55 protein-coding genes and 2 tRNA genes (1 of these 57 running past the window's edge) are annotated in these 55,593 nt (G+C 71.2%); 20 read left to right on the top strand and 37 right to left on the bottom strand.

The features are described from left to right. The 8 genes from ACZ6C1_RS14450 to ACZ6C1_RS14415 form a co-directional block, all read right to left on the bottom strand. On the bottom strand, positions 1-438 hold the 5' portion of the coding sequence (locus tag ACZ6C1_RS14450; protein ID WP_469240831.1) for a bestrophin-like domain. 327 nt of this gene lie to the left of the window's left edge; only the first 438 of its 765 coding nucleotides appear in the window; it begins with the start codon at positions 436-438; its stop codon lies beyond the left edge, outside the window. A 61-nt stretch (positions 439-499) separates the two neighbouring features. Beyond that, a complete protein-coding gene (locus ACZ6C1_RS14445) occupies positions 500-2,149 on the bottom strand; it encodes a hypothetical protein (protein WP_469240829.1) in 1,650 nt (549 codons plus the stop codon). A 153-nt stretch (positions 2,150-2,302) separates the two neighbouring features. Further along, entirely contained in the window at positions 2,303-3,079 is a 777-nt protein-coding gene (locus tag ACZ6C1_RS14440; RefSeq protein ID WP_469240827.1) for a helix-turn-helix transcriptional regulator, read from the bottom strand. Between the two features lie 432 nt (positions 3,080-3,511). Next, positions 3,512-3,724, bottom strand: coding sequence for an acyl-CoA carboxylase subunit epsilon (locus ACZ6C1_RS14435; RefSeq protein WP_469240825.1), 213 nt, complete (start codon positions 3,722-3,724; stop codon positions 3,512-3,514). An 11-nt stretch (positions 3,725-3,735) separates the two neighbouring features. Then, positions 3,736-5,283 carry an acyl-CoA carboxylase subunit beta gene (locus ACZ6C1_RS14430; RefSeq protein ID WP_469240823.1) on the bottom strand — a complete coding sequence of 516 codons (1,548 nt, stop codon included), beginning with the start codon at positions 5,281-5,283 and terminating at the stop codon, positions 3,736-3,738. A gap of 18 nt (positions 5,284-5,301) precedes the next feature. Then, the gene (locus tag ACZ6C1_RS14425; RefSeq protein WP_469240821.1) at positions 5,302-6,231 is read right to left on the bottom strand and encodes an ACP S-malonyltransferase; all 930 of its coding nucleotides are present in this window, start codon (positions 6,229-6,231) and stop codon (positions 5,302-5,304) included. 260 nt (positions 6,232-6,491) lie between these two features. Then, on the bottom strand, positions 6,492-7,268 hold the full coding sequence (locus ACZ6C1_RS14420) for a LuxR family transcriptional regulator (protein ID WP_469240819.1): 777 nt from the start codon (positions 7,266-7,268) through the stop codon (positions 6,492-6,494). Beyond that, positions 7,265-8,113 carry a helix-turn-helix domain-containing protein gene (locus ACZ6C1_RS14415; RefSeq protein WP_469240818.1) on the bottom strand — a complete coding sequence of 283 codons (849 nt, stop codon included), beginning with the start codon at positions 8,111-8,113 and terminating at the stop codon, positions 7,265-7,267. Before ACZ6C1_RS14415 ends, ACZ6C1_RS14420 begins: the two co-directional genes overlap by 4 nt. A 1,003-nt stretch (positions 8,114-9,116) precedes the next feature. Between ACZ6C1_RS14415 and ACZ6C1_RS14410 the strand changes: the two genes are divergently transcribed. Genes ACZ6C1_RS14410 through ACZ6C1_RS14400 form a run of 3 tightly spaced genes read left to right on the top strand, consistent with a single transcriptional unit; the run spans position 9,117 to position 13,215 of the window. Then, a complete protein-coding gene (locus ACZ6C1_RS14410) occupies positions 9,117-11,879 on the top strand; it encodes an alpha/beta fold hydrolase (RefSeq protein ID WP_469240816.1) in 2,763 nt (920 codons plus the stop codon). Then, positions 11,876-12,808 (top strand): NAD-dependent epimerase/dehydratase family protein, encoded by a 933-nt coding sequence (locus ACZ6C1_RS14405; RefSeq protein WP_469240814.1) that lies wholly within the window; start codon positions 11,876-11,878, stop codon positions 12,806-12,808. The genes ACZ6C1_RS14410 and ACZ6C1_RS14405 overlap by 4 nt, the downstream gene beginning before the upstream one ends. A 5-nt stretch (positions 12,809-12,813) precedes the next feature. Continuing rightward, positions 12,814-13,215 (top strand): nuclear transport factor 2 family protein, encoded by a 402-nt coding sequence (locus tag ACZ6C1_RS14400; RefSeq protein ID WP_469240812.1) that lies wholly within the window; start codon positions 12,814-12,816, stop codon positions 13,213-13,215. A gap of 51 nt (positions 13,216-13,266) precedes the next feature. Here ACZ6C1_RS14400 and ACZ6C1_RS14395 read toward each other — a convergent pair whose 3' ends face one another. The 16 genes from ACZ6C1_RS14395 to ACZ6C1_RS14320 all read right to left on the bottom strand — a co-directional run bounded on the left by ACZ6C1_RS14395 (position 13,267) and on the right by ACZ6C1_RS14320 (position 27,752). Further along, positions 13,267-14,007, bottom strand: a complete 741-nt coding sequence (locus ACZ6C1_RS14395) for a 4'-phosphopantetheinyl transferase family protein (RefSeq protein WP_469240811.1) — start codon at positions 14,005-14,007, stop codon at positions 13,267-13,269. Positions 14,008-14,114: 107 nt separating this feature from the next. Then, positions 14,115-14,792 (bottom strand): DsbA family protein, encoded by a 678-nt coding sequence (locus ACZ6C1_RS14390; protein WP_469240809.1) that lies wholly within the window; start codon positions 14,790-14,792, stop codon positions 14,115-14,117. Positions 14,793-14,834: 42 nt separating this feature from the next. Further along, positions 14,835-15,938: a beta-ketoacyl synthase N-terminal-like domain-containing protein gene (locus ACZ6C1_RS14385; RefSeq protein ID WP_469240808.1), complete on the bottom strand. Its 1,104-nt coding sequence runs from the start codon at positions 15,936-15,938 to the stop codon at positions 14,835-14,837. A 5-nt stretch (positions 15,939-15,943) separates the two neighbouring features. Further along, positions 15,944-16,819, bottom strand: a complete 876-nt coding sequence (locus ACZ6C1_RS14380) for an alpha/beta fold hydrolase (protein WP_469240806.1) — start codon at positions 16,817-16,819, stop codon at positions 15,944-15,946. A 1-nt stretch (position 16,820) separates the two neighbouring features. Then, entirely contained in the window at positions 16,821-17,780 is a 960-nt protein-coding gene (locus tag ACZ6C1_RS14375; RefSeq protein WP_469240805.1) for a beta-ketoacyl synthase N-terminal-like domain-containing protein, read from the bottom strand. After that, entirely contained in the window at positions 17,777-18,913 is a 1,137-nt protein-coding gene (locus ACZ6C1_RS14370; protein WP_469241223.1) for a beta-ketoacyl-[acyl-carrier-protein] synthase family protein, read from the bottom strand. The genes ACZ6C1_RS14375 and ACZ6C1_RS14370 overlap by 4 nt, the downstream gene beginning before the upstream one ends. Beyond that, positions 18,910-20,202, bottom strand: coding sequence for a beta-ketoacyl-[acyl-carrier-protein] synthase family protein (locus ACZ6C1_RS14365; RefSeq protein WP_469240804.1), 1,293 nt, complete (start codon positions 20,200-20,202; stop codon positions 18,910-18,912). Before ACZ6C1_RS14365 ends, ACZ6C1_RS14370 begins: the two co-directional genes overlap by 4 nt. A gap of 63 nt (positions 20,203-20,265) precedes the next feature. Then, on the bottom strand, positions 20,266-20,520 hold the full coding sequence (locus tag ACZ6C1_RS14360; RefSeq protein WP_469240802.1) for an acyl carrier protein: 255 nt from the start codon (positions 20,518-20,520) through the stop codon (positions 20,266-20,268). 241 nt (positions 20,521-20,761) lie between these two features. Then, on the bottom strand, positions 20,762-21,715 hold the full coding sequence (locus ACZ6C1_RS14355; protein ID WP_469240801.1) for an ApeI family dehydratase: 954 nt from the start codon (positions 21,713-21,715) through the stop codon (positions 20,762-20,764). Next, a complete protein-coding gene (locus tag ACZ6C1_RS14350) occupies positions 21,712-21,960 on the bottom strand; it encodes an acyl carrier protein (RefSeq protein WP_469240794.1) in 249 nt (82 codons plus the stop codon). The genes ACZ6C1_RS14355 and ACZ6C1_RS14350 overlap by 4 nt, the downstream gene beginning before the upstream one ends. Before the next feature lie 38 nt (positions 21,961-21,998). Then, positions 21,999-23,024: an SDR family oxidoreductase gene (locus ACZ6C1_RS14345; protein ID WP_469240800.1), complete on the bottom strand. Its 1,026-nt coding sequence runs from the start codon at positions 23,022-23,024 to the stop codon at positions 21,999-22,001. 46 nt (positions 23,025-23,070) lie between these two features. Then, positions 23,071-23,523, bottom strand: coding sequence for a type II toxin-antitoxin system RatA family toxin (locus tag ACZ6C1_RS14340; RefSeq protein WP_469240798.1), 453 nt, complete (start codon positions 23,521-23,523; stop codon positions 23,071-23,073). 112 nt (positions 23,524-23,635) lie between these two features. Continuing rightward, on the bottom strand, positions 23,636-25,261 hold the full coding sequence (locus ACZ6C1_RS14335) for an MFS transporter (RefSeq protein ID WP_469240796.1): 1,626 nt from the start codon (positions 25,259-25,261) through the stop codon (positions 23,636-23,638). A 73-nt stretch (positions 25,262-25,334) separates the two neighbouring features. Beyond that, on the bottom strand, positions 25,335-25,583 hold the full coding sequence (locus ACZ6C1_RS14330) for an acyl carrier protein (protein ID WP_469240794.1): 249 nt from the start codon (positions 25,581-25,583) through the stop codon (positions 25,335-25,337). A 43-nt stretch (positions 25,584-25,626) separates the two neighbouring features. Further along, positions 25,627-26,589, bottom strand: coding sequence for a beta-ketoacyl synthase N-terminal-like domain-containing protein (locus ACZ6C1_RS14325; protein ID WP_469240792.1), 963 nt, complete (start codon positions 26,587-26,589; stop codon positions 25,627-25,629). Further along, positions 26,586-27,752, bottom strand: coding sequence for a beta-ketoacyl-[acyl-carrier-protein] synthase family protein (locus ACZ6C1_RS14320; RefSeq protein WP_469240790.1), 1,167 nt, complete (start codon positions 27,750-27,752; stop codon positions 26,586-26,588). The genes ACZ6C1_RS14325 and ACZ6C1_RS14320 overlap by 4 nt, the downstream gene beginning before the upstream one ends. Positions 27,753-27,996: 244 nt before the next feature. Here ACZ6C1_RS14320 and ACZ6C1_RS14315 point away from each other — a divergent pair, with 244 nt between their 5' ends. From ACZ6C1_RS14315 to ACZ6C1_RS14265, 11 genes are all read left to right on the top strand, one after another. Further along, complete coding sequence (locus ACZ6C1_RS14315) at positions 27,997-28,986, top strand: thioesterase family protein (RefSeq protein WP_469240788.1); 990 nt, start codon at positions 27,997-27,999, stop codon at positions 28,984-28,986. Between the two features lie 5 nt (positions 28,987-28,991). Continuing rightward, positions 28,992-29,318 (top strand): DsrE family protein, encoded by a 327-nt coding sequence (locus ACZ6C1_RS14310; protein ID WP_469240786.1) that lies wholly within the window; start codon positions 28,992-28,994, stop codon positions 29,316-29,318. Next, positions 29,318-29,722, top strand: a complete 405-nt coding sequence (locus tag ACZ6C1_RS14305) for a hypothetical protein (protein ID WP_469240784.1) — start codon at positions 29,318-29,320, stop codon at positions 29,720-29,722. The genes ACZ6C1_RS14310 and ACZ6C1_RS14305 overlap by 1 nt, the downstream gene beginning before the upstream one ends. Further along, positions 29,722-30,099, top strand: coding sequence for a hypothetical protein (locus ACZ6C1_RS14300; protein WP_469240782.1), 378 nt, complete (start codon positions 29,722-29,724; stop codon positions 30,097-30,099). Before ACZ6C1_RS14305 ends, ACZ6C1_RS14300 begins: the two co-directional genes overlap by 1 nt. Positions 30,100-30,177: 78 nt before the next feature. Then, positions 30,178-31,362 carry a beta-ketoacyl-[acyl-carrier-protein] synthase family protein gene (locus ACZ6C1_RS14295; protein WP_469240781.1) on the top strand — a complete coding sequence of 395 codons (1,185 nt, stop codon included), beginning with the start codon at positions 30,178-30,180 and terminating at the stop codon, positions 31,360-31,362. Next, positions 31,359-32,339 (top strand): beta-ketoacyl synthase N-terminal-like domain-containing protein, encoded by a 981-nt coding sequence (locus tag ACZ6C1_RS14290; RefSeq protein ID WP_469240779.1) that lies wholly within the window; start codon positions 31,359-31,361, stop codon positions 32,337-32,339. The genes ACZ6C1_RS14295 and ACZ6C1_RS14290 overlap by 4 nt, the downstream gene beginning before the upstream one ends. Before the next feature lie 33 nt (positions 32,340-32,372). Then, positions 32,373-32,819, top strand: a complete 447-nt coding sequence (locus ACZ6C1_RS14285) for a 3-hydroxyacyl-ACP dehydratase FabZ family protein (RefSeq protein ID WP_469240777.1) — start codon at positions 32,373-32,375, stop codon at positions 32,817-32,819. Next, positions 32,816-33,331: a 3-hydroxyacyl-ACP dehydratase FabZ family protein gene (locus tag ACZ6C1_RS14280; RefSeq protein ID WP_469240775.1), complete on the top strand. Its 516-nt coding sequence runs from the start codon at positions 32,816-32,818 to the stop codon at positions 33,329-33,331. The genes ACZ6C1_RS14285 and ACZ6C1_RS14280 overlap by 4 nt, the downstream gene beginning before the upstream one ends. Further along, positions 33,324-34,085, top strand: coding sequence for a 3-oxoacyl-[acyl-carrier-protein] reductase (gene fabG / locus ACZ6C1_RS14275; protein WP_469240773.1), 762 nt, complete (start codon positions 33,324-33,326; stop codon positions 34,083-34,085). Before ACZ6C1_RS14280 ends, fabG begins: the two co-directional genes overlap by 8 nt. An 87-nt stretch (positions 34,086-34,172) precedes the next feature. Continuing rightward, on the top strand, positions 34,173-34,598 hold the full coding sequence (locus ACZ6C1_RS14270) for a DUF3995 domain-containing protein (RefSeq protein ID WP_469240771.1): 426 nt from the start codon (positions 34,173-34,175) through the stop codon (positions 34,596-34,598). 101 nt (positions 34,599-34,699) lie between these two features. After that, entirely contained in the window at positions 34,700-35,203 is a 504-nt protein-coding gene (locus tag ACZ6C1_RS14265) for a hypothetical protein (protein ID WP_469240769.1), read from the top strand. Positions 35,204-35,295: 92 nt separating this feature from the next. Here ACZ6C1_RS14265 and ACZ6C1_RS14260 read toward each other — a convergent pair. Then, positions 35,296-35,368, bottom strand: a tRNA-Ala gene (locus tag ACZ6C1_RS14260). 151 nt (positions 35,369-35,519) lie between these two features. Here ACZ6C1_RS14260 and ACZ6C1_RS14255 point away from each other — a divergent pair. Both ACZ6C1_RS14255 and ACZ6C1_RS14250 read left to right on the top strand, forming a co-directional pair. Beyond that, entirely contained in the window at positions 35,520-36,068 is a 549-nt protein-coding gene (locus ACZ6C1_RS14255) for a helix-turn-helix domain-containing protein (RefSeq protein ID WP_064069723.1), read from the top strand. 45 nt (positions 36,069-36,113) lie between these two features. Continuing rightward, positions 36,114-37,526 carry a serine/threonine-protein kinase gene (locus ACZ6C1_RS14250; RefSeq protein ID WP_469240767.1) on the top strand — a complete coding sequence of 471 codons (1,413 nt, stop codon included), beginning with the start codon at positions 36,114-36,116 and terminating at the stop codon, positions 37,524-37,526. Positions 37,527-37,544: 18 nt separating this feature from the next. On the opposite strand, the gene ACZ6C1_RS14245 is transcribed toward ACZ6C1_RS14250, so the two are convergent. The 4 genes from ACZ6C1_RS14245 to ACZ6C1_RS14230 form a co-directional block, all read right to left on the bottom strand. Then, positions 37,545-38,924: a hypothetical protein gene (locus ACZ6C1_RS14245; protein ID WP_469241221.1), complete on the bottom strand. Its 1,380-nt coding sequence runs from the start codon at positions 38,922-38,924 to the stop codon at positions 37,545-37,547. Positions 38,925-39,243: 319 nt separating this feature from the next. Continuing rightward, positions 39,244-39,378: a DLW-39 family protein gene (locus tag ACZ6C1_RS14240; RefSeq protein WP_003958712.1), complete on the bottom strand. Its 135-nt coding sequence runs from the start codon at positions 39,376-39,378 to the stop codon at positions 39,244-39,246. 1,148 nt (positions 39,379-40,526) lie between these two features. Continuing rightward, entirely contained in the window at positions 40,527-41,228 is a 702-nt protein-coding gene (locus ACZ6C1_RS14235) for an HAD family hydrolase (RefSeq protein WP_469240765.1), read from the bottom strand. Then, positions 41,218-42,084 (bottom strand): GntR family transcriptional regulator, encoded by an 867-nt coding sequence (locus ACZ6C1_RS14230; RefSeq protein ID WP_469240763.1) that lies wholly within the window; start codon positions 42,082-42,084, stop codon positions 41,218-41,220. The genes ACZ6C1_RS14235 and ACZ6C1_RS14230 overlap by 11 nt, the downstream gene beginning before the upstream one ends. 196 nt (positions 42,085-42,280) lie before the next feature. Between ACZ6C1_RS14230 and ACZ6C1_RS14225 the strand changes: the two genes are divergently transcribed. From ACZ6C1_RS14225 to ACZ6C1_RS14210, 4 genes are all read left to right on the top strand, one after another. After that, a complete protein-coding gene (locus ACZ6C1_RS14225) occupies positions 42,281-42,562 on the top strand; it encodes a hypothetical protein (RefSeq protein ID WP_469240761.1) in 282 nt (93 codons plus the stop codon). Positions 42,563-42,725: 163 nt separating this feature from the next. Next, positions 42,726-44,153: a replication initiator protein RepSA gene (gene repSA, locus ACZ6C1_RS14220; protein WP_469240759.1), complete on the top strand. Its 1,428-nt coding sequence runs from the start codon at positions 42,726-42,728 to the stop codon at positions 44,151-44,153. Then, positions 44,146-44,325, top strand: coding sequence for a helix-turn-helix domain-containing protein (locus tag ACZ6C1_RS14215; RefSeq protein ID WP_469240757.1), 180 nt, complete (start codon positions 44,146-44,148; stop codon positions 44,323-44,325). Before repSA ends, ACZ6C1_RS14215 begins: the two co-directional genes overlap by 8 nt. Continuing rightward, a complete protein-coding gene (locus ACZ6C1_RS14210) occupies positions 44,325-45,482 on the top strand; it encodes a tyrosine-type recombinase/integrase (protein ID WP_469240756.1) in 1,158 nt (385 codons plus the stop codon). The genes ACZ6C1_RS14215 and ACZ6C1_RS14210 overlap by 1 nt, the downstream gene beginning before the upstream one ends. Positions 45,483-45,537: 55 nt before the next feature. Here ACZ6C1_RS14210 and ACZ6C1_RS14205 read toward each other — a convergent pair. The 8 genes from ACZ6C1_RS14205 to dnaN all read right to left on the bottom strand — a co-directional run bounded on the left by ACZ6C1_RS14205 (position 45,538) and on the right by dnaN (position 55,524). Next, a tRNA-Ile gene (locus tag ACZ6C1_RS14205) sits at positions 45,538-45,614 on the bottom strand. Between the two features lie 71 nt (positions 45,615-45,685). Further along, positions 45,686-46,312, bottom strand: coding sequence for a DUF3566 domain-containing protein (locus ACZ6C1_RS14200; protein ID WP_469240754.1), 627 nt, complete (start codon positions 46,310-46,312; stop codon positions 45,686-45,688). 3 nt (positions 46,313-46,315) lie between these two features. Further along, positions 46,316-48,955, bottom strand: coding sequence for a DNA gyrase subunit A (gene gyrA, locus ACZ6C1_RS14195; protein WP_469240752.1), 2,640 nt, complete (start codon positions 48,953-48,955; stop codon positions 46,316-46,318). 41 nt (positions 48,956-48,996) lie between these two features. Next, positions 48,997-51,069 (bottom strand): DNA topoisomerase (ATP-hydrolyzing) subunit B, encoded by a 2,073-nt coding sequence (gyrB, locus tag ACZ6C1_RS14190; RefSeq protein ID WP_469241219.1) that lies wholly within the window; start codon positions 51,067-51,069, stop codon positions 48,997-48,999. A gap of 533 nt (positions 51,070-51,602) precedes the next feature. Further along, positions 51,603-52,136, bottom strand: a complete 534-nt coding sequence (locus ACZ6C1_RS14185) for a DciA family protein (RefSeq protein ID WP_469240750.1) — start codon at positions 52,134-52,136, stop codon at positions 51,603-51,605. Between the two features lie 62 nt (positions 52,137-52,198). Beyond that, entirely contained in the window at positions 52,199-53,317 is a 1,119-nt protein-coding gene (gene recF, locus ACZ6C1_RS14180; protein ID WP_469240748.1) for a DNA replication/repair protein RecF, read from the bottom strand. Between the two features lie 58 nt (positions 53,318-53,375). Next, positions 53,376-54,254: a phosphogluconate dehydrogenase (NAD(+)-dependent, decarboxylating) gene (gene gnd / locus ACZ6C1_RS14175; protein WP_469240746.1), complete on the bottom strand. Its 879-nt coding sequence runs from the start codon at positions 54,252-54,254 to the stop codon at positions 53,376-53,378. Positions 54,255-54,393: 139 nt separating this feature from the next. Beyond that, positions 54,394-55,524, bottom strand: a complete 1,131-nt coding sequence (dnaN, locus tag ACZ6C1_RS14170; RefSeq protein WP_469240744.1) for a DNA polymerase III subunit beta — start codon at positions 55,522-55,524, stop codon at positions 54,394-54,396. Between the last annotated feature and the right edge of the window lie 69 nt (positions 55,525-55,593).

The following is a 55,593-nucleotide window of genomic DNA, read 5'->3' as shown; positions in this document are numbered from 1 at the left end:
CTCGGGCGGGGCGGCGGACACCGCGCGCAGTTCCCGCACCAGGCCCCAGCCGGAGTCGGACAGATTGCCCGCGTGCCTCATCTCCGGCCACTCGCCCTGGACGACATGGGCGGCGTAGCGCGCGGCCACCGCCTCGAGCCGTTTCTTCTGGTCGGGCGGCAGCCCTTCGGCGAGGACCGTCATCTGGTGCAGGGCGCCCGCCTCGGTGGAGGTGTGGCTCTCCGCGTCGCCCCGCAGTTCCCAGACGGAGACCAGGGCGAGGCCGAGCAGCAACGCGTACAGCAGGGCGATCATCATCGACAGGTACTCGGCGACCTCCCCGCCGCCCTCCTCCTCGTCGGCCTCGGCGGGGTGGAAGTGACGCCAGGCCACGACCGCCGCGGCGGCGACCAGAGCGGCGAGCAGCCCGAGGGCCAGCGTCCCGATCACATGCTCCATGGCTGCTCCTCTCTCGTCACGGGTTCCTTCGTCACGGGCCGGCTCGTCACGGACCCGCTCGTCACAGGCGGCGGCTCGCGAGGACGACCAGTGCCGCCGCGGGCAGGAAGAGCAGCAGGAGGAACACGGCCGGGCTGAGCGAGTCGTCCCGCCGGTACGCTCCCTCCGCCCGCGCGTTCAGGCCCCGTCCGCCGGGGTCGTCGCCGGTCCGGGAACGGTCACGCCGCCCGGCGGGCGGCCTGGCCCCGACGCCCGAGGACTCCCCCACGCCCGCGTCGGGCCGCCCCGGAGCGGTGCCGGGCGGCAGCCCGGGGGGCGCCGCACCGCCACCCGGAGGGAGGCCGCCGGGGCCGGAGGGCACGGCGAGGCCGCCGGGCGGAACGGCGAGACCGCCGGGCGTGAGGCCACCGGGGGGAACAGCGAGCCCGCCGGGCGGCACAGCGAGGCCACCAGGCGTGAGGCCACCGGGGGGAACAGCGAGCCCGCCGGGCGGCACAGCGAGGCCACCAGGCGTCACGCCACCGGGCGGAACGGCGAGGCCACCGGGCGGAACCGCCAGGGCACCAGGCGTCACGCCACCGGGCGGAACGGCGAGGCCGGTGCCCGCTGGGCCGGTGCCCGCACCCGCGCCCGCGCCGGGGGCGCCGCCCGGAGCCGCGCCCGCGCCGGCGAGGGCGGCGGCGCCGAGGGACCCGGGCGCGGGGACGAGACCGGCGGCACCCGCGGCGGCTCCGGGACCGGCAGCGGCTGCACCCGCACCCGCACCGGGGGCACCGGCACCCCCGGCGCCGCCTCCGCCCGCCCCGCCGGGCGGTACGCGGCCTCCTCCGCCACCCGGCGGAGGCACCGTCCTCGGGGGCGGCGGCGGAGGCGCCGGGCGCGGCCGCACCACGAACGGGGCGGCCGCCCGCGCCACCAGCACCGGCGGCGGGACGAGCCGCGTACACGTGGGGCCCAGGGTGAACAGCCGGTCGCTGCCCCGTACTTCCGGGGCACTGCGGTACGCGCCGGGCCGGAGGCCGTTCAGCCGCGCGACGCACACCGCCACGGCGCCGGGCCCCAGGGCGGGAGGCGGACCGGCGCGGCCACCGCAGTCGACGGGGGGCCGCCCCAGGCCGGGGTCGACGAGCCGGGCGCCGTGGACCGTGCGGTTGCCCGGGTTGCTGATGGTGTACCGGACGACCGCGCGGGGGGCCACCGCGTCCCCGACGGTGACGGCGAGCGCGAGGGCGCCCGTCACGCCCTGGTAGCCGGCCGGGACCGAAGCCGTGGGGCGCATGCCGAGCGAGGGGATCTCACCGCGGGCGCGCACGGTGGCGACGTGCCGTCCCGGTGCGGCGCTGAAGCGGGCCGTACAGGTGACCGTGCTCATGCCCCGCATCCAGAAGCCCTGCCCGCGCGGACAGCGCAGCGCGTTCCCCGGTACGGAGGGGTCGGTGAGCGTGACGCGGTGCAGGTCGGCACCGGAGCGGTTGGTCAGCCGGTACCGCTTGACGACCCGGTGACCGACCCGGATGCCGATGCGTTCCGCCTGCCGGGGCGTCTTCTTGTTGACGGTGACGGACAGGACGAGTGCCGAACGCCCCACGCCGTCGGCGGCGGCCTGCGGGGGCCGGGTGACCAGCGGCCAGCCGCCCGCGTGAGCCAGCAGGAGCAGGGCTCCGGCGGAAAGGAGGAGCGTTCTGGTACGGGTGGTGCGCCTGACCGCCATCCAGGGGATCCCTTCCGGTCCTCGGGTGTGCCCGGACTGCGGCCAGCGTCCGTCACGTGTGGAGGCCCGGAAAGCCGGGAGCCCGGCGATTGCGCTGTCCGTGCGCGAGTGCACCGCGATGGCGGACCCGCGCCCGGGCTCCCGGGAGGTGGACTACCCGGCGGCGAGCTGCGGTTCGAGGAGCCCGAGTTCGGCGGCGCGCGCCCCCGCCTGGAACCGGGACCCGGCTCCGAGCTCCTGCATGAGCACCGCGACGTAACGCCGGTAGGTGCGCACGGACAGGCCCAGGGCCTGCGCGGCGGCCTCGTCGGTGCTGCCGGAGACGAGGTAGTGCAGGACCTGGCGGGTCACCTCGGTACGGCTGCGGGTGAAGACCCGGCGGTAGTGGTCGGCCGGGGTGGCCTTGGACCAGGCGCACGTGTAGAGGGTCTCGAGGGACCGCAGCACGGCGGGGATGCGGACGGTCAGCGACTGACGGCCCACCCGGCCGAACTCGGCGTTGAGCAGGGCGATGCTCTCGTCCACGATCAGCACCCCCTGGTGGCGGTGGGCGGAGATCCGTACGTCCAGCGCGCTGTCCGGCCCGTCGAGGTGCCGTCGCACATGCGGGTCGTCCAGAATCCCCGGGCCGCCCAGGACGCGGACGGTGACCCCGGCCCCGGCTATCTGCGCGAGACGGTCCATCAGCCCGGCCAGGCTCTGCGAGCCCGTGGAACCGGGAGCGGCGGTGCGATGCGGGAGAGCGAGCGAGATGGACCTGCGCGCCGTGGAGACCAGCCGCTCGGCGCTCATCCGGATCCGCTCGTCACTCGGTTCGGGGAGTACGGAAACTCCCCCGTCGGCCGTTCCATTGGTGTGGCGGGCCTTGGTCGCCACTTCCTCCACCAGGACCCGCATCCGCAGCAGCGTCTGCTCCAGATCGTTTCCCATGGGTGCGACCGCGGCGCCGCGATCGGGCCTGAGCGTGGAAATCGTCATTGTTCTGCCCCCGTTGTCTGAATCTCTCTCGTCATGCGGGGACGGAGGTTCCCAGGGTGCACCCGGCCATGGACACGCGGAATGCGGAACCCATGCGTACCCCCGTACGTGGCATGAGACGCCGGCCTTGAAGCGGACAACATTGTCCGATCCGGCAGCTTGATCAAGCTACGGGTGCTCCGGCGACAGGCGCAACAGCCCTGGGCACAAGGTGCCGCAGGGGAGATTTCGGCAACCTGCTGTTCACCGGCGCTGGCAGGTTTGTGCCGCGTGGAACCATCCGGGCCCCACCGACGTGACGGGCCCCTGAGCGCGTATCGCGGTCAGGAGCCCGAAGGGGTGCGGCACCCGCCCGCGTACCGCGGCCGGGAGCCCTGAGCGGGTTCAGCGGCCGGCCGCCCACGAGACGGGCGAGCAGTCGGCGGGGCGGTCCCAGACGGCGGCGGCCGGCGGCGGCTCGGTGTCCGGCCGGGTGCCGGCCGACGCGAGGTTGGTGAGGAGGACCGTGAGCACGGCGAGCTCCTCGGCGGTGGGGGTGCCTCTGATGATCTTCAGCAGGGTGGGTGAGAGCGGACCCTCGAACGGCGGCTGCGGCATTCCGGGGCTCCTCAGGCCGGGGGGTTGCCGTGCTTGCGCGACGGCAGCGGCGCGTGCTTGGCGCGCAGCATCGACAGGGCTCCTATCAGCGCGGACCGCGTGTCGGCGGGGTCGATGACATCGTCGACGAGGCCGCGCTCGGCCGCGTAGTACGGGTGCATCAGCTCGGCCTTGTACTCCTTGACGAGCTGCCCGCGTACCGCTTCGGGATCGTCGGCGGCGGCGATCTCCCGCCGGAAGATGACATTGGCGGCGCCCTCGGCCCCCATCACGGCGATCTCGTTGGAGGGCCAGGCGAGCGACACGTCGCAGCCGATGGAACGGGAGTCCATCACGATGTAGGCGCCGCCGTAGGCCTTGCGCAGGATGACCTGGACCCGGGGGACGGTGGCGTTGCAGTAGGCGTACAGCAGCTTGGCGCCGTGGCGGATGATGCCGCCGTGCTCCTGGTCCACACCCGGCAGGAAGCCGGGCACGTCGACCAGGGTGACCAGCGGGATGTTGAAGGCGTCGCACATCTGCACGAAGCGTGCCGCCTTCTCGGAGGAGTGGATGTCCAGGACCCCCGCCAGGGCGAGGGGCTGGTTGGCGACGATCCCGACGACCTGACCGCCGAGCCGGGCGAGAGTGGTGATGACGCTGCCCGCCCAGCGCTCGTGCACCTCCATGTGCTCGCCGTCGTCGACGATCTCGGCGATGACGTCCCGCATGTCGTAGGGCCGGCTGCCGTCCACGGGAACGAGGTCGAGCAGGCTCTCGCAGCGGCGGTCGACGGGGTCGGAGGCGGCGGCCGCGGGCGGCTGCTCCCGGTTGTTGGCCGGGAGCATCGACAGGAGGTAGCGGACCTCCGCGATGCAGGTCTCCTCGTCGTCGTACGCGAAGTGCGCGACGCCCGAGGTCCCGGCGTGCACGTCGGCGCCGCCGAGGCCGTTCTGGCTGATCTCCTCACCGGTGACCGCCTTGACGACGTCCGGGCCGGTGATGAACATCTGCGAGGTCTCGCGGACCATGAAGACGAAGTCCGTCAGGGCGGGGCTGTAGGCGGCGCCACCGGCGCACGGGCCGAGCATCACGCTGATCTGCGGGATGACGCCCGAGGCGCGCGTGTTGCGCTGGAAGATGCCGCCGTAACCGGCGAGCGCGGAGACGCCCTCCTGGATGCGGGCGCCCGCGCCGTCGTTCAGCGAGACCAGCGGCGCCCCCGCGGCGAGGGCCAGGTCCATGATCTTGTGGATCTTGGCCGCGTGGGCTTCACCGAGCGCGCCGCCGAAGATCCGGAAGTCATGGGCGAACGCGAAGACGGTCCGGCCGTCCACCGTGCCCCAGCCGGTCACCACGCCGTCGGTGTACGGCCGCTTGGCCTCCAGGCCGAAGCCGGTCGCCCGGTGCCGCCGCAACTGCTCCACCTCGGTGAAGGAGCCCTTGTCGAAAAGCAGCTCGAGGCGTTCGCGCGCGGTCAGCTTCCCCTTGGCGTGCTGCGCCTCGGTGGCCCGGGGCACTCCTTCGAGCACCTCCGCACGGATGCGCGCGAGCTCGTCGGTACTGTCCGCCAGCTTCATGCTCAACTCCCCGGTTCGTCAGGTGGTGGTCGTTGCGTTCGGGCTGTCGACGGACGTCACCTCGGTGTCGGGGACGATCCGTCGGATCATCCCGGCGAGGGTGCGGCCGGGACCGAGTTCGACGAGGCGGCGGCAGCCGAGCCGGCCGGTGAGGGTCCGCACCGACTCCTCCCACCGCACCGGTGAGGTGAGCTGGCGCGTGCCGAGGTCGGTCCAGTCGCTGTCCCCGCCGTGCGGCTCGGCGTCGACGTTGGCCACCACCGGCAGGTGGGCGGGGGCGAACGCGGCGTCCTTGAGCGCGCGCCGCAGGGCGTCGGCCGCGGGTTTCATGTAGGGGCTGTGGAAGGCGCCGCCGACCTGGAGGCGGATGGCCTTGGCGCCGATGGAGGGCGCCTGTTCGGCGGCCAGGGCGATGCCTTCGACGGAACCGGACAGCACGGTCTGGCCCGGTGCGTTGAGGTTGGCCACCCACACCTCGGCGCCTTCGGTCCGGAGCCGCTCCACCAGCGCCTCGACGTCGCCGGCGGGGGCGGCGACCAGGACGCCCATGGTGCCCGCCCGTTCGCCGGCCGCGTCGCGCATGGCCCGGCCGCGGACGGCGACGAGCCGGGCCGCCTCCTCGACGGTGAGGGCCCCCGCCGCGGCCAGGGCCGTGTACTCGCCGAGGCTGTGCCCCGCGCAGGCGACGACCGCGCCGTCCAGCGCGCCGTGGCGCACCGCCTCGGCGTGGGCGAGGATCCCCACGGTGAACACGGCGAGCTGTGCAAGGTCGGTGCGGAGCAATTGCTCGGCGGGGGTGTGCAGAAGAAGCTCGGAAACGTCTTCTCCGGCGGCTTCGGAAATGCGGTCCACTATTTCCCAGGACGGCGTTCCGCGCCAGACCTCGCCCATTCCCGATTTCTGTGTTCCCTGTCCAGGAAACACCAGGCCGATAGCTATGTCATTCATGGTCCCGCCTTCCGGGGGCGTGTTCACCAGAACACACGGGGACCCGGACCTCGCACGATTGTCCGGACCCCCGCGCAGGAGCGGGCATACCGGGGGACGTATACACCGCTGCGAGGCGATTCCGGCAGGTCCGGAACGCTTTCCACGCCCCCATCAAACTGGCCGTCACCCCGTGCGGCAAGGCGCCTTTCAGCAAGTTGCCAGCGGAAGGTGAAAAAGGGAACGCCGGAGAAACCCGGGGGAGGACCGCCGGGCCGCCCCTAGGGGCGGCCCGTGCCGCCTGCCCGGGGGGCCGGGGGAGCCAGCAGGCCCAGTTCGGCGGCCTTGACCCCGGCCTGGAAACGGGAGTTGGCCCCGAGCATCGCCAGCAGATCCGCCACGTGCCGCCGGTAGGTGCGCACCGAGACCCCGAGCGCACGGGCGGCGACGTCGTCGGTGACGCCGGCCCGCAGCGCCGCCAGGATCTGCCGGGCCACGTCGGCCCGTTCGGGGCTCTCGAAGATCGTCCGGACGCCGACGGGTGACGCCTGGCCCCACACGGTCTCGAAGAGCGTGTGCAGGGTGTCCACGACCTCCGGTGCCCTGATGATCGAGGCGCGCCGGCCGGTCACGGACTCGGCCACCACCAGGGCGGAGGCGTGGTCGACGACGAGCGCCTGCAGAGGCGGGACCGGGGCGACCCGGATCGCCACCGGCCGCTCCCTGACGTACTGCTCGCGTACGAAGTCGTCGTCCAGCAGCACGGGAACGGTGAGCAGCCGCACCGAGACCAGCTCGGCCGCGTCGTAGATCAGTTCCTGTTCCGCGCCGGTGGGCCCCTCCGGGCCGGTCATCCGGGCGTGGACGATGTCGATGGAGTGGGTCGCACCGCCGATGAGCCGGCGGGCGGCGTCGAGCACCGCGTCGTAGCTGCCGTCGATCGTGCTGATGAGCTGTTCCTGGACGCTGCGGTCGCGGTGCAGGGCCACCGTGGACTCGATCAGGGTCCGCACCTTGAGCAGCGCCTGCTCGACGTCCTCATCGGGTCCGCCGTTCACGCGGCACCACACCGACCGTCCACCGGCGGGAGCAACCCCAGTTCCACGGCTCTCACACCCGCCTGGAAGCGGGACTCCACCTCGAACTCCCGGATGAAGTCGGCGACGTAGCGCCGGTAGGTGCGCAGGGATATGTCGAGTTCGCGGGCCGCCGCCTCGTCGGTCTTGCCCTCGCTCAGCAGCTTGAGGACGTTCCTGGCGAGCTCGGTGCGCAGGCGCTTGTGGGTGCGGAGGTGGTCCTCCAGCCTGCGGCCCCGTGACCAGGCACCGGCGAAGAGCAGTTCCAGTGCGCGTACCGCGGCGGTGTCGTTCACGACGGTCGTGTAGTCGCCGTCCTGCTCGTCGGGGCGCACGAGGACGGAGGAGCCGTCGAGGATCAGGCACTCGCGGAACTGTCGTTCGGCGACGCGCACTTCGAGGTGGACGCCGGGAGGTGGGACCGCCGGTTCGGTCAGGGCGCTCACGGTCTCGGCCGTACACAGCACGCGTACGGAGACGCTGGGCGGGATAGTGGGCAGCAGACGCAGCGCGGCCTGGGCGAACTCCCCGGTGTCGGTCAGGGTGACGCACACGGTGTGCCGGGCGCGGCTGATGAGCTGCGCCAGGGTCTCGCCGACGGGGACTCCCTGGGTGCGGGCCAGTGGGGAGGGGCCGGCGGGGCCGCGGCGGTGGAGAGCGACCGTGGACTCTATCAACGCGTGGGCGCGCAGCAGTTCCCGCTCGAGGCGTGCTGCGTGGTCGAGCTCCGGTGACTCCGGACGCTCGGTGTGATCATCGACTACCGTTCCCGTATCCCCCCTGTCGATCACATCCGCGGTCGGCGGATCTTCTGCAACACCTGCCACTGACGCCCCCTCGCCTGCCAGGTTTCCTTGCATTCACCTGCGCTGCCCCGGCACTACGGCTTCGGGCCTCCTGACGGCGACCCACGAAATGACTCACCGGCCTCGGTAATGCGGGGTTGACGCATACCGCGAGGTTAGTTCGACCCGTCAGTTTCAGTCAACAAATCCCTGCCCCTGCCGGATACCGGCGCGCCACAGGATTCCCCAATACACGACCTCGAACTGAACGCACGTCCTCCGGAAACGACATGCTTACGTGTCCGGAAACCTCCGGTACACCGATCGCGCGCCTGGCCCCACATGGTTTCGAGGCAGGCCGATCGGAGCCATGCCGGGCGCCGTTGACCTGGGGTGATAGGCCGTATGAGCGCCACGGACAGCGCCGGAAAATCTAGCACTTCGCGGGTACGGGAATCCTCTCGCCCGTACCCGCGCACGCGTCGCGCGCGAGGGCCGTGACGGGCCGCCCTGCCGCGGCACCCCCGGGGACCAGCGGGTCACAGGGTAAGGAATGTGCGCGTGAGCAGTACGGATCTGGCCAAGTCGGCCGGGCTGGATAGGCCGGCCGGCACCCCCCGGTGACTTCGTGACCACTTCAGCACTGTGTACCGTCGGCCGTGTTCCCGGACCGACTGTGTCGATTACCACATAACAACTGGTCGTTTACTTCAAAATCAAACAAGTAACCGGCCTCACCGTCTTAACGCCTTTTTCCCGCGCCGTGGGCCGGTACGTCAGCAAACTGCACGCGAACCGTCGAAAAAGGGGTTACCGGTTCCGCTTTTCCCACCCCGTGTACACCGCGCCCGCCCCCTCCGTGACACAGGGTGAGATTTCTGACCACTACAGGTCCTTCTTTCTCCCCCGCACAACCCCCCGACTACGTTCATGACGAACGCGTTCGGACGCGTCGCCGCCCGGCTCCCGCCCTCCCGTTCAGCCCTCGCCCCGTCCCCTCCGGGCTTTCCCACCCCTCATCGGTCCTTGACTCCCGGAGCACCACGTGAACATCGCTGATCTGCTCACCCGTGCCGCTCGGAACCACCCGGAAACCGGAATCGGTTACTGCCTGGGCGACTCGGACTCCCCGTACGAATTCCACAACCACAGGGAACTGCTGCACGAAGCCCTGTGCCTCCTGACCGCGCTGCGCGCCGAGGGCCTGACCCCCAAGGACGAGGTCGTCCTCGTCCTGGAGCGACAGCGGCAATTCCTCACCGCGTTCTGGGCCTGTGTGCTCGGCGGGTTCATACCCTGCCCGATGTCCCCCCAGCGGGCGGACCGGGAGCGCTGGGCCGACCAACTCGGGCACGTGAACACCCTGTTGGAGCGTCCCCTCGTACTCACCGACGCGCCCCTCGCCGCCGAGCTGCCCCCGGTCGACGGGCTGCGCGTCACCACCTTCGAGTCCCTGCACGGAGGCGGACCGGCCGGCACGACGCACACCGCGGCGGCCGAGGACACCGCACTGCTGGTGCTGACGTCCGGGTCCACCGGCAACTCCAAGGCGGTCCGCCTCAGCCATGGCAATCTGCTCGCGTCGATGGCCGGCAAGAACGGCCACCACCGGCTCACCTCCGCCGACACCATGTTCAACTGGGTCTCCTTCGACCATGTCGCGGCCCTCCTCGAATGCCACCTGTTCCCCCTGTACACGGGCGCCCGCCAGTGGCACGCCGAGGCGTCGGTCATACTCGCCGAGCCCCTGGAGTTCGTCCGGCTGCTCTCCCGGCACCGCGTGACCGCGACGTTCGCACCCAACTTCCTGCTCGGGCGGCTCAACGCCGCGGACCTGCCCCCCGCACTCGCGGACTCGCTCGACCTGTCCCCGCTGCGGCAGCTCATCAGCGGCGGCGAGGCGGTGCTCGGCACCACCGGACGGGCCTTCCTCAGCCGCTTCGCCCCCTACGGCCTCGGCCCCCGCACCCTGTGGCCCGCCTTCGGGATGACCGAGACGTGCGCCGGCAGCATCTACAACCAGGACTTCCCCGAGGCCGACCGCGACCAGGAGTTCGCCGCGGTCGGCACACCCGTCGAAGGGCTCCGCATCCGCGTCGTGGACGAGGACGACCGGGTACTGCCCGACGGCGAGGTCGGCGAGCTCCAGCTGTCCGGCCCCATGGTCACCACCGGCTACCACAACAACCCGCGCGCCACCGCCGAGGCGTTCACCACCGACGGCTGGTTCCGCAGCGGCGACCTGGGCCGGATCACCGACGGCCGGCTCACCCTGGTGGGGCGCAGCAAGGACAGCGTCATCGTCAACGGCGTCAACTACTTCAGCCACGAGATGGAGACCGCGCTCGAACGGCTCGACGGAGTGGCCCGCTCCTACGTCGCCGCCTTCCCCATACGCCCCGAGCACAGCGACACCGAGCAGGTGGCCATCGCCTTCCACGCCGAGGTACCGGACGGCGACGAGGCGGCGCTGCACCGCGTACTGACTGCCGTACGCAGCACCGTGGTGATGCGCTGGGGCTTCCGGCCCGGGCTGATCCTGCCGCTGGACAAGGACGCCTTCCCCAAGACGAGCCTCGGCAAGATCCAGCGCGCCCTGATGCGCCGGCGCCTGGAATCGGGCGCGTACGACGCCACGGTCCGCGAGGTCGCCGAGCTGGCCACCCGCATGCTGGGCGGATACACACCGCCCGAGGGGGACACCGAGCGGGCACTGGCCGAGATCTACGCCGGCATGTTCGGCATGGCACCGGACGCGATCAGCGCCACCGCCAACTTCTTCGACCTGGGCGGGACCTCCCTCGACATACTCCGGCTGCGCAGCCAGGTGACGCAGCGGCTCGGCGTGCCCGGCCTCCAGGTGATCGACCTGCTGACCGCTCCGACGGTCCGCTCCCTGGCCGCCCGGCTCGCGAAGCAGTCGGCGTCCGGCTCCCCGGCGGCGTACGACCCCGTCGTGCCGATGCAGCTGACCGGCTCGAAGACCCCGCTGTTCTGCGTCCACCCGGGTGTCGGTGAGGTCCTCGTCTTCTTCAACCTGGCCAAGTACTTCACGGGGGACCGGCCGTTCTACGCACTGCGCGCCCGGGGCTTCAATGAGGGTGAGAAGCCGTTCGTCAGTTTCGAGGAAATGGTCGAGACCTACGTCTCCGCCATCCGCGACCGGCAGCCGCACGGCCCGTACGCGGTGGCCGGATACTCCTACGGCGGCGCGGTGGCCTTCGAGATCGCCAAGGCGCTCGAGGCGCAGGGCGAACGGGTCGACTTCGTGGGCAGCTTCAACCTGCCGCCGCACATCAAGTACCGCATGAACGAACTCGACTTCGTCGAGACGGCGGCGAACCTCGCCTTCTTCCTCGACCTCATCGACAAGAAGCAGTCCCTCGAACTGCCCGCGCTGCTCCGCGACCTCCCGCGTGAGGAGCAGCTCGCGCACTTCATGCGGATCGCACCCCAGCGGCGCCTGGCCGAGCTCGACCTCGACGTCCACAAGTTCGGCGCCTGGGCCGAGCTCGCCGACCGCCTCACGGACCTGGGCCGCACCTACGAGCCCCGCGGGACCGTCCGGTCGATGAGCGTCTTCTACGCGATCCCGCTGCGGGGCACCAAGGAGGACTGGCTGGCGAACGAGCTGCGGCAATGGGACACGTACACCACCGAAGGCGTCCGGTACATCGACGTACCGGGCGAGCACTACACGCTGATGGGCCCACGCCATGTGGCCGAGTTCCAGGGGATTCTGCGCCGGGAACTGGACCGCGCCATGGGTGAGGACCGTGCGGCGACGAAGGGGGAAGAGGAGCAGTGAAGGGCGCGAAGATCCTGATCACCGGAGGCACCGGGCAGGTCGCCCGGCCGGTGGCCGAGGCACTGGCCGCACAGAACGAGGTGTGGTGCCTTGGCAGGTTCACCACACCCGGAGTCGAGCAGGCGCTGCGCGAGCGCGGCGTCACCACCTGGCACTGGGACATGGACGACCCCACGGGGGACGCCCTGCGCGGGGTGCCCGACGACTTCACCCATGTGATGCACTCGGCGGTACGGCGGGGCGACGACGGTGACTTCAACGCCACCGCCGAGGTCAACGCGGTCTCGGCCGGACGCCTGATGACGCACTGCCGGTCCGCCGAGGCGTTCCTGTACGTGTCGACGGGCGCCGTCTACCGGCGGCAGACGCTCGACCACAAGTACACCGAGACCGACCCGGTCGACGGCGTCGCCGACTGGCTGCCCGCCTACCCGGTGGGGAAGATCGCCACCGAGGGCGCGGTACGCGCCTTCGCCCAGGTGCTCGGGCTGCCCACCACCATCGCCCGCCTCAACATCGCCTACGGCCCCGGCGGCTACGGCGGCGTACCGATGCTCTACTTCGCCCGGATGCTCGCGGGCGAGCCCATCGCGGTGCCCCGCACCGGCCAGAACTGGTGCTCGCTGCTGTACACCAGCGACCTGGTGGCCCAGGTGCCCCGGCTGTGGCAGGCGGCCTCCGCCCCGGCGACCCTGGTCAACTGGGGCGGCGACGAATCGGTCGGGATCACCGACTGCGTGCGGTACATGGAGGAACTGACCGGCGTCACGGCCGACCTCGTACCGAGCGACGTCACCCGCGAGACCTACCAGTTCGACCCGACGCTCAGGCGGCGCCTGACCGGCCCGTGCGAAGTGAGCTGGCGCGACGGCATCCGCCGCACGCTCGAAGCACTCCACCCCGACCGTGTGAAGCCCAGGGAGCACTGAACCCGATGAACAACCTCGACGTCGTCCACGCCGCCTACCGGGCCTTCCACGACCGGGACGTGGAGGGACTGCTGGCCACCCTCGACCCCGGCATCGAGTGGGTCCACCCGGAGGGGATGAACCCGTACGGCCTGGGCGGCACCAAGCTGGGACACGCGGGTGTACGGGACTTCCTGGCCCGCGTGCCGGGCGTGATCGGCGGGATGCGGCTGCGCCCCGAGGAGTTCGTGTGCGCGGACGACCGGGTGGTGGTGTTCGGTGTGCGGGACGTGACCTCGCTCGACGGGCGCACCGAGACGCTCGACTTCGTCCACTCCTGGACCCTGCGCGACGGCCGCGCCGTACGGATGGCGGACATCTTCGACACCGCGGTGTTCGTCCGGCTCATCGAATCGGGCACACCGTGAGGTAGGCGCCGCGCAAGCGGGACGGGGGGCGCGGCCGCAGGGCCGTGCCCCTCACCCGTGCGTGCGCAGCCGTACGTCGACGCCCGCGCCGGAGTCCGCCACCGCGACGGCCCCCTGCCACCCCTCGGGCAGCGCGAGGTCGGTCACCCGCCACGGTGCGCCGCCCGCGTGCACGGTGACCGGCCCCGTGTGCAGTGGGTGCACCTCGACCACCGTGAGATCGGTGGCGATGCCCGTCCCGACGCCCTTGAGCACGGCCTCCTTCCGCGTCCAGCCGCGCAGGAAGGCCCGTAGCCGCCGCCCGGACCCGTCCGGCAGGGCGCACACCCCGTCGGCCTCGGCGGGCGCGAACACCTTCGCGGCCAGGTCCTCGACCGGCACCCTGCGCTCATGCTCCGCGTCCACGCCCACCGGCCGGTCCGCCACCGCGAGCAGACCGATGCCCCTGCTGTGACTGATGCTGATCCAGCCGTCGTACGCCGGCTCCACGACCCTCGGGGGGCCGTGCTCCGCGTCGCCGCACCCCGGACAGGGACGGCGCCCGAACCGGATACCGCCGGGCTCGATGTCCAGCAGGGGGCCGAGGATACGGCGCACGGCCGCCCGGCAGCCGGCGAACTCCCCGGCGTGCTCGGGGTGCCCGATCCCGGCCAGCCGCTCGCGTTCCGCGCCGTCCAGCAGCGCGAAGTCCTCCGGGGTCACCGTCGTCCCGGTGCGCCACCACCACACGTCCACGGTGCCGGTCGCGCCGGCCGGCGCCGACTCCTCCAGCGTGGCACTGAGCCCTGTCATGGTGGTCCCCCCGAGAAGATGAGCCGGTCCGTCGGGACCGGGTACGGCCGATGCGTGTGCGCCCCGGCAGCGGGGCCCGCAGCCTCCGGGCCCGGGCCCCGGCCGGTTCAGCCGCAGCCGCCCGCGTGCCCCTGGTCGAGGGCGAGGGCCCCGGCCGGCACGGGCTCGCCCCGGCGGGCGCGGTTGAGCTCCACGAAGTCCTCGAGGCGGTCCACGCCCCAGAACTTCTCGAACCCGTCGATGAAGTACGGCACCCCGAACACCCCGTCCCGGTGCAGGACTTCCAGGTGCCGGGCGCCCTCGGCCCGTACCTCCGGGTCGCTGTGCGCGGTGGCGAGCGCCTCGGGGTCGATGCCGAGGTCGCGGCCGATGCGCGCCATGACCTCCGGCTCGGAGATGTTCTGCCCCTGCTCCCAGCGGGCCCGGTACACGGCGTCGATGAACGCCCGGCCCCGGCCGAGGCGGTCCGCCACCAGGTACGCCAGGTGGGACACCTCCCACACGGGGTCCTTGTCCTGCGGCCAGACCATGTCGAGTCCGCGCTGCCGGGTGAGACGGCGTACGTCCTGGAGGATGTACAGGTGCTTCTCACGGGACATCGCCACGTAGGGGAGCGTGATGTCCCGCTCGGCCAGCTCCTTCGTGGCCTCCGCGTCCGGCTCCCAGAACGGGAGCCAGTCGATCTGCTCGGCGACATCGGGGTAGCGCTCCAGCAGGTCCCGGTAGGCGATCCAGGAGTAGGGGCTGCGGAACGAGAAATACCAGCGCGGCCTGCGGCGGGCCATGGTGACCTCCAGAAAGTACGTACGGGCGGGGCGTTCGCGCGGTCAGCGCAGCCGCAGCAGGGCGCAGCCGACGGAGCCGGTCCGGTCCACGGCGGTGACCAGGCCGATCCGGCCCGCCGTCCCCTCCGGGTCGTTCTCGGCGTGCGCGAGCAGGGCGGCCAGCTGGAAACCGGCGGCCGCGGCACCGGTGTCACCGATCAGCGTGTGCGGTGCGAGGTGGAGGACCTGGTTGCCGTCCAGGACGTCGGCCAGGGCGGCACGCTCGTCCTCGCCGGCCCGTCCGGTGCTGCCGGACTCGGCCACCACGGCGATCTCGTCCGCGGTGGCGTCCGCCTGGGCGAGGGCGCGGCGAAGGCAGGACGTCAGCGCGGAACGCACGTCGTCACCCAGCACGACGCCCAGCTCGACGGCGAGGATTTCCGCGAGGACCGGCTGGTCCTCGTCCCCGGCGGGCTCGATGAGCAGCATGGCGCTGCCCTCCCCGAGCGGGGTCGCCCGCTCGCCGTCCTGGTCGACGGAGTGGTGCTCCAGCCAGGCGCGGGCCGGCGAGAACTCCTCGGCGGAGCCGCACAGCACGCTGTCGGCGTGGCCGGAGGTCAGCAGCCGGCGCGCGTAGTTGAGGGCGTGGAGACCCGCGCTGCGACCGCCGGCGATCGTGCTGTTGGGGCCCTTGAGCTGGTACCAGATGGCGCTCTGGCCGCTCGCGCAGTTCATCACCGTGTTGGGGAACTGGGCCGGGTCCACGAAGAACGGCTGGTCGCCGGTGAGCGAGTCGCGGGTGAAGTCCATCATGGACTGGGCGCTGCCCGTGGTGGTGCCCAGCGCGAAGGCCGCGCCCTCCCCGGTGCCCACCCGCTGGTTGCGCTCGCTCTCGCCGAGCAGCGCGCCGACCGCGGTCACGGTCAGACCGGTGACCCGGTCCATGGAGCGGGTCCCCTTGCGGCCGAGCGCCTCGCGGACGTCGAAACCCGGCACCAGGCAGGCGTCGGGGCTGGGTGTGCCGGTGTGGTCCGGGCCGAGCGGCGCCAGGGTGGCGCGGCGCTCCTGCAGACCGGAGGTGAACGCGGCCCTGCCGATGCCGAAGGGCGACACGGCGGACCAGGCGGTGATGATCAGGCGGCGTTCGGCCGTTGCGGTAGGAGTCATTCTCGTCACGTTTCTGTGCTGAGGGACCCTGCGGGGCGGGGCCCGGTGCTGGAGATGTCTCGGGGCAGCAGGACCGAGTCGAAGAAGGCCCGGAGTTCGCCGCCGAACCGCTCCGCCTCGTCCACCATCGGGAAGTGACCGCTGGCGAGGATCCGCAGGCGGGCGTCCGGCAACGCCTCGGCGAGCGCGGTGGCGTCGGCCGGCCGGGCGGCGATGTCCGTCTCGCCGCCGAGCACCAGGCACGGCACCGTGATGCCGGCGGTCCGGAGGTGGGGCGTACGCAGGTACAGGTCGAAGAAACGGATCCAGCCGGCGGGCCCGATCCACTCCCTGACGCGTTCCGCCATGGCGATCTCGGTGTCGGGATCGATGCGGCCCCGCGACTGGGCGTGGATGCCCTCGCGCAGGATGAGGTGGAAGTCGTTGAGGTAGTAGCTGATGGTGTCCCAGCCGAAGGCGTCGGTACGCCCCCGGTAGAACGGGGCGACCAGGACGAGGGCCCGGATGCCGAAGCGGGCGAACGGGTCCCCGCCCGCCCGGCCGGAGCGGTCGAGCAGTTCGAGGAGGACGTTGGAGGTCATCGAATGGGCGACCACCACGTCGACACCGCCGGGGACCGCGAGGAGCGCCTCCTCTACCCACTGTCCGATGTCGGGGTCCTGGCCCCAGTCCGCGAGCCCCTGTCCCCGCCAGGGGAGCTGGGCGAGCCACAACTCGTGCTCCCCGGCATCCCCGGCGAGGACGTCGGCGGCCGGCTGCCACATCGTGTCGTTCCCGGCGAGCCCGTGCAGGAACAGGACCTTGGGGGCGCCGGGACGGGGGTCACCGTACCGGCGCACCCGGACGGGGGCCGAGGAACCGGCCTCCTGCCAGTTCGGCACCTCAGGCTCCTTGCGGGGCCAGCAGGGCCACCCCGGCGGCCGGCCTCGTCCCGCCCGCACCGGCCACCGCGTACACGGAACCCTCGCCACCGCCGTCGAACCAGGCGGTCGCGGCGGCGGCCTGGAGCACACCCAGGGCGCCCGAGGCCCGGCTCGGCCCGAACCCGTGCCGGGGGACGCCCGGCAGGAGGTCGTCGGCCACCGTGCCGGAGTCGGTCTGCGGCACCTGCCAGCGGGCGGGCGCCGTGCCGGGGTCGAGCTCCCGCAGCGACTCGACGCAGGAACGGACGTCGGAGGCACCGCGGTAGCCCCGGTAGACCGCCCGGACGCGGGCGGAGCGGGCCTGCGCCGCCGTGGCGCGCTCCAGCACCACCGCCGCGCCGCCGTCCACCGCGACACGGCCGTCGCCGAGCAGCCGTCGCACCGTGTCGTTGTCGGGTTCGACGCCGATGACCAGGACCCGGTCCACCCGGCCCGCGGTGATCATGGTCGCGGCCCAGTGCAGGGCGTCCAGACCGGACGTGGCGCCGTTGCAGACCATCAGGTTGGGGCCGCGCAGTCCGAACCGGATCGCCACCGAGGAGGCGATCACATTGCTGGACGCGTTCGGCAGGTCCATCGGCGAGGTGCCGGAGACCGTCTCGGCGTGGATGGTGTCCAGGGCCCGGGTGACGGTGTCCAGGTTGCCGAAGTTGGAGCTGGCGACCACCCCGACCGTCTCGGCGGGGACGGTCAGGCCGTCCTCGCCGAGCAGTCCGGTGTCCTTCAGCGCCTTGTCGGCGATGCCGTACGCCAGTTGGGTGGCGCGGTCCTTGTAGCGGAGGCCCTTCTTGCCCACCACCTGTGCGGGCTCCACGGGCTCCGCCTCCGGTGCCGGTCCGGCGATCAGGCCGGCCGGGGACTCGGCGCCGGGAACGAGGACGCTCGCCCCGGTGATCACGATCTGCGCGGTCGGGCTCATCGGGCCGCCTCCACGATCGCGACCGCGTTGATCCCGCCGAACCCGAAGGCGTCCAGTTGCATCAGGGTCATCTCCTCGTCACGCGGTGTGCCGGTGACGAAGCGGAATCCGGCCGCCTCGTCCACCGGGTCGTCCAGGCCCACGACGGGCGGCACCCGGCCCGCTTCGAGGGCGCTCAGGCCCACCACCAGGTTCAGCAGCCCGGAGCCGCCGGAGGTGTGCCCGGTCATCGACTTGATCGCGGTCATCAGCGGGCGGCCGCGGTCCGTGCCGAGCACGTCGGCGAGCGCGACCGCCTCGGCCTCGTCGTTGAGCAGGGTGCCGGTGCCGTGCAGCATCACCAGGTCCAGGTCGGCCGGGGTGACCTCGGCGATCCGGTGCGCCTCGCGCATGGCGGTGGCGATGCCCTCCGGGGAGGGCGCGGTGGCGTGGTACGCGTCGCAGTTGACGGCCACGCCGCGCAGCCGGCCGTACACCTGCTCGCCGTAACCGTCCCGGCGCAGCACGATGGCGGCGGCGCCGTCGCCCATCAGGACGCCGGTGCGGTTGCGGTCGAAGGGCCGCACCCGTTCCGGGGCCACCGGGTGCACCCGCTCCAGCAGCCCGTGCATGCTCTCCGTCAGGACGTCGACACCCGCGACGATCACCGTGTCCGGCCCGCCCTCCTGGGCGAGCAGGTCGGAGCCGAGCGCGAGCGCGTAGAGGGAGGCGGAGCAGGCGTTGGAGAACGTGTGGGTCTGTTCGGCTCCGAAGCGTTCACGCAGGGCGGGGCCGAAGTCCAGGTCGTGCTCGCCCATGCGGTGCTCGCCGCGCCACCACAGCTCCAGGGAGCGCAGCTCGCGCAGGCCGGTGCCCACGAGGACGGGCACGCCGCTCAGGTCCTCGCCGAGTCCGGCGCCCTTGGCAGCCTGGGCGACGGCGTCGAGCAGCAGGGCGGTGGCCCGGCCGGCGACGTCCTGGCCCTCGGCGGGGCGGTCGTCGACCTCGTAGGCGTGCTGCGCCCGGAAGTTCGTCCGGTCGAAGCCGCGGAGCGGGGCGTGCCCGGTGACCCCGGCGCACAGGTTGCGGAACACTTCGTCGGTGTCCCGGCCGATGCTCGTCACGGCACCGATACCGGTGATGGCCTGGTTCAGCACAGCGTCTTCTCCCTCTGTTCCGTGTCGGCCCGGTCGTACCGGCCGAAGAGGACCACCGCGTTGTTGCCACCGAAGGCCAGACCGTTGTTCTGGACGACCTTGAGGTCGGCCTCGACGGCCTCGTTGGGCACGCAGTCGACGTCGCACTCCGGGTCCGGGGTGACGTGGTTGATGGTCGGCGGTACGAAGCGGTTGTCGATGGCGAGCGCGCATCCGATGGCGCCCAGCGCGCTGGCGGCGCCCATGCTGTGCCCGAGCATCGACTTCATCGACACGGTGCGCGGCGGGGCGTCGCCGTACACCTGGCGGATCGCGCCCACCTCGGTGACGTCGTTGGCCTTGGTGCCGGTGCCGTGCGCGGAGATCAGGTCCACCTGCTCCGGTGCGACCCCGGAGTTCTCCAGGGCCCGCTCCATGCAGCGGGCGACGCTCGCCCGGTTGGGCGCGACCTGGTGGTACGCGTCGCAGTTGAGGCCGTAGCCGAGGACCTCGGCGTAGATGTGGGCGCCCCGGGCCAGCGCCGAGTCCAGGCGCTCCAGGACGAGGATGCCCGCGCCCTCGCCGGTGAGGATGCCCTTGCGGTCGACGTCGAAGGGCTGGCAGCGGTCGGGGGCGATGGTGCCGAGCCGGTAGAACCCGGTGAAGGTCTTGCGGCACATCGCGTCGGCGCCGCCGCAAATGGCGAACTGGGCCTCGCCGGAGCTGACCGCGTCGAAGCCGTAGCCGATGGCGTAGTTGCCGGCCGCGCAGGCCGTCGGCACGGTGACGGCCTCCACGTCGGACAGGCCGAGCTCCTGGGCGATGGCGACCGACAGGCGGCCGGCGGGGACCCGGCGGGCCGCCTCCGGGTCCATCTTCTCCGGGCCGAGGCCGATCTCGGTCTCCACGAGCTGGTCGAGGTCGTAGGACTCACCGTCGGTGGTGCCGATGGAGATGAGCCCCCGCTGCTCACGCAGTCGGGCCGGATCGAGACCGGCGTCCTCCACCGCCATCCGGGCGGCGGCCACCGAGAACTGGGTGGCCCGGCCGAGCTGGTCCAGCCGGAGATTGCTGATCCACTGGGCCGGGTCGAACCCGGTGACCTCGCACCCGGTCGAGTGGGAGTACCCGTTGGTTTCGAACACCGAGATGGGCTTGGCCCCGCTGCGGCCGGCGCGGAGCCCGGCGAGGAACTCCGTGACGCCCAGGCCGATGCTGGACACCACCCCCAGGCCGGTGAGCACGACCCGGTGGCCGCTGCCCTTCGCCGCTCCCTTGGCCGTCTCGACGACGTGCTGTGCTGACATGCCACCCTTCCGATCCGGTTGATCCGACTGCCTGGGGCGCCCCCACGAGGGCGGCGGACGGGACTACCAGCGGCCGGCTTCGGCCACGACCTGGTAGACGCCCTCGATGTTCACCATCCGGGGCAGCTCGGACTGGTCGATGACCACGCTGAACTTCTTCTCCAGGGCGGCGAGGATCTCGATGGCGCGCAGGGAATCGGCCTTGTGGTCCTCCTTGAAGAGGCTGGTCATCGTGACCTCGTCCTCCTCGATCTCCAGGATGTCGCAGACGATTTCCTTGATGGCTTCCACGCGCTCGGACTGCAGGGTCTCGGACATGCGAAATTCTCCTTGTGAAAAGGGGTGGTTGGAATTCCCGGGACGTTTTCACCGGGGGCCTCGACGGCTTTCCGTAAAGCAATTCTCAGCCCTACCGGGGGTCGGGCTCAGGCGATCTGCAGGAAGCTGTCAGAGGAATTCGCCGGGGTCACGACGAGACGTGACCGGGCCACACCCGGGCGCCCGGAAACCCCGCGCCCGGAAAGCCCCGGGGCGCGCGGGACGCCGGCCCCGGAAAGGCTCAGGCGCGCAGGACGCCGGCCGGGCGGCGGGCCAGGACGGCCGCGCCGACGGTCAGGACCACCTCGCCGCGCACACGGGTGCAGCCCTCGAAGAACTGGACGTCGTCGACGGTCCGGGTCAGCCGCACCGAGTGCTCCAGCAGATCTCCGGGGAGTACCGGGGCACCGAACGCGAGGTCGGTGTAGCCGCCGAGCATCAGGACCTCTTCGGCCAGCACGTCGGTGTTGGCCCGCTCGGCGGTGGCGAGCACGGCGGCCGCCTGGTTGAAGGACTCCATGAGGAGCCCGATCGGGTAGCCGTACGCGGCCGGGTCCGTGGCCTCTTCGGCGAGCCGCCGGTACCAGGGCTCGCCGAAGGTCACCGCCTTGACCGCGGTGACCCGCTCACCGGGGTGGAACGTGTCGACCCGGTCGATCAGCAGCATCTGGTCGCGGTGCGGGATCCTGGCCATCACCTCGGGCAGCCCCAGCGGGCCCAGACCGGACGAACCGGCCGGTTCGATCGCCGCCGGCAGCGCGGGCAGCGACGCCAGGGGCGCGTCGGCCGCCTCGTAACGGAGCCGGATCCGGGCCACCTGGTGCTCCTCCGTGGCCGCCGTGGCCCGGCACACCCAGCCCTCCGCGTCGCGCGTCCAGCGCAGCGTGAAGAACAGGGTGTCGCCGGGGTAGGCGGGGTGCAGGAAGCGGGCGGACTCCAGGCGGGCCAGGCGCAGCCGGGGGGCGTCGGCCGTGGGGTGGGCGAGGGCCGCCCGGTGCGCGGTCTCGACGAGGAAGACCCCGGCGAAGATCGGGAAGCCCCGGTAGTGGCCGTCGAACACCAACTCGTCCGGCGCGAGCGGCAGGGTGACCGTCACGGTGCGGGAACCGTCGGCGCCCCCGTCCGCACCGGCCCGGTCGGCGCGTACCTCCGTGAAGGGGGCGCGCACCGACCGGCACTCCGGGTGGCGGGTCATCCGGTGACTTTCCCGGACAGCAGGGTGTAGGTCTGGCCGAAGTTGGTGATCTGGCCGAACTCCTCCTCGGAGATCTTCACCCCGAACTTCTTCTCCAGCTGCACCAGGATCTCCAGACCCATCAGCGAGTCCACACCGAGGTCCTCGATGTAGTTCGCGTCGTCCGTGACCTCGTCGACATCGACATCGAGGGCGTCGGCGACCAGCTCACGCAGTTCTTCCTTGTCGAGGACGGCAGTCGTCATCTCGTTCACCTTTCGGTTCGGTTGTGGGGTTGCGGCGGTCACGCCGCGACGAGGGTCCACGGCTCGGGGACCCTCGTGGCGTGCCGGGACTTGGCGTCGGCCCACCAGCGGACCGAACGGGCCAGTACGTCGGCCGGGTCCTGGACCACCTGGGTGGGGCGGAACGGGGTGGGCATGCAGGCGTAGCCCTCGAATGCGGAGAGCAGTTCCATGGCCCGCTTCTGCACATCGGAGAAGTGCCGTGCGGCCAGCGGCATGTGGAGGCGCCGCCAGGTCTCGGACGGGATGACGGGAGCCACCGGCACCGGGGAGACGCCGCGCTCGGCCCGCCACTCGTTGACCGCGCCGCAGATGCCCTCCACCAGGTCGGTCACCCGCAGGCAGTGCTCACCTGCGGCGATGGTCTCCACCACCGGGGCGGCGGGCGGCGTGCCCGTGGCGGCGGCCACGATGACCTCCGCCACCTGGTCCACCGGCGCCAGCTCGATGAACCCGGCCGGGTTCCCCACCAGTGCCGGGGCGAGGCCGGAGACCAGCGACTGCACCATGGCGTACGGGCCGGTGAGGCGGGCGATCGCGCCGTCGGCGCGCCGGCCGAAGACCAGCGGGGGCCGCACGATCGTCAGCGGGCCCTGGTGCCGTGCCCGGACCAGCTCCTCGGACTGGGCCTTGGACCACTCGTAGGTGTTGCGGAAGCGGCCGAACCCGGCGGCTGAGTCCATGATGGCCGGGTCCTGGCCCTCGACGTAGGCGGTCGAGACGTGCACCAGGTGGGTGTCGGCGTCGACCAGCTCGAGCACCGCCTCGGTGGTGCGTACGTTGGATGCGAGAGCCTCCTCCGGGCTCATCGTCCAGCGGGTGGACGCGGCGCTGTGGATCACCACGTCCCAGTGGGTGCGCAGCTCGGCGGGGGGCGGTTCGGCACCGAGCACCCAGCGGCTCTCCCCGGGGCGGGTGGGGCGCCTGGTCACCGAGGTCACCTGGACCTTGTCTCCCAACGCGGCCAGCAGGTCGGCGACTTCGCTGCCGACCACGCCACCGGAACCGGTCAGCAGAACCTTCATGGGGTACTCCTCGGGGATCGCGCGGTACGAGTGGGAACGGTGGCCATCACGCCGCCACGGCGGACGCGGTGGCCCGCTCGACGATCCGGTCGAGCACCGCCTCGGTGAACTCCCCGAGCGCCCGTTCGGCGATGGGGTGCAGCATGCTGTCGAGCAGCGGGATGCCGGCCTCGATGTCGAGCCGCAGCTCCACCTCGCATCCGGCGGTGCCCCGGGACACGACCAGCCAGTGACCCCGCAGGGCCTTGAGGTCGCCGTGGGTCTGGACGAAATCGATGCGGCGACCCGCGTGGTCGACGGCGGCCTCCTCGTGCCAGGTGAGCCGGGCGTCGCCCAGCAGAACGGTCCAGCGGCTGCACCGCCGGTCCGCGTCCTGCCACAGCATGTCGACCGCGACGATCTCCGGGATGTACGAGGGGAACGAGGCGCTGTACGCCAGCGCCTCCCAGACCCGCTGCGACGGCGCCCCGGTCGCGCGGCGGGTGATGACGGTGGGCATGACTGTCCTTCCGGTGCTTCGCGGTATGCGCCTGGCGACCGGGCGCATGAGGTCATGGGGTGGGTACGAGGGGGCCCTGGGCGGGCCCGCTCGCATCCGGCTCCGGCTGCTGTCAGCCGGCCGACGGAACCGGCTCCGGCCTGGCGGACGTTTCGTCGTCGCGCCCCGGACCGGCCTGGTCGCCACGCGCGCTCTCGTGGAGGTCCTTGGCCCGCACCAGGAGCAGCGCGATGACGGTGCCGACGGCGACCACGATCGAGCAGGCGAGCATGGTGTCCTCGAACCCGTTGACGAAGGCGGTGTGCGCGGCGTCCGCCGCCTGCTGGGCGAGTCCGCCGGGCAGGGTGGCCGCCGCCTCTCCGCCGGCTCCGGCCGCCACGGCCTCGCCGAACTCCTCGGCGCGGGCGCCCATCTGGGCACCGGCCTCCGTGGCCTCGAACGCGTCGGTGACGCGGCCCTGGAAGAGCGCCCCGAAGGCGGCGATGCCCACGGCGATGCCGACCTGCTGGAACGTCTCACCGATACCGGAGGCCATACCGGCCTTCTCGGGCGCCGCCACACCGACCGACAGCGCGGCGCGCATCGGGGTGTAGATGCCCATGCCGATGCCCTGCACGATCATGCTGGGCAGCAGCGCGGTCCAGCTGCTGTCCTTGTCGACCAGCAGCATCAGGCCGATACCGGCGGCCATGAGCACACCGGACGAGGTGGCGAGGAGCTTGGGCGAGACGGTCGCGGTCAGCGCGCCGGCGACACCGCCCGCGACGAAGATCGTCAGGGTCATCGGCAGGAACCGCAGACCCGTCTCCCACGCGGTGAAGCCCAGCGCGTTCTGCAGGTAGGAGATCTCCAGGAAGATCGATCCGAGGACGGCCGAGTTCCACAGCAGGGCGGAGAACGAGACCCCGTTGAAGGTCGGGATCCGGAACAGCGACAGGTCCAGCATGGCCGCTTCACCACGGCTGCGCTCGACGAAGTAGAAGACGAGGAGCAGCACGGCGGACCCGGCGAACATGCCGAGGATGGGAGCGCTGGTCCAGCCCTCCGCGTGGCCGCGCAGGAAGCCGGTCACCAGCAGGCCGAGGGCCGCCGAGAAGACGGTCAGGCCCGCCCAGTCCACCGGGTGGCTGACGGCGGCCTTGGACTCCCGCATCCGCAGCGCGCCGGCCACGATGGCGAAGATGCCGACCGGCACGTTGAGCAGGAAGATCCAGCGCCAGCTCATGTACTCGGTGAGCGCGCCACCGATGAGGGGGCCGAACGCGATGGCGAGGCCGCCCACGGCGCCGAAGACGCCGAACGCCTTTCCGCGGTCCTTGCCGCGGAACTCATTGCCGATCAGCGCGGGGCCGACCGCGAACAGCACGGCGGCACCCACGCCCTGGAGGCCACGGGCCAGGTTCAGGACGAGGATGTCCTGCGCGACTCCGCAGAGCAGGGAAGCGAGGGTGAAGACGACGAAGCCCCACTGGAACACCGCCTTGCGGCCGAACTTGTCGGCGAGCGACCCGCTGGTGAGCAGGAACACGGCGAGTGTGAGGGCGTACGCGTCGAGCACCCACTGCAGCTCCGCGAATTCGACGTCGAACGCGGTCCGCAGGTCGGGCAGGGCGACATTGACGACGGTGAGGTCGAGCAGAAGCATGAAGGTGGCGGCCGAGACCACGGCGAGGGTCCAGCCGCGGCCTCCACCGGCCTGCTCCTGTGCCGCCGCCTTTTCGAGATTGTTGCTTCCCACGGGGGGACGTCCTTTCAGGCGCGGAAAACGGCGCGGAAAATGGCGCGGGAAATGGTCGGAGCGGGGCGGCGGGTCATCCGGTGACTTTCCCGGACAGCAGGGTGTAGGTCTGGCCGAAGTTGGTGATCTGGCCGAACTCCTCCTCGGAGATCTTCACCCCGAACTTCTTCTCCAGCTGCACCAGGATCTCCAGACCCATCAGCGAGTCCACACCGAGGTCCTCGATGTAGTTCGCGTCGTCCGTGACCTCGTCGACATCGACATCGAGGGCGTCGGCGACCAGCTCACGCAGTTCTTCCTTGTCGAGGACGGCAGTCGTCATCTCGTTTTCCTTTCCCATCGGTTGAGGAGTGCGGGGGTGGGGATCAGGCGGCTTCCGGGACGACGCGGGCGACGACGATGCCGCCCGCCCCGGTCGCGGTGACGATCAGGTGGTCGCCGTCCGGGCGGGTCAGGGCGTGTGCCACTTCCTGAACGGCGAGCAGGCATCCCGTACCGGCGGACACGGCGTCCCCGCCGTCCGCGAGCGCCGTGGCGACGGCCCGCGCGACCGGCGACCCGTCGCCGACCAGGCGTACCGTCCGGTCCGTGAGGTCCGTGACCCCCAGCCCCGCACCGGCCGCGGCCAGGGCGGCCCGGGCGCCCCGGACACCGGCCCCGGACCCGGCGACCTGCGGCGGGAGCGAGACCGACCGCACCTCGACCCGGCCGAGCACGCGCCCGCCGCGGGACCGGACCGTGTCCGCCTCCTCCACGACCAGCGCGAGCGCCCCGTCCTCCGTCCGCCCGGAACCACGCACCGCTGCCTTGTCCGCGTCCGGGAGCGGCGCCTCGGCCGCGCCGGCGAGCAGCCAGCGGGCCCGCCCGGAACGCAGCGCGCGCAGCCCCGCCTGAAGTGCTTCGAGCCCCGCCGACCCCTGGCTGTGCACGGCCAGGCTGAACCCCTTGAGCCCGTGCTCCATCGCGACGCGACTGGCGACCAGGTTCGGGGAGAAGTACGGCACGGCGTTGGGCGACAGCAGATGGGCCTCGCCCGCCACGGTGGCCTGGTCGACCTCGGCGTGCACCCCGGCCACTCCGTGGTTCGTGCCCACCGCGATCGCCCGGTCCTCCTCGGGCAGCGCCGCCAGCGCCTCCCCCGTCCCGTTCTGCGCCAGGGCGCGGCCGGTGGCCGCGAGCAGGTACTGGCACGCCGGCGGAAGGTAGCGGTAGCCGCGTCCCAGCTCGGCCCGGTGGTCGAACCACGGGTGCGCGGCGCCGTCCGGCGGCAGCACCGATCCGACGGCCGTGACGACGAACTCGGCGGGGGCGGAGGGTGCTGGGCTCATGACGGGGCTCCGGTCAGCGCGAGGGAGATGTTGTTGCCACCGAAGGCGTACGCGTTCACCAGCGCCACCCCGGACGGGAGAGGGGTGGGCGCGGTCGGCAGGTGGACCGGGCACTCCGGGTCGAGCGCGGTGGTCGGGGGATTGCCGGGGACGGTGCCGTGGTGGAAGCACAGGGCGGCCAGGACCGTGCCCAGCACTCCGGCGCCGCCGGCGAGGTGCCCGACGACGGCCTTCAGGTTGTGCAGGGGGATCGTGGCCAGCCGCTCGCCGAACACCCCTGCCATGGCGGCGGCTTCGGTGGAATCGTTGAGCTTGGTGCCGGTGGCGTGCGGCACGATCAGCGTGACGTCCTCGGGCCCCGCACCGGCCTCGGTGAGCGCCGTCCGCATGGCCCGGGCCGCCTGCGTACCGGCGGGGTCCGGCGCGGTGGGGTGTGCGGCGTCGCAGCTCCAGCCGGTCCCGGCGAGCCGCGCGTAGATCCGCGCACCACGCCGCCGGGCGTGCTCGACGCTCTCCAGCACGACGGCACCGGCACCCTCGCCGAGCATCACCCCGGCCCGGTCCCGGTCGAACGGGCGGGGCCGCTCCGCACCGAGCGCCCCCATCCGGTTGAACGCGGCCACCGTCACCCGCGAGTACGCCTCCGCGCCCCCCGCGACCACCACGTCCGCCTCACCGGCCCGGATCATCTCCGCGCCGAGCGCGATCGCATAGCCGCTGCCCGCGCAGGCGTTGCTCAGGTTGACGGCACCCGCGCCCGCGGAGATCCGCGCGGCGAGCGCCGACGCCAGGGCGAACGGCGGCGAGGCACCGTCCACCGGCGCGGCCTGCCCGGCCCTGGCCAGCTCCACCTGGCGCGCGTCACCGACGCTGGACCCCATGACCACGGCCACCCGCTCGGCCGCCACGTCGGCGACCCGGGCGTCCGCACACGCCTCCAGGCCCGCCTCCAGGGTGTAGCGGGTGGCCGGACCGAGGTCGGCGTCCGGGTCGGACGCGCCGTCGGGCACCAGGTAGTACAGCGGCAACGGCACCCGGGCGTCCGGGTCGGGGACCCGGTCGGGGGGTGCGGTGTCGGCGGCCCCTACCCGGCTCCAGAACGTCTCGACTCCGGCGCCGAGACGACAGACGGCACCCAGGCCGGTTATGGCGATGTCGCTCACCGTGCACCACATCCAATCTGCTGGGGACCTCGGGTCGGGCCGACACTAAAGAGGCCTCGGCGCATGGCGCAGCGGATCGGCAGCAAGCTGTAACGCCCCGTCCCGGGGCGGCGCGCACCGGCGCAGGAACCTGTCACAACCGCAGGCCGGCGGTGTCGTCCGATCTAGCTTCGGTGCAGCCCAGGGCAATGTCAGCCCGAGGGACCCGACGTCCGACGACTCCCGAAGAGGAACGGCCGACACCATGCCTGACACCCACACGGACAACGCCCTCGAAGCCGCGGTGACCGCCCTGGTCACCCAGCCCAGCGAGGTCACGGTGCGCCCCCGCTACGAGGGCAACAACATCAACACCTGGATCGGCTTCAAGCACGTCAACTACCTCGTGGAAGAGGCGGTCCTGGCGCACTTCCGCACCCACGGCCTGCCCTCGCGGGTGCTGTTCGAGGAGTACGGCCTCGGCCTGGAGATCACCGACCTCGACACCCGTATCCTCAACGCCTTCCACCTGGACGAGACGGCCACCGCCACGGTCACGCCGGTCGGTGACGGCAGCGCGCTCACCTTCCGGGTCGTCCTGTCCAAGGACGGCGAGGTCAAGGACGTCACCTCCAAGGTCACGGTGGCGCTGCGCCGCGAGCAGTACGTCGACCCGACCGACGTGGTGCCCGCCGAGCTGAAGCGGTTCGCCGTCGAGCGGATCGCCACCGCCGAGCCGGTGCGCGACGCCGAGCTCGTCCCCGGCGCCGATCTGGGTCTGACCGCCACGCACAACACCGACCCGCTGCTGAAGGAGCTCACCGAGGGCTCCAACGCGATCGCGTGGCGCTGGCGGATCGCCTACCCGTACTGCCACAACAACGAGCGCCTGCAGATGTCCGGCTACCTGCGTCTGATGGAGGAGGCCAAGGACCGCTTCGTGGCGCACCGGGGCATCTCCATCAAGACGCTCCTGGACGAGCGGAAGTGGATCCCCGTCGTCCCGCGCTCCACGGTCCGCTTCCTCGACGAGGCGCTGATGGAGGAGGAACTCCACATCGTCTTCACCGTCGAGGAGATCTTCAAGGACGTCACCTACACCTCGCGGATGGACTGCTACGTCATCCGCGACGGCAAGCTGGTGCCCACCGCCACCGGCACCATCGTGCACGGCTACGCGGACTTCTCGAACCGCAAGGACTGGTCCCTGGTCTCGTTCGACGACCACGTCCTCGCGGCGCTGCGGGGCGAGTGACGCACATGCCCGGCTTCGTACTGATCGAGTCGACCGGACGCGAGTCGGGCCCGGGCTGCGCCCGCTTCCTCACGGACGCGACGGCGCTCGCCCGGGCCGGGCACCCGGTACGGGTGGTGCTCGTCCAGGAGGGCGTCACCACCGCGCTGCCCGGCGCCCTGGCCGAACTCGACCGGGCCCTGGAGGCCGGCGCCGAACTGTGGGTCGACGAGTTCTCCGTGACGCAGCGGGGGCTCGACGCCGAGGCGCTGGTCCCGGCGGCCCGCATGGTCGGCATGGACGAGGTGGCCGACGAGCTCCTCGCCCCCGACGTCCAGGTGGTGTGGCACTGATGGCCCGCACCCCGAAGACCGACGTCCTGCTCGTCGTCATGGGCCCGCCCCACACCGGCGAGCTCACCACCTCCGTGTTCCGGCTGCTCCAGGCGCTCCTGGAGCGCGGCGCGAGCGTCCAGGTGTGGGCCTGCGGCTACAGCGCCATGCTGAGCCAGGAGGCGCTGGGCGACCGGAAGCCGGCCAACCTCCTCGACCGGTACGCCGAGTACCCGACCACCACGGTCCTGATCCGTGAGCTCCTGGACGCCTTCCCCGACCGGCTGTACTGGTTCGGCTGCCGGGCCTGCAGCGAGCACCGGGGCGCGACCGGACACATTCCCGAGGTACGCATGCGCGCTCCCCACACCTTCGGCGGGCATGTGCACTCCGCCACCCGGACGCTGTTCATGGGGGTGGCCTGATGACCTCACTGGCCATCGTCGAGCGCGCCTACCGGGGCGCGGTCGAGGTCGGGTACTTCGACGCGCTCTACCTCGGCCTGGAGATCCACCGGCAGCTCGGGCTCGACGTCCTGCTGCGCGGCGAGGCGGTCACCTACGCGATCGCGGCCGCCCCCGCACCGCCGATCACCGTCGGCAAACGCCTCCTGGAGACGCTGGGCACGCCCCGCGACGACCTGGTGCGGCTGCGCGACGCGGGCGTCGGGATCTGGGTGGAGGAGGACGGCCTCGCGGCCCTCGGGGCCGGCCCCGACCGGCTGATCGACGGAGTGCGATGCGCGGCGCCGGGCCAACTCGCGGCCCGCTGGCCGGAGTACGACCGGGTCTTCTTCCTCTGACCCACCGGCTCCGGCCACCGCGGGCACCGCGAGGCCACGCGCCACCACGACCACGAACAGAAAGCGGGAGACATCAAGGTGACCGAAGTCGTCATCACCGGCCTGGGGGCGCTGTGCCACCTCGGCGCGGGTGTGGACCGGTTCCGGGCCGGGCTGCTCAACCCCACCCCGCCGACCGCCGACATCGCCCCCGACCCCCTGGCCCACGTACCCATTCCGGCCTTCTACTTCCTCCCGGACGGCGCCCTGCCGGAAGGCCCCGACACCGTGGACGGCCTGGCGATCGGTCGGGCCACCCGGGCGGCCCTGGCGGTGGCCCGGGAGGCCGTCGCCGACGCCGGTCCGAGCGGAGCCGACCCCGCGCGCACCGCCGTGCTGTTCGGTTCCTCGATCGCGGACGCGTACGTCATCGAGGAGTGGCGCGGCACCAAGACCTTCCCCGAGGACGACCGCTGGAACCCGGTGTTCGCCACCTCGTCCGTCATCGCCCGGGAGCTGGGCGCGCTGGGCACGGCGAGCACCTTCAGCAACGCCTGCTCGGGCAGCGGCTATTCGCTGGCGACCGGCGCGGACATGATCCGCTCCGGCGAGGCGGACGTGGTGGTCGCGGGCGGATTCGAGACCTACTCGCGGGTGGCGCACGCCGCCTTCAACCAGGTGGGCGCCCTCGACCCGGACAGCTGCCGGCCCTTCGACGCGACCCGTGGCGGCACGGTGCTGGGCGAGGGCGCGGGGGCGGTCGTCCTGGAGCGGGCGGACGCGGCGCGGGCCCGGGGTGCCCGGATCTACGCCACGCTGACCGGCTCCGGCTGGAGCTGCGAGGCGTACCACGCCACCGGGCTGGACCCGGAGGGCGGCCAGATCGTCCGGGCCATGCGGGACGCCCTCGCCGAGGCGGGCCGCACACCCGGCGACGTCGACTTCGTCGTCCCGCACGCCACCGGCACCAAGCTCAACGACCTCACCGAGACCCGGGCGATGTACCAGGTGTTCGGCGAGCGGACCGCCGAGATCCCGCTCTACAGCCTCAAGGCGCTGATCGGGCACACCGGTGGAGCCTCCGGCGGACTGGGCGTCGTGGCGGCCGCGCTGTTCCTCCACCACGGGGAGATGGCGCCGAACCTGCCGGTTTCCACGCCCGACCCCGAGTGCCGGGTGCGCGTACCGGCCGAACGCACCCGGGTCGGCCGCACCGCGATGGTCAACTCCTACGCCTTCGGCGGCAACAACATGTCCCTTCTGCTGCGAGGTGAGCCGCGATGACCGCCACTGAGACCGCCGCCGCCCCGGCGTCCGAGGCCGTGGCCACGGACCCGGTCGTCACCGGCATCGGCGTGGTCACGCCGGAGGCCCTCGACCCGACGGGCGAGCGGACCGGCCCCTGGTTCGACCTGCGGGCCCAGTTGGGGCGCGGCTACAAGTACCTGCCCAAGGCCAGCCAGTACCTGCTCGCCGCCACCGGCCGGGCGCTCACCGACACCGGTGCGGCCCTCGCGGACGTGCCCGAGGACCGCCGGGCGGTCACCATCGGCACCAACAACGGCATGTCGCAGCTCTACGGCGAGTTCGACCGCACCGTGATCGAGGGCGACTCGACACTGCTCAGCCCCGCCACGGTGCCCTACTTCTCGGTCAACCTGGTGGGCAGCCGGGTGGCGATGGAGCACGCCCTGAAGGGCTACAGCCTCGGCGTCCACACCCCGCGCGTCGCCGGCCTGGAGGCCATCGAGCACGGCACCAGGGCGCTGCGCGCCGGGCGGTCGGGGTGGCTCCTGGCCGGTGCCGCCGAGTCCCCCCTCGACTGGTCGGAGCCGGGCAGCGAGGGCAGCGAGGACGGGGCCGTGGCCCTCGTCGTGGAGCCGGCCGCCGCCGTCACCGCACGCGGGGGCCGGGCGTACGGCAGGGTCCGGGTGCGCGGCTTCCTGCTGCCGCCGCCCGTCGCCGCCGCGCAGCACGGCCCCGTGACCGCCTCACGGCTGCTGGGCAACGCCCTCCAGGGGGTCGGCGTGACCGGCCCGCGTCCCCCGGTGCGGCTCATCGGCGCCGACGACGCCGTCACCCACGCCGTCGCGGCCGCCCTGGGCGACGGGGTCACCCACCACCCGGCGGGCGTCGGCTGCCTGACGCCGGTGCTCCACGTCACCGAGGCGCTGCGCCTGCCCGGCGCCGAGCAGCTCGTGGTGGCCGTCGCCGCCCAGGGCAACGTCTCGGTCGCCCTCGTCACGCCCCGGGCGAGCTGAACCCGCCACCGAGCGAAAGGAGTCACACCACCCATGAACGTGGATTTCGCCACACCCATCCAGGGCACCGTGCGCATCCCCCACACCCGCCCGGACGGCGCCACGGCCCACATCACCGTGGCCGCCGACGAGCAGGTCTTCCGCGGCCACTACCCGGGCTTCCCGATCTTCCCCGGGGTCTGCCTCATCGAGTGCGTCCACCACGCCGCCCGCACCCGGCCGCCCGTGCCGGGCGTCCCGGTTCTCACCGCCGTGGAGTCCGTGCGCTTCCTCAGCCCCGTCTTCCCCGACGACGAGGTGACCGTGGAGCTGGACTGGAAGCTCAAGTCCGGTTCCTGGAAGGCCTATGCGGCCCTCTCCACCTCTCGCGGCAAGTCCGCGCAGATACGCCTGGCATACGAGTTCGAGGCACTCGGCACCGAAGCTCCCGGCACGCACGCACCCGGCACCGAGGACAACGCCCTGGAGGAAGCCCCGTGATCAGCACGACCAGCCTCAAGGAGACGCTGCCGCACCGCTATCCGATGCTGCTCGTCGACCGGGTCACCGAGATCGACCCGGGCGTCTCCCTCACCGCAGTGAAGGCCGTCACCTGCAACGAGCCCTGGTACGCCGATGTGGCGGACGACGCCGACCACGCCTACCCGGTCTCCCTCCTGGTCGAGTCCTGGTGCCAGTCCGCCGGTGTCCTCGCGACCTGGGAGCGGATCGGCCCCGAGGAGCGGGCCGGCCTGGTCATGCTGTTCGGTTCGATCAGCGGCATCGAGGTCCACGGAAAGGCCCTGCCCGGAAGCCTGATCGAGCACCGGGTGCGCCATGTGCGCAGCGTCGGCACCACGCTGATCTTCGAGGGCGAGAGCCTGATCGACGGCGAACCGCTGCTGACCGTCGGCTCGATCGTGATCACCATGCGCCCGGCCGGTGAACTGGCCGCCCCGGGCGACACCGGCACCAGCAACCGCCCCGAGCAAGGAGAGTTGACCCATGCCTGAGCAGAACGAGAACCCGCAGCCCGCCAAGGTCGCCCTGGTCACCGGAGGCTCCCGCGGCATCGGCCGCGCCTGTGTGCTCCGCCTGGCCCAGGACGGTTACGACGTGGCGTTCTGCTACTCGTCGCAGGCCGACGCCGCCGAACGCGTACGCAAGGAGGCCGCCGAGTACGGCACGCGGATCTTCGCCGCCCAGGCCGACGTCGCCGACGCCGACTCGGCGCGCGCCCTGGTCAAGCAGGTGAGCGAGGAGCTCGGCTCCGTCGACACACTCGTCACCTCCGCGGGAGTCGTCCGCGACAACCCGCTGCTGCTGATGACCGACGAGCAGTGGCGGCAGACCCTCGACGTCAACCTCACCGGCACCTACAACCTCTGCCGGGCGGTCGTCTTCGACATGCTCAAGCGGCGCTCCGGCAGCATCGTGACGCTCTCCTCGGTGGCCGGTGTCTACGGAACCCCGACCCAGAGCAATTACTCTGCCACCAAGGCGGGGATCATTGGATTCACCAAGTCCCTTGCGAAGGAGGTCGGTCAGTACGGGATTCGTGCGAACGCCGTCGCTCCCGGCTTCATCGAAACGGACATGGTGGCGGACCTCGACGCCGATTACCGGAACAAGATGGTCGAGCGCGTGCCGCTCCGCCGGATGGGCACGGCGGACGAAGTGGCCGAGCTGGTCGCGTTCCTGGCGTCCGACAAGGCCGCGTACATCACCGGATCCGTCGTACAGATCGACGGCGGCATCGTCGTCTAGCCGACGTCCGGTGCACGTACCCGGTCCGCGCCGCCGCGCCCGTACGCGAGACCGTACGAGACCTCATACGAACCGAGAGAAGACGACATGATCTACACCCTGGCCGCGGTGATCCTGACGGCAGGCATGGTGGCAATCGGCGCCCTCCACTTCATCTGGGCCTTCTCGCCCTGGCCGCTGAAGGACAAGGTGTCCTTCACCAAGGCGGTCCTCGGCAACGAGAGCGGCGTCATGCCGCCGCCGGCGCTCTCCGCCCTGGTGGGCGTGGCTCTGCTGGGCGGTGCCGTCATCACTCTCATGACCCACGAGTCCATTCCGGGCATCGGTCCCGAGTGGCTGCGGATCGCGGGAAGTTACGGGCTCGGCGTGGTGCTCCTGGGCCGTGGGATCGGCGGGTACGCCATGGCCAGGGGCGCGGACCCCGAGTTCCAGCGGCTGAACGCACAGGTGTACTCGCCCCTGTGCATCGTGCTCGGCCTGATGAGCGTGGCGGTCGCGGTCTCCGCCTCCTGACGGCGACCGGCGACCCCTGTGCAAGCGGCCGAGTCCCCCTCGGCCGCTTGCCGCGTTCCGGGCGCGGGACGCGACGCACTCGACGAAGGAGCGACGACGCCATGGCACCGACGACGCCGACGGCGGCACCACCCCGCACCGGCCTGACCGAGGACGACCTGGCCCGGTACTTCAGGACCCTCGCGAGAGCGGTCGACCACGCCGTACCGGCCCTGGCGCAGGCCCGCGGCACCCGGGACTTCCTCGGCCAGGAGCGCCTGAGGCTCGCCGTCTGGATCCACCAGGTCTACCGGCACCCGCTGTCGTCCGCCGTGTTCGCCCACCCCGTCGGCCGGGCGGCGTACGCGGCCCAGCGCACCCACAGCGCCGCCCTGGCCCACCGGCTGGACCGCGCCGGCTCACCTGGGTCCACACCCCACCCCGCGGTACGCGCCACCGCCGCCACCGCCGCCCTGTGGGCGGTGACCGAGGACGCGGTCACCCGTAGTCCACGCCCACCGCGCGACCAGGTGGTCGCCGACGCCTGGACCCTGACCCGCGCGGCCCTCACCCCCGCCCGGGTCACCCCACCGCTGCGGTTCGTCCGCGTACGGGGAGCCTGGTGAGGTCCACGGCGTCGGTGCCGTATGCCGCCCCCGGGCATGAAAAAGAGCCCCTGTAACTTGCGTTTCCGCAGGTCACAGGGGCTCTTCGGGTGTGGAGCCTAGGGGAGTCGAACCCCTGACATCTGCCATGCAAAGACAGCGCTCTACCAACTGAGCTAAGGCCCCGGGACGGCCGCCGCGCGGCGCGTGCCGCAGACCAGAGTACCGGGTATCGGGGGGTGCCCCGCAAAAGGTTTGGGACTCCCGGTGGACGACCACTCTCCGTAAGATGCTGGACGAGGTTCGCAGCAGCGAACCGAAGCGATGGGGAGACGCAATGGATGCAGCACAGCAGGAAGCGACCGCGAGAGCCAGAGAGCTTCAGCGCAGTTGGTACGGGGAGCCGTTGGGGGCGCTCTTCCGTAGGCTCATCGACGATCTGGGCCTGAACCAGGCCCGCCTCGCCGCGGTCCTCGGGCTGTCTGCTCCGATGCTGTCCCAGCTGATGAGCGGCCAGCGGGCCAAGATCGGAAACCCGGCCGTGGTACAGCGCGTCCAGGCCCTGCAGGAGCTGGCCGGACAGGTCGCCGACGGCAGCGTCAGCGCGGTGGAGGCGACCGACCGGATGGACGAGATCAAGAAGTCCCAGGGCGGCTCGGTCCTCACCGGCACCAGCCAGACGGCGAACAGCTCCGGGGCGCCGACCGTCCGCCGCGTGGTGCGGGAGATCCAGTCGCTGCTGCGGTCGGTCGCGGCCGCCGGTGACATCATCGACGCCGCCGATTCCCTCGCCCCCACCCACCCCGAACTGGCAGAGTTCCTCCGGGTGTACGGCGCGGGGCGCACCGCGGACGCGGTCGCCCACTACGAGTCGCACCAGAGCTGATCGAAGCAGGACGCCGGACGGGTAACGGGGAGCGGACACAGCGCGATGGGTGAGGTCTTCGCCGGGCGGTACGAGCTGATCGATCCGATCGGACGCGGTGGTGTCGGCGCCGTCTGGCGTGCCTGGGACCACCGCCGGCGCCGCTATGTCGCGGCCAAGGTGCTACAGCAGAGCGACGCCCACACGCTGCTGCGCTTCGTCCGCGAGCAGGCGCTGAGGATCGACCACCCGCACGTCCTCGCCCCGGCCAGCTGGGCGGCCGACGACGACAAGGTGCTGTTCACCATGGACCTGGTGACCGGCGGGTCGCTGGCGCACGTCATCGGCGACTACGGCCCGCTGCCGCCCCGGTTCGTCTGCACCCTGCTCGACCAGCTCCTGTCCGGACTCGCCGCGGTGCACGCGGAGGGGGTCGTGCACCGCGACATCAAGCCGGCCAACATCCTGCTGGAGGCCACCGGGACCGGGCGGCCGCACCTGCGGCTGTCCGATTTCGGCATCTCCATGCGCAAGGGCGAGCCCCGGCTGACCGAGACCAACTATGTCGTGGGTACGCCCGGATACTTCGCACCCGAACAGTTGATGGGCGCGGAGCCCGACTTCCCGGCGGACCTGTTCGCGGTCGGCCTGGTCGCGCTCTATCTGCTCCAGGGCCAGAAGCCCGATTCCCAGGCCCTGATCGAACACTTCGCGGCGTACGGCACGCCCGGCGCCCCGCAGGGCATTCCGGAGCCGCTGTGGCAGGTCCTCGCGGGCCTGCTCCAGCCCGATCCCGGGGCCAGGTTCCGTACGGCCACGGGCGCGCGCAAGGCGCTGACGTCGGCGGTCGAGATGCTGCCCGCCCCGGCGGACGACGAGGAGCCGGTCGAGGTGTTCGACCAGATCGGCCCGCTCCCGCCCGGCTTCGGCCCCGAGGGCCCGGTGCAACCCGCCCCCGCCGAGCCCCGGGCCCCGCGGACGGCCGAGCCCCAGGCCCCGCGGACGGCCGCCCCGCACGCCACGCAGACGGCCGCCCCGCAGGCCCTGCCGGAGCGGCAGCCCCCGGCACCGTCGGAGACGGGCAGCTTCCACCTGGCCCCGCCGCCCCAGCAGTCCGCGCCACTGCCGCACCCGGCGGCACAGCCCGGGCCCGCGGCGCATCCCACGCCTCCCCCCACGCCTCCCCCCACGCCCGCGAACGCACCCGCCGGCGCCCCCGTCGCCCACCACCCCGCAGCTCCGGACTTCGCCCACGCCCGGACTGGCGGGGTTCCGCAGGCCTCCGCCGCCACCCGCCCGTACACCGGCCCCGTCCCCCATGTTCCCGGCCCGTCCGTGCCGTCCACGGGACCGTTCACGGGCCCGTCCGTGCCGTCCACGGGGAAGCGGCCGGGACCGCCCCCGAAGGTGACGGTCCCGGTGCTGATCGTTGCGCTGATCTGCTTCGCGGTCGGATTCTGGGCGCTCGCCCAGAGCTGAGCGCGCCCGACGCCCCACTCACCAGGCGGTGGGCGGCCCGTACTGCGACGGCCCGGGGCCCGGCGCCGCCGCCGACCGCACCGCGCGCCGCCGGGCCAGCAGCGTCCACAGGCCCAGCCCCAGGACGAGCACGGTGCCGGTGCCGATACCGGCTGCGGCAACCAGCTTCATCGTGCCGCTCTTCGCCGCCTCCGGACCGCTCTGGCCGCTGGCCGCCGCGTCCTGGTCCGACTCCGTGACGTCGAAGATCCCCGGCGGCCCGTCGTAGGCCGGTCCCGCCTGGGGCTTGCCCTCCACGCTGACCCGCAGCGTCAGACCGTACGGCTTCTTCCCGAACTCCTCGCCGACCTTGGGGCTCAGACTGACGCGGAGGTAGTACCAGCCCGCGAAGCGGGTGTTCACGAACCGGGAGCTCGAGTCGAAACGGTTCTCGTACTTCACCGGCGTCATCGGTTCCAGGTCGGCCGACTTCTGCTTGCCGTCGTACGAGACCGAGTTGGAGCCGGACACCTCGCCCTGCATCGGGTTGTACAGCGTCATGTCGAGGGCGCTGCCCACGAATCCGTCGCCGGACGAGCTGCCGAGGTCGGCGCTGGCGTAGACCTGCTGCCCCCAGTCCACCGGCACGCGGTAGAACAGCGACTGGCCGGGCTCGATCCGGTCCGTCCACTCGCCTTCCGTGAGGCCGGTGGCGTCGAAGAAACTCGCCCCTCCGGCCCGCTCCCGCGGTCCGCCGGCCGGTGCCGGGGGCGAGGCGCTGGGCCAGTTCTCGGGGGCCGCGGTCGGGCCCTCCTCCTTCTGCCTGGGCTCGAGCTGGTGCCGGATCTCCAGTTCCCACGGTTCGGGCGTGGAGGTGGGCCTGCTGCTGCGCTCGACGACGACGTAGTAGACACCGGCCTCCTGGCAGGAGGAGCTGTCCCGCTTCATCGTCCGGTGCGCGTAGGCGGCGAGCGGCCGGGGGAACTCCGCCGACCCGAAACGCGCCTCGTTGGAGCTGCAGTCATAGCCGTTACGGTCCTGGAGGGACACCTTCAGACTGTCGAAGGTGCCGACCTTGCTGCCCGGTGCCGGCACGGCGACGGCGGAGACGTACGCGTTCGTCCTCGCGTCCAGGTCCAGGCGGTAGATCCGCTTGGCGCCGCCCCGGACGGCGTCCTTGTAGGTGCCGCCCGCCTCGAGCGGGGGCGCGTCACTGGTGGTCGCCGCCCCGCTGATCCGCTTGATGCCGTCGGCGAAGACGTACCCACCGGCCGCACCGGCCCGCGCCGGAGCCGTGTCCGCGATCCGCCCGGGAGCCGCCCACGCCCGGCCCGACGGCACCGCCGTCACGCACAACGCCGCCAGCACCGCCGACACGGCCGCCGCCGGCCGTCCGGCCCTGCCGCCCCTCCGCCTCATCACGCGCTTCCCCTCGTCCTCTCCCCCGGCCACCGGCGGCTCCCGTGATCAGGACGACCGCGCCGCCCACCGCCGCGGCGACCGCAATGCCGGTCCATCCTGCCCCGCCCGTCCCGTCACTGTCCGCGCGCCCGGCCGGATCCGCTCCGGCTCCCGGCACCCCCACCCACACTTTGCCCATGCAAGCGAATCATTCGCGTACGTGAACACAAAGGGGCTCCATCGCCGTGCGGCCACAGGCGAATCAGCCCGCCCATGGCAAAGGGCCCCTGCCGCTCTTCAGCGGCCGGGGCCCATTCGCAGACTGCTTGCGTGCGACTCACACACCGGAACCTGCGGGCACGGAGTCGGTCGCCTCCGTCCACAGATCCTGCTCGGCGCGATCCGCCTGGATCTGGCGGTACACGAGGAGCCCGCCGATGGCGGCCAGTGCGACCAGGAGGAGCTTCTTCACCGCGCGACCTCGTCTTTCCTTGGCGTAGGGGACCTTCTGGCGCCCGACTATACACACGACCGATACCGATCGGTGACCTACGTCCCCAGCCAACTCACTCACCGCACAAAGCGATCGGCCCGGACGGGGATTTCTCCGTCCGGGCCGATCGTCACTGTGGGGCTAACAGGATTTGAACCTGTGGCCTCATCCTTATCAGGTCGATTCCGGCAGCTCCGAAACGCTGCCCGATCCCACCTACTCGGCGAGGGCCGCCTCCCTGAGGTTCAGGGTGATCCGGCGAGGTCCAGCGCTGTTGATGTCAGACGTTGATGTCGATCGAGGCCCTGCGCATCAGGCACCTCGCCTCTGCCGACTACGTCCGCCCATGAGATGCGAGGGGTTGTGACCGAGCAACAGCGTGATCAGCGCCGCCAGGGCAGGGAGCACGGAGATAACCAACTCAGCAGGCACCCGGTAGACGACCACGATGATCACTAGCACGGCCCAGAGGGACGGTCCGATACTTGACACCGCACGCGGTAGGTACGTCAGACTCATGGAGATGTTCCTTTGGAGCGTCGACTAGCCCGTCAGTACCGCGCTTGGTGTGCAGCCACAGCGGAGCTGGCGGGCTCTTACGTTTGCAAGGATGCTGCTGATCGCCGTTGGCACACCATCTGGCGCCCCCTGGCGAACCCTGGCGAATAGTCAAACGCAAGGTAGCTCTCCGTTGCGTAGCCTGGCGCGAGGGTGGCGTTTTGGCGCGTGAAACGGTCTGCGGACGAGTCGCGCTGGCCCACTAAGGTCGGTGGAGCGGCTTTGGGCGGGAGCTGCCATGGGGCGAGAGATCATGGCCCCGTAAGCTTCCGGCGCGTCGGGCAGTCTGTGGACCTGCCCGGTAAAGCACGACGTTGGGGCCATGATCTTGGAGGCTCGCCCCATGGTGGCTGCCTAAAGCCGTGGAGCCGACCGGCCCCAGCCACAGCGGGCTACCGTCTCGCATCTGGCGTGCTCGCTTAGCCGCGCGACCGGCGTAGCCGGGGCCCGGAGCGGGGCGGAGACAGGAGCGGCGGGCCCCGGCGGTGAGCCGGGGAGCGCGCGGCGAGCGAAGCGAGCCGCCTTGATGAGGTAGAGAAACCTGTAACAGGCCCAGCGGGCTCGGGAGCTCAGTCGTTCGGCTGCGGCGTATGGATGGCGTCAGCGATGGCCTGCATGTCCTCGGTGATGGCCTCGGCCCCGGCCTCGGTGAATGCCAGGCGCTTGTGCGACTTGTTGGCGTACCCGATCGCTGCCGCACCAACGGCGTGGGCGGCCTGGATGTCCGTCAATGAGTCGCCGATCAGCGCACACAAGGTGACGTCCACTTCGAGCAGCTCGGCGGCCTTGAGCAAGGAGTGCGGGTTCGGCTTCATCAGGTCGGGCTGTCGCTCGGCTCGGCCTATCACCTCCAGCACGTGATCGGCGAGACCGTGCCGACCTAGGAAGGCTCGGACCGACTCGGGCGAGTTGTTGCTCACCACTGCGATCTTCCGCCCAGCCGCCCGCGCGGCCTCCAGCGCTGCGACCGCTCCCGGCGTCGGCTCCCCCGCGACGCCCACCGCTTCGATCTCGGCCGCCGTAAGCGCCTCCTCCACCTCCAACCCCAGCTCCGGGTTCGCCGCGTGCGTCAGCCGCAGCACTTCGAGCGGGTCATCGGTCTCGGCCAGCTTCGCGCTCAGTGCCGGTTCCGTCCTCGTGGCCAGCCGGGCCAGTTCCCTTGCCACCTGGGGCGCAGGACGTCCCGCGAAAACGTCACACAGCGGGCCGTCGAAGTCGAACAGCACTCCGACTGTGCTGGCCAGCGTCTCGGTCAGGTTGTCAGTGTCCATCGAGGTCGAATTCCCTTCCGATGGTCTCCCAGACGCTGTCGAACCACATGCGCGCCTGCTGGACCTGCTGCGCCCCGCTGGAGGACTCGCCTTCATTGACGGAGTGGTGGAAGAGGACGGTGTCCTTGCCGACCAGGTCGTAGATCTCGATGGCCTCCCCCTGAGCGACCACCTTGTTGGGCTTGATCGGGTAGTAGCCGAAGAACGCGTCTTCCTTGTTGATCACGTACAGCTTGAAGAACTGCGTCCCGCTGTGTACACGCACGTCGACCCGAGTGTCCGGCACCAAGCCCAAGTGGCTCAGCTCTGCCATGGAGTCACGGATGCTGCGGGCATAGCCGATCATGATGTCCCGCATGCGGTGACGCAGCCGCTCGTCATCCCCGCAGTCTTCGCGGCGCACCGGCGCGGCCTGCGGTACCGACATGTCGGGGACGAGTATGCGAACGGTAATGCTCGACGGGGTCAGCCTGCCGACCCGGATCTTGTCCAGCGGCTCCTGGAGTGCGCCGTGCAGTGTCTCGCTTGAGAACCCGGCGAAGTCGATGGTGACGTCCTTACTTGAGAACGCCTGCTCAACGTAGGGACGCAGCCCCGCCGGCCGTTCCGTCCGGTTGCGGACGTAGACCCCGCTCCCCTTGCGGGAGACCACTAGGCCCTCGTCCTCCAGGTCCCGCAGTGCACGTTGGATCGTCGCCCGCGCAAAGCCGTACATCTCTGTCAGGGCCTTGTGGGAGGGCAGCTTCTCACCGGGGCCGAGCTTCCTGGTCCGAATAGCAGCCCCAAGGCTGCTCGCCACCTGCTCGTACGGCGGGCGGTCGTCGTCTGGGTCGAGCGGGTCCGGAACGAACGTCATGGGCCGATGGTACGCGCCGGGACCGTGATCAGGACAGCCAAGTCAGTCATGTTGTTGACATGGCTAGCCAGGATGCGTACGTTGAAGCTCCAGCCAACAAGGCTAGCCAAGTTGGTCACCTCGGTAGCCGGAGGGCGGCGCTCCTACCGCCAAGCAGTTTCGCCGCCCTCCTTCGTCCCCGAAGGGAGCTTCCATCATGCCCGTTTCGCCCGTCGGCTCGCTCACCAACGTCTCTGCCTTAGCCGCTGAGCTGCCGCCGCTGTCGGCGCCGCTGTCTCGTACCGAGGACGCGGAGGTCCTGCCCCGTGCGTGCCAGGCGTGCGGCTCTGCCCTGAGCGGCGGGTGGGTCAAGGTGGACGGTGCCGGTGTCCTTATGCACCGCGCGGCCCTTCGAGCTGAGCCCTGCCCGGTCGCAGTGCCGTTCGACTGGGAGACCGGCACGCCCCTGCCCGCTCTCCTCGGGGCGGTGGCCGCATGAACGCCGTGATCGTGGATCTGTTGCCGGACGGTGAGACTGGCTCCCGTGACGCCCACGCCTGCGGCACCTGCTGTGGCTGGGGCTTCACCTGGGTCCAGGCGGTATGCGGAGAGCCGAAGCCGGGCCCGGACTGCACGGCATGCGCGGGAGTGGGGGTCGCCCGGTGACGACCTTCCCCGTCCCCCCGGCCGCCGTTGCTGACGTAGCGGCGGCCGTGGGCACCGACCCCACCACCTTGGCCGACCTGCTGCGGGTGGCCAACACCCCCGGCTTCGACCGGTGGCAAGAGCAGATCCGGCGTACCGGTGGCTGCTCCGACCCGATACACCTCCAGGGCTGGACCATCACCAAGGACCGGGCCACCACCGAGACCCTGTACTCCTACTCCACCGAGTCAGAGCCGGGTGGGCGGCTCCGCGTCGCGTGCGGCAACCGGCGCGCCTCGCGCTGTCCGTCGTGCGCCTGGATGTACGCGGGGGACACCTACCACCTGATCCGCGCCGGGATCACTGGCGACGAGAAGAAGGACGTCCCGGCCACGGTGCGGGATCACCCGCGCGTCTTCGCCACCCTGACCGCCCCTTCCTTCGGTCCCGTCCACAACCGGCCCTCCTCCGGCCGATGCCGCTGCGGCGCTCAGCACCGCGAGGACGATCCCGCTCTCGGCACCGCGCTCGATCCGGAGCGCTACGACTACACGGGTGCGGTCCTGTGGAACAACCACGCCGGGCAGCTCTGGCAGCGCTTCACCATCTACCTTCGCCGCGAGATAGCCGCCCGCGCCGGGATCTCCCAGCGCGCGCTGGCCGACGCCTGCAAGGTGGCCTTCGGCAAGGTCGCAGAGTTTCAAAAGCGCGGCGCCGTGCACTTCCACGCGGTCGTACGGCTGGATGGTCCGGACGGTCCCGGCACCGAGCCCCCGGGCTGGGCCACGGTCGCTCTCCTCGATGACGCGATCCGCGCCGCCGCCGCCCGCGTCAGCGTCCTGGTCCCGGCCGCCGGCATCCACCCGGAACGCGAACTGCGGTGGGGAGCTCAAGTCGACGTACAGCCCATCGGCGGCCTGGCCGACGACGAACTGACCGAGCAAGCCGTAGCCGCCTACGTCGCCAAGTACGCCACCAAGGCCGCCGAGACCACCGGCACGGTAGACCGTCGCATCGGCGAGCTGGCCGAGCTGGACCGGATCGACCTGCCGGTCCACACCCGACGCCTCATTGAAGCCTGTTGGCATCTGAACGACGCCTACCCGGACCGGCTGCTGGCCCACTGGTCGCACATGCTCGGCTTCCGCGGTCACTTCTCCACCAAGTCCCGCGCGTACTCCACCACCCTCGGCGCGCTCCGCCAGGTCCGCGCCGACTACCGCGCCCGCCAGGAACGCCAGGCCCGAGGACTGCCCGAGGACCTCGACGACGCGGAGAGCTCCACGCTGGTGCTCGCCCACTGGACCTACGCCGGACACGGCCACACCCCCGGCGAGTCCTGGCTCGCACAGACCATTTCCCGCGACATCCAGGACGGGCGCCAGCTCGCCCGGGAGATCCGCGCGGACCTCGAAGCGACGGAGGGCGGTGGCTGGGATGAGTGACGAGCTGCTGACCGTCCCCGAAGTCATGGCCCGGCTGAAGATCGGCCGCACCGCTGTCTACGACCTGATCCGCACTCGCCGCCTTCCCTCGCTGACGATCGGCCGTAGCCGCCGAATACCTGCCGATGGACTGCGCGCGTTCCTCGCATCTCGCCTTGAGGAGGCTGCCTGATGGCCAAGCGTCGCCCCAATGGTGGGGGCACCATCACCAAGCGCAGGGACGGCCGGTACCAGGGCGCCGCCTATGTCACGAACACCGACGGGCACCGGGTCCGGAAGTTCGTCTACGGCGCCACCTATGACGAGGCCGCCGAGAAGCTCGGCAAGCTCCAGGACCAGGAGCGCAACGGTGTGCCCGTCCCGTCGCGCAGCTGGACGGTTGGGGCCTGGCTGGACTACTGGCTTGAGCACATCGTGAAGCCTGAGCGGGAGCACAACACGTACGCCAAGTACGAGTCCAAGGTCCGGCTATATCTGGTGCCTCACCTCGGCAGGAAGCCATTGGTGAAGCTCACGCCCGCCCAGATACGGACCTTCCTGGCCACGCTGAAGCGCGAGGAGGTCGGGGCAGCTACCCGCTTCGAGGTGCTGCGTGTCCTTCGGAACGCGCTCAACCGGGCCATGCGTGAGGAGCTGCTGACGCGGAACGTGGCGCTGCTGGTGGACATGCCGAAGGTCAGCAAGGACAAGGCCAAACCGTGGAACGCTCACGAGGCAATCACGTTCCTGCGCTCTGCTCGGGCTCACCGCTTCTACGCGGCCGGCGTCCTGGTGCTCGTGCTCGGGCTCCGCCGCAGCGAAGTGCTCGGCCTCCGCTGGCAGGACATCGACTTCGAGAACCGTCAGTTCACGCCGGTCAAGCAGGTGCAGCGGGAGAAGGGCGTGGGCCTGGTCCTCAAGGACCTCAAGACGGAGTCCTCGCAGGCTGTGCTGCCCCTGCCGGAGTTCTGCGCTCGCGCCCTGGAGGAGCGCCGGGAGCTTCAGGAGCTGGAGCGGAAGATCGTGGGTGACGCCTGGACTCAGGAGCCGGGCCATGACGTGATCTTCTCGTCCGAGCGTGGCGGTCTGACCGACCCGGTGGGCTTCTCCCGCACCTTCAACGCGCTCGTGAAGCGGGCCGGTGTCCGCCGGATCACGGTCCGCCTCGCCCGGCACACCTGCGGCACACTTCTCGCGTTCCTGAAGGTGCATCCGAAGGTCGCCCAGGCGATCCTCCGCCATAGTCAGATCAGCATGACCATGGACGTCTATACCCACGTGGTCGGCGATGGGGAGCGAGAAGCCGTGGCCATGCTCGCCGAGCTTCTGGAAGATCCGCTTATCGGCTGATGTCAGCCGTAGATGTCAAAGACCCCCAGCCGATATCGACTGGGGGTCTTTGCACTGGTGGGGCTAACAGGATTTGAACCTGTGGCCTCATCCTTATCAGGGATGCGCTCTAACCAACTGAGCTATAGCCCCGCCGCACTGGACTCGCCGCCCCGCGCTGACCTCTGAAGATTAGCGCACGGAGCGGCGTCTTCCCAAATCCGCTATTCGTCCTCGGCCAGGGTGAGCTCGACACCGCCCACGAAACCGGCCGACAGGTTGTAGATGAAGGCACCCAGCGTCGCGAGGGCCGTGGCGAGGACCACGTCGATGACCGCGATCACCGAGGTGAAGACCAGAACGCGCGGCAGCGACAGGAACGACTGGAGATCGAAGCCATTGCTCTCGTTGGAGCCCGTGGCCTCGCTGATCGTGCCGCCGACGGTCGAGAAAACGCCCATGGCGTCCATGACCATCCACAGCACCGCCGCCGCCACCACCGTGCAGATGCCCAGCGCGATGGAGAGCAGGAAGCTGACCTTCATCACCGACCACGGGTCCGCCTTGGCGACCCGCAGCCGTGCCTTGCGCGTACGGGGCGTCGTCTTCGCGCCCGTACGCGGCCGGCGCACCGCGCCGCCCTTGCCGCCCGTGCTGCCGCCGCCACCCTGTGCCGCGTACGCCTGCGGCGGGTGGTACGGCTGCGCCGTCTGCTGCCCGGACCCGGGCCGCTCCGCCGGCAGTGGGCCGTCGTCGTACGTGGTCACCGTAACCCCCTGGGAGTCCGTGGCAGGGCCACGGGCACCGCTCGTTCCGGAAGCGGCCGATCCGGCGCCCGTGGCCTTACTCACGCTTTACTCCTCGTGCTCCCCGGCCGAGGGCTCCGTGCCCTCGACTGCCTCGGCCTCGGCCCCGCCCTCTGCGGCGGCCTCGGCGTCTACGACCTCTTCGGCCTCGCGACCGGCCTCGGCGTTGCGGGCGATACCGACGACGGCATCGCGCTTGCCCAGGTTGATCAGTTGGACGCCCATGGTGTCACGGCCCGTCTCCCTGACTTCGTTGACTCGCGTACGAATCACACCACCGGACAGCGTGATGGCGAGGATCTCGTCCGTCTCCTCGACCACCAGCGCGCCGACGAGCGAGCCACGGTCCTCCACGATCTTGGCAGCCTTGATGCCGAGGCCGCCACGACCCTGGACGCGGTACTCGTCGACGGCGGTCCGCTTCGCGTACCCGCCGTCCGTCGCGGTGAACACGAACGTACCGGGCCGGACCACATTCATCGAGAGCAGCTCGTCGCCCTCGCGGAAACTCATGCCCTTCACGCCCGAGGTCGCACGGCCCATCGGACGCAGTGCCTCGTCCGTCGCGGTGAACCTGATCGACTGCGCCTTCCGGCTGATGAGCAGCAGATCGTCCTCCGCCGACACCAGCTCCGCGCCGATCAGCTCGTCGTCGCTGCCGTCCTCCTTCTCCCGGAGGTTGATCGCGATGACGCCGCCCGAGCGGGGCGAGTCGTAGTCCTTCAGGGACGTCTTCTTGACCAGGCCGGCCTTGGTGGCGAGCACCAGGTAGGGCGCCGCCTCGTAGTCGCGGATCGCGAGGATCTCGGCGATCTGCTCGTCCGGCTGGAAGGCCAGCAGGTTGGCGACGTGCTGGCCACGCGCGTCCCGGCCGGCGTCCGGCAGCTCGTACGCCTTGGCCCGGTAGACCCGGCCCTTGTTGGTGAAGAACAGCAGCCAGTGGTGCGTGGTGGAGACGAAGAAGTGGTCGACGATGTCGTCTTCCTTCAGCTTCGTACCGCGCACGCCCTTGCCGCCGCGCTTCTGCGAGCGGTAGTCGTCGGTCTTCGTGCGCTTCACATAGCCGCCACGCGTGATCGTGACGACGATGTCCTCCTCGGCGATCAGGTCCTCCATGGACATGTCGCCGTCGAAGGGCACCAGCTTGGAGCGGCGGTCGTCGCCGAACTTCTCGACGAGCGCCGCGAGCTCCTCGCTGACGATCTGACGCTGGCGGGACTCGGACGCCAGGATCGCGTTGTACTCGTTGATCTTGGCCTGGAGCTCGTCGTGCTCGGCGACGATCTTCTGGCGCTCCAGGGCGGCCAGCCGGCGCAGCTGCATCTCGAGGATGGCGTTGGCCTGGATCTCGTCGATCTCGAGCAGGCCCATCAGGCCCTCGCGCGCGACCTCGACCGTGTCGCTGCGCCGGATCAGCGCGATGACCTCGTCGATCGCGTCCAGTGCCTTGAGCAGACCGCGCAGGATGTGCGCCCGCTCCTCCGCCTTGCGCAGGCGGAACTTCGTGCGCCGGACGATGACCTCGATCTGGTGCGTCACCCAGTGGCGGATGAACGCGTCCAGCGACAGCGTGCGCGGCACACCGTCGACGAGCGCCAGCATGTTCGCGCCGAAGTTCGTCTGGAGGTCGGTGTGCTTGTACAGGTTGTTGAGGACGACCTTGGCGACCGCGTCCCGCTTGAGGACGATGACGAGCCGCTGCCCGGTGCGGGAGGACGTCTCGTCACGGACGTCGGCGATGCCGCCGATCTTGCCGTCCTTGACGAGGTCGGCGATCTTCTGGGCCAGGTTGTCCGGGTTGACCTGGTACGGAAGCTCCGTGACCACCAGGCACTGGCGGTTCTGGATCTCCTCGACCTCGACGACCGCGCGCATCGTGATGGAGCCGCGGCCCGTGCGGTACGCCTCCTCGATGCCCTTGCGGCCGACGACGAGGGCGCCGGTCGGGAAGTCGGGGCCCTTGATGCGCTCGAGCAGCGCGTCCAGGAGCTCCTCGTGGGTGGCCTCGGGGTGCTCCAGCGCCCACTGGGCACCGGCGGCGACCTCGCGCAGGTTGTGCGGCGGGATGTTGGTCGCCATACCGACCGCGATACCGGCCGAGCCGTTGACCAGGAGGTTCGGGAAGCGCGCCGGCAGGACCGTCGGCTCCTGGTTGCGGCCGTCGTAGTTGTCCGTGAAGTCGACGGTCTCCTCGTCGATGTCCCGGAGCATCTCCATGGCCAGCGGCATCATCTTGCACTCGGTGTACCGCATGGCGGCGGCCGGGTCGTTGCCCGGGGAACCGAAGTTGCCGTTGGAGTCCACCAGCGGCATGCGCATCGACCAGTGCTGGGCCAGGCGGACCAGGGCGTCGTAGATGGAGGAGTCGCCGTGCGGGTGGTACGTACCCATGACGTCACCGACGACGCGGGCGCACTTGTAGAAGCCCTTCTCGGGCCGGTACCCGCCGTCGTACATCGCGTAGAGGACGCGGCGGTGGACGGGCTTGAGGCCGTCCCGTACGTCGGGCAGCGCACGCGACACGATGACGGACATCGCGTAGTCGAGGTAGGAGCGCTGCATCTCGGTCTCGAGCCCGACGGGCTCGACCCGGAGGCCCACACCGGGGACGGCGGGCTCCTCCTCGGGCGTCACGGCGACGGGGGCGACAGGGGTGTCGGGAATGTCAGGGGTGTTCTCGTCGGCCATTGCTGGTCTTCAGTCCTTTCGTACGGTCAGCTGAGACCGACTCAGATGTCGAGGAAGCGGACGTCCTTGGCATTGCGCTGGATGAACGAGCGCCGCGCCTCCACGTCCTCGCCCATCAGCACCGAGAACAGGTCGTCGGCCTGGGCCGCGTCGTCCAGGGTGACCTGGCCGAGCACCCGGTGGTCCTGGTCCATGGTGGTGATGCGCAGCTCCTCGGCGTTCATCTCGCCCAGACCCTTGAAGCGCTGGATGGAGTCCTCGCGGATGCGCTTGCCGTTCTGCTTGCCGAGCTCGACGAGCGCGTCGCGCTCACGGTCCGAGTACGCGTACTCGAAGTCGTCCCGGCCCCACTTGATCTTGTACAGCGGCGGGCGCGACAGATAGACGTGCCCGGCCTCGACCAGCGGCCGCATGAAGCGGAAGAGGAAGGTCAGCAGCAGGGTGTTGATGTGCTGGCCGTCGACGTCGGCGTCCGCCATCAGGATGATCTTGTGATAGCGGAGCTTCTCGATGTCGAAGTCCTCGTGCACACCGGTGCCGAAGGCGGAGATCAGCGCCTGGACCTCGGTGTTCTGGAGGATCTTGTCGATCCGTGCCTTCTCGACGTTCAGGATCTTGCCTCGGATGGGCAGGATCGCCTGGAACTCCGGGTTGCGGCCGGACTTGGCGGAGCCACCGGCCGAGTCACCCTCGACGATGAAGATCTCGCACTTGGCCGGGTCGTTCGACTGGCAGTCGGACAGCTTGCCCGGCAGGGAGGCGGACTCCAGCAGCCCCTTGCGGCGGGTCAGGTCACGCGCCTTGCGGGCGGCGACACGGGCCGTGGCGGCCTGGATCGCCTTGCGGACGATGTCCGCGGCCTCGTTCGGGTTGCGGTCGAACCAGTCGTTGAGGTGCTCGTGGACGACCTTCTGCACGAAGGTCTTGGCCTCGGTGTTGCCCAGCTTGGTCTTGGTCTGGCCCTCGAACTGGGGCTCGCCGAGCTTGACGGAGATGATCGCCGTCAGACCCTCGCGGATGTCCTCACCCGTGAGGTTGTCGTCCTTCTCGCGCAGCAGCTTCTTGTCGCGCGCGTACCGGTTGACCAGACCCGTCAGGGCGGCGCGGAAGCCCTCTTCGTGCGTACCGCCCTCGTGGGTGTGGATGGTGTTCGCGAACGAGTACACGCCCTCCGTGTACTGCGAGTTCCACTGCATCGCGATCTCGACCGCGAGCAGGCGGTCCTTGTCCTCGGCCTCGACCGAGATGACCGTGGGGTGGATGAGCTCGCCCTTGCGCGAGTTCAGGTACTTCACGAAGTCGACGATGCCGCCCTCGTAGTGGTACGAGACGGTCCTGGCCGGCGCCTCCACCGCGGTCTCCGCGGCATCCGGGTCGTCGGCGTTCATGGTCGCCTTGGCCGACTCGCGCTCGTCGGTCAGCGTGATCCGCAGGCCCTTGTTGAGGAAGGCCATCTCCTGGAAGCGCCGCGAGAGCGTCTCGAAGGAGTACTCGGTCGTCTCGAAGATGTCCGGGTCCGCCCAGAACGTCACGGTCGTGCCGGACTCCTCGACCGCCTCGTGCTTGGCGAGCGGGGCGGTGGGCACACCGAGCTTGTAGTCCTGGGTCCAGCGGTAGCCGTCGCGCTTGATCTCGACCGACACCCGGGTGGACAGCGCGTTCACGACGGACACGCCCACGCCGTGCAGACCACCGGAGACGGCGTAGCCGCCGCCGCCGAACTTGCCGCCCGCGTGCAGGACGGTGAGCACGACCTCGACGGCCGGCTTCTTCTCGACAGGGTGGATGTCCACGGGGATACCGCGGCCGTTGTCCACGACCCTGACGCCACCGTCCGCGAGGATGGTCACGTCGATGGTGTCCGCGTGCCCTGCCAGGGCCTCGTCGACGGAGTTGTCGACGACCTCTTGTACGAGGTGGTGGAGTCCACGCTCACCGGTCGAGCCGATGTACATGCCGGGCCGCTTGCGAACCGCGTCCAGACCCTCGAGGACGGTGATCGCGCTGGCGTCGTACGACGAGGTGGCCTCGCCGTTCTCGCCGGCAGCAGTGGACGGAATGTTCTCGTTGGGGTTGCCGGAATCGGCCACGAAGCGCCCTTTCTGGCACAGCACAAGCCGTCTCTCCGGGCATCCGGGAGCGGCTGCGTCGTTCGACATGTTCCGCAGTGGGCGGGATTACCTACCAGTCTACCGGTAGCACTGACATTAATGGGGGCTTGCCGGTGCCTGAGTCCGCATGTGCCGCCCTGAACCGGCGCCGACCGACTCCCCATATCCGGGAAGGGGCTCCAAGAGCCTCACGCCGCCACTCAGCGCTTCGGCCTGTCAACCTCCAGCAACGGTGACGACCACCTCACCCCACCCCCGCTCCCCCCAGGCCCCAGCGGCCTCCGCCGACGGGTGCCGACGGTGTGGGGGCCCGGGGGCCGGGGCGCCCGGAGGCCCGCTTCCCGGAGGCCGGGGCGCCCGGGCCGGGGGCTCGCTTCCCGGAGGCCGGGGCGCCCGGGCCGGGGGCTCGCTTCCGCGGTCGCCTCGGCGGGAGGGGGCGGCGGGGCGTGGAGGACGGTGGGATCGAGGGGCGGTGGGATCGGGGGGATGGACAGCCGGACAGTCCCACACCCGTCAGCGCCGAGCCGGGCCACCGGTCAGCCGTACGTGTCGCCCGGCCCCGTGCTGCCCGGCGCCCGCAGTGGGCCGCCGTATCCCCGTCGGGGCCCGCCCGGCCCCAGTACCTTGATCACCCGGACCGTCCCGTGCCCCAGGTCCTCGTTCAGCCGGGCCACCAGCCGCGGCGCCAGCAGCCGCAGTTGCGTGGCCCACGCGGTGGAGTCGCACTGCACGGTGAGCACCCGCTCCTCCGGGTCCTCGTCGTACCGCAGCGGCACGCAGTGTTTCGCCAGGTCCTCGCCCACGATCTGCGGCCACCGGCCCATCACGCCACCCACCGCGGCCGGGGTCTCCCACCCGCGTTCGGTGATCAGCCGGTTGATCGCGGCGCCCAGCGGCAGCGGATCCCGCCCGTCCGCGCGGGCGCCCGAACGCAGCCCGCCGCCCCGACGGGCCTGCTTCTTCTGCTGCGCCGCCGCGCCCCGCGCCTTCGCCTGCTCCTTGGCCGCGCGCAGCGCGACCCGCGCCAGGTCGACCCCGGACGGCTCCGGAACGGAAGGAGAGGAAGGCATCGAAGGCATCGAGGGAACGGAAGGCATCGAAGACGCCGACGGGTCCGGCAGAGGATCAGTCGTCACAGCCGCTCCACCGACCCCTCCGACACCCCGTACCGCGTCCCCGCCAGCACCCCCGGCACATCGTCGTCGACCGCCGCCGTCACCAGCACCTGCTCACCCGGCGCGACCAGCTCCGCCAGCCGCTCACGGCGCCGCGCGTCCAGTTCCGCGAAGACGTCGTCGAGCACGAGCACCGGCTCGTTGCCCTCGCCCCGCAGCAGGTCGTAGGAGGCCAGCCGCAGCGAAAGGGCGTACGACCAGGACTCGCCATGGCTGGCGTACCCCTTCGCCGGCAGCTCGCCCAGCTTGAGCACCAGGTCGTCGCGGTGGGGGCCCACCAGCGTGACGCCCCGCTCGATCTCCTGCTTGCGCACCTCGGCCATGGCGGCGAGCAGCCCCTCGTACAGGGCCTCCCGGCCGTGCGCCCCGGAGACGGCTCCCTTGTACTCCAGGGCCACCGGCCCGCCGCCCGGCGCCAGTTGCTCGTACGCCTTGTCCGCCAGCGGCTGGAGCGTCGCGACCAGGTCGAGGCGCTGCGCCAGCAGCTCCGCGCCGGCCCGTGCGAGGTGCTGGTCCCACACGTCCAGCGTGGACAGGTCCATGGAACGGCCACCGTGCCGCCGCGCCATGGCCGCCGACTTCAGCAGCGTGTTCCGCTGCCGCAGCACCCGCTCGTAGTCGGACCGCACGCCCGCCATCCGCGGGGAACGCGCCGTGATCAGCTCGTCCAGGAAGCGCCGCCGCTCGCCCGGGTCGCCCTTCACCAGCGCCAGGTCCTCGGGCGCGAACAGCACCGTCCGGACGATCCCCAGCACATCGCGCGGCCTGACCTGGGACGACCTGTTGATACGGGCCCGGTTCGCCCGGCCCGGGTTGAGCTCCAGCTCGACCAGCTGCGACCGCTCGCCCTGCCGGACCGCCGCCCGGATGATCGCCCGCTCGGCGCCCATGCGCACCAGGGGCGCGTCGGACGACACCCGGTGGCTGCCGAGCGTCGCCAGGTAACCGACCGCCTCGACCAGGTTGGTCTTGCCCTGCCCGTTGGCGCCCACGAAAACGCTGACGCCCGGATCGAGAGGGACCTCGACCCGGGCGTACGAGCGGAAGTCGGCCAGCGACAGATGCGTGACGTGCATGGTGTGCGCCGACCTTCCCCCGGCATGCCGTGCACCACCGGGTGCACAGCCTGTGGACCTACTTCTTGGACTCGACCGCGTGGCCACCGAACTGGTTGCGCAGCGCGGCGATCATCTTCATCTGGGGCGAGTCGTCCTGGCGGGAGGCGAACCGTGCGAACAGCGACGCGGTGATCGCCGGCAGCGGGACCGCGTTGTCGATGGCGGCCTCCACGGTCCACCGGCCCTCGCCGGAGTCCTGTGCGTAACCGCGCAGCCGGTCCAGGTGCTCGTCCTCGTCCAGCGCGTTGACCGCCAGGTCCAGCAGCCAGGAACGGATGACCGTGCCCTCCTGCCAGGAGCGGAAGACCTCGCGCACGTCGGTGACGGAGTCGACCTTCTCCAGGAGCTCCCAGCCCTCGGCGTACGCCTGCATCATGGCGTACTCGATGCCGTTGTGGACCATCTTGGCGAAGTGGCCCGCGCCGACCTTGCCCGCGTGGACGGAGCCGAACTCGCCCTCCGGCTTGAGCGCGTCGAAGATCGGCTGGACCTTCGCCACGTTCTCGGCGTCGCCGCCGTACATCAGCGCGTAGCCGTTCTCCAGGCCCCACACGCCGCCGGAGACGCCGCAGTCGACGAACCCGATGCCCTTGTCGGCCAGCTCGGCCGCGTGCTTCTCGTCGTCCGTCCAGCGCGAGTTGCCGCCGTCGACGACGACGTCGCCGGGGGAGAGCAGCTCACCGAGCTCGTCGATCGTGGACTGGGTCGCGGCACCGGCCGGGACCATGACCCACACGACGCGGGGGCCCTTGAGCTTGCCCACAAGCTCCTCGAGGCTGTGGACATCGGCGAGGTCAGGGTTGCGGTCGTATCCGATGACGGTGTGACCCGCGCGGCGGATGCGCTCGCGCATGTTGCCGCCCATCTTGCCGAGACCGACGAGACCGAGCTCCATCAGAGATTCCTCAATCGTTGTGTGCGGAGAGTTCGTACCCGCGTCCGAGCCTACGCCGGGACGCGGGCGCACACCTGTGGGGTCAGGCGCTCATCAGGCGCCTGATCAGCCACTCAGGCGCACCGACCCCAGGGCGGCCTCAGCCGCTCAGCCGCACCGGCATGATCAGGTACTTGTAGGCCTCGTCCGCCTCGGCGTCCACGGCCGGCTTGCCGCTCAGCAGCGCCGGCTTGGTGGAGGTGGTGAAGGAGAGCTGGGCGACCGGGGAGTCGATCGCGCTCAGGCCGTCCAGCAGGAACGTCGGGTTGAAGGCGATCGAGATGTCGTCGCCCTCCAGCTGCGCGTCCACACGCTCCACAGCCTGTGCGTCGTCGCTGGAACCGGCCTCCAGGATGAGCACACCCTGCTCGAAGCTCAGCCGGACCGGAGTGTTCCGCTCGGCCACCAGCGCCACACGCTTCACGGCCTCGACGAACGGCGCCGTCTCGATCACCGCGACCGAGTTGAACTCGGTGGGGAACAGCGTGCGGTACTTCGGGAGGTCGCCTTCGAGCAGGCGGGTGGTCGTGCGCCGGCCCGCGCCCTCGAAGCCGATCAGGCCCTCGCCCTTGCCGGAGCCCGACAGCGCCAGGGTGACGGTGTCGCCGCTCGTCAGCGCCTTGGCGGTGTCCAGCAGCGTCTTGGCGGGCACCAGGGCGACCGCGGAGGCGTCGGGCGACTCCGGCTTCCACAGGAACTCACGGACGGCGAAGCGGTACCGGTCGGTCGACGCCAGCGTGACCGTGTCGCCTTCGATCTCGATGCGTACGCCGGTGAGGACGGGCAGCGTGTCGTCGCGTCCGGCCGCGATGGCGACCTGGGCGGCGGCGGAGGCGAAGATCTCGCCCGGGACGGTGCCGGTCGCGGTGGGCATCTCGGGCAGCGCCGGGTACTCCTCCACAGGCATGGTGTGGAGGGTGAACCGGGAGGAGCCGCAGACCACGGTCGCCCGTACACCGTCTGTGGAAATCTCCACCGGCCGGTTGGGGAGGGCGCGGCAGATGTCGGCGAGGAGGCGGCCGGAGACGAGGACCGTGCCGTCCTCCTCCACCTCGGCCTCGACCGAGACCCGCGCGGAGACCTCGTAGTCGAAGCTGGAGAAGCTCAGCGCGCCGTCCTCGGCCTTCAGCAGAAGGCCCGCGAGTACGGGCGCCGGCGGACGGGCCGGAAGGCTACGGGCCACCCAGGCCACCGCCTCCGCGAGTACATCGCGCTCCACCCGGATCTTCACCGGAACCGCCTCCTGCTGTTGCTGGCTCTTTCGTCGACTGCGGGGACCAGTCTGACGCACGCCGCCGAC

This window comes from Streptomyces sp. NPDC041796 (genome assembly GCF_055590785.1).
The sequence above is the reverse complement of the archived record's forward strand: the minus strand, read 5'-3'. Positions and strand labels throughout refer to the sequence as shown.

Excerpts from the sequence above, each read along its gene's own strand:
- ACZ6C1_RS14445 (WP_469240829.1), bottom strand. The coding sequence starts at position 2,149 with ATGGCGGTCAGGCGCACCACCCGTACCAGAACGCTCCTCCTTTCCGCC.
- ACZ6C1_RS14440 (WP_469240827.1), bottom strand. The coding sequence starts at position 3,079 with ATGGGAAACGATCTGGAGCAGACGCTGCTGCGGATGCGGGTCCTGGTG.
- ACZ6C1_RS14435 (WP_469240825.1), bottom strand. The coding sequence starts at position 3,724 with ATGCCGCAGCCGCCGTTCGAGGGTCCGCTCTCACCCACCCTGCTGAAG.
- ACZ6C1_RS14430 (WP_469240823.1), bottom strand. The coding sequence starts at position 5,283 with ATGAAGCTGGCGGACAGTACCGACGAGCTCGCGCGCATCCGTGCGGAG.
- ACZ6C1_RS14425 (WP_469240821.1), bottom strand. The coding sequence starts at position 6,231 with ATGAATGACATAGCTATCGGCCTGGTGTTTCCTGGACAGGGAACACAG.
- ACZ6C1_RS14400 (WP_469240812.1), top strand. The coding sequence starts at position 12,814 with ATGAACAACCTCGACGTCGTCCACGCCGCCTACCGGGCCTTCCACGAC.
- ACZ6C1_RS14395 (WP_469240811.1), bottom strand. The coding sequence starts at position 14,007 with ATGACAGGGCTCAGTGCCACGCTGGAGGAGTCGGCGCCGGCCGGCGCG.
- ACZ6C1_RS14390 (WP_469240809.1), bottom strand. The coding sequence starts at position 14,792 with ATGGCCCGCCGCAGGCCGCGCTGGTATTTCTCGTTCCGCAGCCCCTAC.
- ACZ6C1_RS14385 (WP_469240808.1), bottom strand. The coding sequence starts at position 15,938 with ATGACTCCTACCGCAACGGCCGAACGCCGCCTGATCATCACCGCCTGG.
- ACZ6C1_RS14375 (WP_469240805.1), bottom strand. The coding sequence starts at position 17,780 with ATGAGCCCGACCGCGCAGATCGTGATCACCGGGGCGAGCGTCCTCGTT.
- ACZ6C1_RS14365 (WP_469240804.1), bottom strand. The coding sequence starts at position 20,202 with ATGTCAGCACAGCACGTCGTCGAGACGGCCAAGGGAGCGGCGAAGGGC.
- ACZ6C1_RS14360 (WP_469240802.1), bottom strand. The coding sequence starts at position 20,520 with ATGTCCGAGACCCTGCAGTCCGAGCGCGTGGAAGCCATCAAGGAAATC.
- ACZ6C1_RS14355 (WP_469240801.1), bottom strand. The coding sequence starts at position 21,715 with ATGACCCGCCACCCGGAGTGCCGGTCGGTGCGCGCCCCCTTCACGGAG.
- ACZ6C1_RS14350 (WP_469240794.1), bottom strand. The coding sequence starts at position 21,960 with ATGACGACTGCCGTCCTCGACAAGGAAGAACTGCGTGAGCTGGTCGCC.
- ACZ6C1_RS14345 (WP_469240800.1), bottom strand. The coding sequence starts at position 23,024 with ATGAAGGTTCTGCTGACCGGTTCCGGTGGCGTGGTCGGCAGCGAAGTC.
- ACZ6C1_RS14340 (WP_469240798.1), bottom strand. The coding sequence starts at position 23,523 with ATGCCCACCGTCATCACCCGCCGCGCGACCGGGGCGCCGTCGCAGCGG.
- ACZ6C1_RS14330 (WP_469240794.1), bottom strand. The coding sequence starts at position 25,583 with ATGACGACTGCCGTCCTCGACAAGGAAGAACTGCGTGAGCTGGTCGCC.
- ACZ6C1_RS14325 (WP_469240792.1), bottom strand. The coding sequence starts at position 26,589 with ATGAGCCCAGCACCCTCCGCCCCCGCCGAGTTCGTCGTCACGGCCGTC.
- ACZ6C1_RS14315 (WP_469240788.1), top strand. The coding sequence starts at position 27,997 with ATGCCTGACACCCACACGGACAACGCCCTCGAAGCCGCGGTGACCGCC.
- ACZ6C1_RS14310 (WP_469240786.1), top strand. The coding sequence starts at position 28,992 with ATGCCCGGCTTCGTACTGATCGAGTCGACCGGACGCGAGTCGGGCCCG.
- ACZ6C1_RS14305 (WP_469240784.1), top strand. The coding sequence starts at position 29,318 with ATGGCCCGCACCCCGAAGACCGACGTCCTGCTCGTCGTCATGGGCCCG.
- ACZ6C1_RS14300 (WP_469240782.1), top strand. The coding sequence starts at position 29,722 with ATGACCTCACTGGCCATCGTCGAGCGCGCCTACCGGGGCGCGGTCGAG.
- ACZ6C1_RS14290 (WP_469240779.1), top strand. The coding sequence starts at position 31,359 with ATGACCGCCACTGAGACCGCCGCCGCCCCGGCGTCCGAGGCCGTGGCC.
- ACZ6C1_RS14285 (WP_469240777.1), top strand. The coding sequence starts at position 32,373 with ATGAACGTGGATTTCGCCACACCCATCCAGGGCACCGTGCGCATCCCC.
- fabG (WP_469240773.1), top strand. The coding sequence starts at position 33,324 with ATGCCTGAGCAGAACGAGAACCCGCAGCCCGCCAAGGTCGCCCTGGTC.
- ACZ6C1_RS14270 (WP_469240771.1), top strand. The coding sequence starts at position 34,173 with ATGATCTACACCCTGGCCGCGGTGATCCTGACGGCAGGCATGGTGGCA.
- ACZ6C1_RS14265 (WP_469240769.1), top strand. The coding sequence starts at position 34,700 with ATGGCACCGACGACGCCGACGGCGGCACCACCCCGCACCGGCCTGACC.
- ACZ6C1_RS14255 (WP_064069723.1), top strand. The coding sequence starts at position 35,520 with ATGGATGCAGCACAGCAGGAAGCGACCGCGAGAGCCAGAGAGCTTCAG.
- ACZ6C1_RS14250 (WP_469240767.1), top strand. The coding sequence starts at position 36,114 with ATGGGTGAGGTCTTCGCCGGGCGGTACGAGCTGATCGATCCGATCGGA.
- ACZ6C1_RS14245 (WP_469241221.1), bottom strand. The coding sequence starts at position 38,924 with ATGAGGCGGAGGGGCGGCAGGGCCGGACGGCCGGCGGCGGCCGTGTCG.
- ACZ6C1_RS14235 (WP_469240765.1), bottom strand. The coding sequence starts at position 41,228 with ATGGACACTGACAACCTGACCGAGACGCTGGCCAGCACAGTCGGAGTG.
- ACZ6C1_RS14230 (WP_469240763.1), bottom strand. The coding sequence starts at position 42,084 with ATGACGTTCGTTCCGGACCCGCTCGACCCAGACGACGACCGCCCGCCG.
- ACZ6C1_RS14225 (WP_469240761.1), top strand. The coding sequence starts at position 42,281 with ATGCCCGTTTCGCCCGTCGGCTCGCTCACCAACGTCTCTGCCTTAGCC.
- ACZ6C1_RS14215 (WP_469240757.1), top strand. The coding sequence starts at position 44,146 with ATGAGTGACGAGCTGCTGACCGTCCCCGAAGTCATGGCCCGGCTGAAG.
- ACZ6C1_RS14210 (WP_469240756.1), top strand. The coding sequence starts at position 44,325 with ATGGCCAAGCGTCGCCCCAATGGTGGGGGCACCATCACCAAGCGCAGG.
- gyrA (WP_469240752.1), bottom strand. The coding sequence starts at position 48,955 with ATGGCCGACGAGAACACCCCTGACATTCCCGACACCCCTGTCGCCCCC.
- ACZ6C1_RS14185 (WP_469240750.1), bottom strand. The coding sequence starts at position 52,136 with ATGCCTTCCTCTCCTTCCGTTCCGGAGCCGTCCGGGGTCGACCTGGCG.
- recF (WP_469240748.1), bottom strand. The coding sequence starts at position 53,317 with ATGCACGTCACGCATCTGTCGCTGGCCGACTTCCGCTCGTACGCCCGG.
- gnd (WP_469240746.1), bottom strand. The coding sequence starts at position 54,254 with ATGGAGCTCGGTCTCGTCGGTCTCGGCAAGATGGGCGGCAACATGCGC.